A 53,369-nucleotide genomic window follows, 5' to 3' on the forward strand; every position below is an offset into this window, starting at 1 on the left:
AGCAGATTGCGGTAATGCCCCAAGGAAGGAATTTCTAAAACAGTTTCACATTGCTTTAGCCAATAGCGATAGCAACTTTGTAATAGAAACCATCACAGACAATATCCATTGGGAAATTGTTGGGAACCATACAATTACCAAGAAGGAGGAATTTGAAAAAAGAATATTGGATAGCCCGTTGTGTTATGTGAATGAACTTGTCATATATGCCTTTATAACCCATGTAAACGAAGCTTCTGCAAACGGAACTGTGGTTACATCAGATGATTTAAAATTTGCATTTTGTAATGTGTATAAGTTTAAAGGCTTTAAGGGGACACTCCTAAAATCTATGCAGACATATCTTATTGCGTTTTGAAAAAAGCCAGTTGCCAACATTGTATAAGCGTAATGCGGGCTGTATGGCTAAAATTGAGTATTTTTGCGCCTAAGAAACTTTATGGTGGGCGGACAGTAAATTGCTCCGAAATCCCGCACTACGCTTATACTTGAACGTTGAGAGGAAATCCCTCCGGGCTTCCCTCTCAACGGATCAGGCGCTTGCCGGAGTACAGCCCTTCGGGACTGTCCTCTAACACGCGCTTGGAGCAATGCTCCAGCACGTGCGCCAAGCGCCTGATCCGTTGGCGGTAATGGTAAAACGACCGTGCTAAATTCAAATTTTCGGCTGACAAAGAACAGATTTACGAACAGTCCTTACAAATTCCCGTAAGAACACAATTTATATTTTCTACATTGTAACCATTCGGCACGGAAAAATGAACAGCTTCGGGAAGACATTCAATCGTTTCACATTTGGTACAGCGAAAATGAAAATGATTAACAGGCATTGCTTTTTCATCACATTTGATACATACGGCAAAATATTGTTTTCCGTCTTCGGCTACAATTTTGTGTACCATTCCGTCTTCACAAAAACGGTTTAAAACTCTGTAAATAGTAGCTCTGTCAATTTCTAAATCTAATTTTTGTTCGATAGCATCACGGCTCATCGCTTTTCCTGTATTCACCAATAAATCTAAAACAGCTTCTTTTGACGGTGTATTTCTACGTTTCATCTCTACTCTTTTTCTTTTGCAAATTTAATGCAAATTATTCGCATTAAATTATTGCGACATTGTCGCAATAATAAAAATCTTCTTATCTTTGCCCAAAAATAGATAATGACAAGACGAGAAATCATAAAACAAGGCGGACTTGCCTTAACCGCATTGGCATTGCCTTCTCCATTAACAGCATTTACAAAATTCAATCGTATGACAGACAATAAAAATTTTGACGTAATCATCATTGGTGGAAGTTACGCAGGACTTTCATCAGCAATGGCATTGGGACGAGCATTGCGAAATGTTTTAATCATTGACAGCGGTTTGCCTTGCAACCGACAAACACCACATTCGCACAACTTCATTACGCAAGACGGAGTAAAACCAAGTGAGATAGCAGAAAAAGCCAAAACACAAGTTTTGAAATATGAAACCGTAAAATTTCACAATGACCTTGCTGTTAGCGGAAAGAAAACCGAAAACGGTTTTAGTATCACAACAAAAACAGGCGAAGAATTTACAGCTAAAAAACTCGTTTTTGCAACAGGCGTAAAAGACACAATGCCCAACATCAAAGGTTTTTCTGAATGTTGGGGTATTTCGGTAATTCATTGTCCGTATTGTCACGGTTACGAAGTGAAAAATGAAAAAACAGGAATTTTAGCCAACGGAAACTTTGCCTATCACTATGCACAGTTAGTCAGAAACCTTACAAAAGACCTGACCATTTTTACCAATGGAAAAGCCGAATTTACACCCGAACAAAAAGGCAAATTTGCCAAACACAATATTCCAATAATCGAAAAAGAAATTGCTTATCTCAATCACAAAAACGGCAATATTCAACAAATCGTTTTCAAAGACAATTCAACTTTTGACCTTAAAGCAATCTATTCACGACCTGCATCTGAACAGCATTGCAAAATTCCCGAAACGTTGGGTTGTGAGCTTACAGAACAAGGACACATAAAAGTAGATATGTTCCAAAAAACAACTGTAAATGGTATTTTTGCTTGTGGCGACAACGCAAGTCTAATGCGTTCGGTAGCTTATGCTGTATCCACAGGAAACGTTGCAGGTTCGATGACAAACAACGCACTTACAGAAGAAGAATTTTAACGGAAGAATACCACATCCCGCCAACAAGGGTTTTGTGAAATGGCGGGGTAACGGCTTCGATTGAAACTTTTTTGCTAATTTTGAAGTCGGTGCTTCGATTAAAAATTAGTGCTAATAATCCGCCACTTCACAAAGCCCTGATCCGTTAGTGGTAATGGCAGGACAACACCCAATCGACAGGCAGACACTCAACCAAACAACACGAGAAAAAATAAAAAAACGCTGCGCAGTAAAAATTTTGAAAGACAAAAGACCCAACCCACCACCACCCATTTTTCAAACTGAGCCGTACAAGAAAGAATTTTGAGCCATACAAGAAAATTTGCCCGACAATTGTTGCATACTTTTGCATCAGAATAATTTTAAATAAGTCAACTATGGTTATTATCATGACGGGGGCTACTTCAGGCATTGGCGCAGAAGCCTTAAAACACTTTGTGAAATTACCTGACGCAAAAGTTTATGTGGGTGCACGTGGAAGCGGACGTATTGTGCCTGAGGGAACAGACGTTCTTCCGCTCGATCTTTCTTCTTTAAAAAGTGTTCGTTCTTTTGCAGACAACATAAAACGGCGACTGGGAAGCACCAAAATTGATGTATTGATTCTGAATGCAGCTATTCGGGCAACGGATAATACACAACGTAGCGAAGAGGGGTTTCAGTTGACATTTGCTACGAATCACCTTGCACATTATTTGTTAGCAAGATTGTTATGGCCGATTATGGCAAAGGGCGGGCGAATCGTCATCACGACAAGCGACACGCACGACCCTGCAATTGTTCCGTTTGGACCGAAGTCCTTGGACCCGCAGGAGTTGGCGTATCCCAATGAAAACAGTCCGAAAGGTATGCGGTATTATGCCGCAACAAAACTCTGCAATCTTCTTACTGCACGTTCACTCTCAGCTATAAGTTCAAAAGACAAAAGAGATATCCTGGTGATTGCATTTAACCCCGGGTTAACAGGTGGTACTTCTTTAATGGGTAAGCAATCGGCATTTATGAAAGGATTGACCACAGTTTTCATACGCCCCTTATTATCTGTAGTCAGTATATTTATACCTTTCTTATTTGTAGGTAGGCCGGAACGTGCGGGCGAAACCCTGGCAGCACTTGTATTGGGTAAGGTTGTGCCGCCAACAGATAAAATGTACGCATCATTGGTAAGAGGGAAACTTACTTTTCCCGATCCTTCTCAACTTGCCCAAAACAATGATGTAATGGATTTATTATGGAAAGAGAGTGCTGCAATGGTAAACTTGCCGGAACAGGAGTAAATAATGGAATTATTATGGAAAATCATTCAAAAAAGATACCATACGACGCATTTGTTTTTACTATCGGTGCCGAAAAGAAAAAGGAATCAGACCGTTTTCTCTCAGAAAGCGTTTTGGCGATGCAAATATCGGGGCAACTAACCCTTGAGACGAATATCGAAAAAATGGTTATAAAATCGGGTGATATCTTATTAGTGCGTAAACACCAATTTGTAAAAGTTACGAAAACCCCGATAGACAAAGAAAGCCAAAAAGCCATCCTTTTAACACTTAATGAGGATATTTTAAGAAATTTTGCCTTTGAAAATCAGATGGACACTGCCGAAAAGTACCACGGACAATCCAATATACTTATTCCTGAAAATGATTTTTTGAAGGGTTTCTTCAATTCCTTAATTCCATATACACAAAACCTTAAAAATGTCTACACGCAATTAAGCACGACAAAAGTGAAAGAAGCCGTTCAGCTTTTATTGCTTATAAAACCGGAGCTTAAAAATTTCCTTTTCGACTTTTCAGAACCGCATAAGATTGATTTGGAAAAATTTATGTTGTCAAATTACAAATTCAACGTACCGATTGAGAGTTTCGCAAAATTAACAAGTAGGAGTCTTGCCGGTTTTAAGCGTGATTTTCAAAAAATTTTCGGTGTTCCTCCTCGACAATGGTTGCAAATGAAACGATTGGAAGAAGCATACTATCAAATTGAAAAACACAATAAAAAGCCATCTTCCCTATATTTAGAACTGGGATTTGAAAGTCTGTCTCATTTTTCCTATGCATTTAAAAAGCAATTTGGCTATGCACCGACAGAACTTACAAAGAGGAGATAAAAATTTTTACTATCCATCTTTTTTATTTTTTCAACAGACACACTATTAGATACGGCAGACAAAGGACGACAAAGGCCACTTGCCACTAACACGCGGTCATAAAACATTGGGTTTTAAGTGGTATGCCAAGCGCATCGCTCGCTGGCAAGGTTTTTATCGGTTGATAGGTTCGCAGCTCCGAAATCCCCAACGTTTCATACCGCCAGCCGTTACTTGCAATCCTGTGAACCGACAGTGCAACCATTGACGAGAGTAAAATTAGACATTGAATGACTGTCCCCGTGACAACTTTCAATTTGACATCGAGACAAAATTTAAACTTTGGCACTTCTATTTTACGACTGTTTCGGGACAAAGTAATTCATTGTATTACGGACTTTATGAACTGCAGGACGACAATTCAAAAGATTACAGCTAACAACCCAACATTTTTTCGTTCCTTTGCATAAATACTAAGCAGTATCTTTTATGAAAAAGGCGGAAGCAACACGGTTGATGATTTTACAGAAGGCGTTTGAACTGATTTACGTTAAGGGTTACCAAACGACAAGCATTGACGATATCATCGCCACAACAAAAGTTACCAAAGGGGCTTTTTACTACCATTTCAAAACTAAAGATGAAATGGGACTTTCCATCATAAACGAAATCCTAAAACCGATACTTGCAAGCAGTTTTATTGAGCCGCTACAAAACGAAAAAAATCCGCTGGAAGCCATTTACAACCTAATGGACAACCTTTTAATGAAAAATGAATTTTTAAAAGTTGAGTATGGTTGTCCCGCTTCCAATTTCACGCAAGAAATGACCCCTTGGAATTTGGAATTTAACAAGGCTCTGAATGAATTGACCCAAGAATGGACAAATGCAATAACCGCTACCATCGAAAGAGGCAAGAAAAGCGACACGATCCGTAAGGACGTAAATGCCAAACAGGTAACCATCTTCGTCATGTCGGGCTATTGGGGTATTCGGAATTTGGGAAAATTAGAGAACAGCAAGAAAGTTTATGTTTCTTATTTAAAGCAACTTAAAATCTATTTAGATAGTTTGAAATAATTTTTATCGATCAGAAACATACTAAATAGTATTTTTTGTGTTTTTGGCAATTACTAATAAAACAATTGAAATAAAAATGTCCATAACAAAACACGAAGAATTAATCGGAATGCAAAAAGTAAGCGAAGCAGTTGCTTACACGCTTAAAGAAATGCGGAACTATGCAAGACCCGGTATCACTACAAAGCAATTAGACGACTTCGGTGCGAAAATACTTTCGGATTTCGGTGCAAAATCCGCACCTTATTTGACTTATGGTTTTCCAGGTTGGACTTGTATAAGTGTAAACAATGAGTTTTGCCATGGCATTCCGTCTGAGAAGAGAACTTTAAAAGAGGGCGATTTGGTTAACATTGACGTTTCGGCTGAACTTGACGGCTTTTGGTCGGACAATGGTGGTTCATTTGTACTTGGAGAAGACATCTTCAAACATCAAAAATTAGTGGATGCATCCAAAGAAATTTTACACAAAGCCATTAACAGCGTTAAAGGAGGAATGAAAATTTCTGAAGTTGGGCACATCGTGGAAACCGAAGCCAAAAAAAGAGGATTCAGGGTCGTTAAAAATTTGGGTGGTCACGGTATCGGAAGGAGTTTACACGAACAGCCCGATGAAATAATGAACTATAAAAACCGCTTTGACCAAAGACGGTTTAGAAAAAATTCAGTGGTTGCCATAGAAACTTTTATTACCACAACTTCTACGTATGCAACAGAGTTAAATGATGGTTGGACAATGGTTGGCAACAAAGGTGGTTTTATGGCGCAACACGAACATACCATCGTCGTTACAGACGGTAAACCGATGATTCTAACTGAAATGAATGGAATTTGGAATTAATACACATACCCCATAATTCAAAAAAACGCTACCAGTTATTCTGACGATTGCGTTTATAGTTGAACTTTTGCTCGTTCTTCTGTTTACTTTCTTATTTAAAGCAACTTAAAATCTATTTAGACAGTTTGAAATCATTTTTTTTTCTTCAAAAAACATACTAATTAGTATGTTTTTTTTATCTTTGTATTCAAACATAAAAACAAGAAATATGCATACACATCATCACACCATTCCGGAATTTACAATCATCAATGCAATAGCTGCGGTGCTGATTGGTTTCGTATTTATCATCATCATGTCGTTTGTAAAAGAACCATCCCGACAAAAGATCAACGCCATCATCATTGCCGGTGCAGGCGGAGTTTACTGGAGCGGTGGATTAGGCATCTGGGAATATGTATTTGGTGCCGCCATGCTATTTATTGCTTTCAAAGCCCTCAAGCACTACTATTTCATAGGTATTGGTTGGCTGATGCATACAGGCTGGGACATTATGCATCATCTATACGGTGATCCCATCATTCACTTTGCACCATTGTCGTCTGCCGGATGTGCCGTGTGCGACGCAGTTTTAGCCATTTGGTTTTTCTTTGGTGCACCTACCATTTGGGGCGTATTCAGAAAACAAAAAACAATTACGGCATAAAATGTATTCAACTTTATTAGTCTTTCACTCTTTAATTCGCTGGCTTGTTCTTGCCTTTTTGCTGTATTCTATTTACAGAGCATTTGTTGGTTACATCCATAACAAAACTTTTTCCAAAACGGACAATGCTTTTCGCCACTGGACCGCAACCATTGCCCATATTCAGTTAATGATTGGCATCATCCTTTACACGCAAAGCCCGATTGTAAATTACTTTTGGAGAAAAACCGAAACCGGTTTACAGAATTTGGACTTAACTTTCTATGGCATAATACACATTTTCTTAATGCTGACCGCCATTGTAGTATTGACAATCGGTTCTGCATTGGCAAAACGACAACCAACAGACAAAGAAAAATTTAAGACCACGTTCGTTTGGTTTTCTATTGCATTGATCATCATTTTCATTGCCATTCCTTGGTCATTTTCACCATTGTCGAGCAGACCTAATTTCAGAACATTTTAATTATGAAAAAGTATTTCACAACAACAGTCGGACGTTTACGATTATTAGCTTTCTTAGAGGGCATTTCGTTACTTGTTTTAGTTTTTATAGCCGTTCCCTTAAAGCATTATTTCGGCTACCAAACGCTGTCAAAAAATCTTGGACCAATTCACGGCGCATTGTTTTTGTTATTTGTGTTTAACGCTTTGCGTGTTGGTGTAGAACAACGATGGAAATTCAAAGAAACAACTTGGAAAGTTCTTCTTGCCTGTTTTATCCCATTCGGCACATTATCTATTGACTACAAAATTCTTCGCAAAATACCCACAGATGAATTTTAACCGACAGAAAAGGGCAGCAGGTAACGGATCAGGCGCTTGGCGCACGTGCTGGAGCATTGCTCCAAGCGCGTGTTAGAGGACAGTCCCGAAGGGCTGTACTCCGGCAAGCGCCTGATCCGTTGAGAGGGAAGCCCGGAGGGATTTCCTCTCAACGGCGGTTTGGCGTATTGGGGGGCGGACGTTCTTAGTATAAAAAAATTGCACTAAATTTGAGCTATGTGCTTCGTATCAAGTATTGTACTGAAAAGCCTCCACTACGCCAAGCCGCTAAACCGTTATTCAACCTCTTTTAGCTTTTTGATTTCTTCTCGCCTCCTATCTATGCTGTATAATAGTTTGTTTTCCTCTTCTCTCTTAATCACCAGATTATGGAATTTATCAGAATTTAGAGAGTATGCGGAATCGATATGTGAAGCAACCTCTGGTAAATCTAAAGCTATCATCCGATAACGCATTTCATAGGATGTTTTGTTCCCGATTTGCCTATTTTTTTCCAACAGCAATCCTAATCCCAAAGAGATTACCACCAAAGATAATATCATGATAATAATTACAGGCGAGGATTTAAGGTCAACGCCGTAAACGTGTCTTATCTTCACGCTGTCGGGTATCTGTGATACTTTGGCGACTATTTCATTTTCCTTTTTAATCAATATTGAAAGGTGTTTGCGTGTAGTTTCAGAACTCCTATTTGCTACATCTTCCAGAGAGCCGTAGTCCTTGATAATCTTGGATAAGATGTCGTGTTCCTGTTTGATAAAGGCTTTTATCTGGGTTAGATGTTCCTGTTCCTTTACACGCATGTCGTGAAATTCCTGCATCGCTTTTTCATTTGCCGAGAGCAGGGATACAATGGTCGGCATGATACGTACAATATCCTGCGTAATGAGGTCTGTGTTCTCCTGTAGGGAATCTACCTGCTGTTTGATGTTTTCCAGTTCTGTCTGCATAATTTCTAACGTTTTAATTTACTTTTTTTTCGCTTTTTGATAAAGGGGTCTTCCTGCTCCGGTGTAATTTCAGGGATCGGGAACAGAGCTGATGCTATGTAACCGATGGTTTCACCTATACTATTGTCTGTAGATCTTTCCGTCCATATATCGTTTTCCGGCTGTTGATGTTGTCGATCCTGCTCCATTCCGTTATCGATTCCATTCAATGCCCTGTCGATCTGTCCAAAGCTTAATGATCTGTCGATAGCCGATCCCCGAAAAACCTGTCCGTCTTTGCTGAATGAAATGCCCTGAACCTCATTCGTACCCGACCTGTATTTAAACTGCATTTCCACACCTCTGTAGCGGATATAGTTTTGCAGCTCCTTCCAGTTCCTGCTGTTACGGATGCCCGACTTTACGGTGTCGTAAATCTGGTATCTCGTCCTGTCGTTACCTTTGAGCCTACCCCGGTTTACATTCTGCTTCCTCTCGGACTGTTTGAAGCCATACAGGACATTCAATTCCTTACAGGCTTTAAAACTCTTATACCGCTGATTGCTGTTTGAAATGGTTTTGCCATAATCGTTCACACGGTTGTAAATGATATGGATGTGGTCGTGCTGACGGTCGAAATGGCGAACCATCAGACACTGGGTATCCCTGATCCCCATTTTGGAGAGATACCGCTTGGCTGATGATACCATGATGTCATTATTCAGCATGTTCTTGTCATCGGTATTCCATGAGAGAACAATATGCCCGACTGCATTGCCCAATCTGGGGTTCAGCATCCGCTGAAAATTGAAATCCTGTGCAATGGTCTTGGCCGAATCCGTCCGCAGTCCGTCCGCGTGGATGATCTCACTGTCTTTTTTCAGCACATACCCCACACATCCGCCGAATGATTTCCCCTCAATTACCTTCGCTATCATGGCGCAGTAGTTTATCGATACAATGGTTGATGTGGCTGATCGTATTCCGGCACTCAGTTGCCACGTCAAGCAATCCTGTCTGGTGGGCTTTCTTTGTCAACCTGTTGAGGTTGTTCGATGCCCCCGTGATTACCCTTAACGCTTTGATCTGTTCTTGTGTAAACCTCGGCACGATCCTGCGCAGGATCGCACTCTTGCGTACCCATTCCGATTTGCTCATCCCTGCAGTTTCTGCATTCTGCAAAACCTTTTTATGTTCCGTTTCATCGAAACGGACATTGATCCTAAACCGTTTTTTATTTTCCAGTGCGGGTCTACCGCCTTTGTTCTTTCTGTCTTTCATGATGTTCTTTTTTAGCTGTGACCATCGGGAGCCAATAGGTTTTGGGGTCACCAAAACACAACCTTGCTCCCTACCTATTCGATAGTTTTCTGCCAGTAGGGCGATTTTCGATTTTGGTGTCGGATAGACCATGCACCAGATAATCATTCACGTCTTTTATCATACTGTTCCTGCGCTGTAGCTCCCGTATTCCGTTTTTGAGACCGTGGGTTTTTCCAAAGCGGATTTCCAATTCCCTGTAAGCCTTTGTTCCCGACCCGTCCGTGTCCAGATAGCTGACGATAGTTTTGTGCCGTTCCAAAAACGGGAATGACCTTTTCAGGTGGGCGGTGGTGTTCAGAATGCAATAATCCGTACTTGGAAACGGTCGAGCTGCAATCTTCCTTAGTGTCAAAAAAGAGAGCCAGTCCATAAACCCCTCGAACAGCATAACCCTGTCGCTTCCGTTGTCTACGGTGGTGATGTCCTTTGTCATTAACGACCGTTTGTCATAGGGGTTGCGCAGTTCAAACCCTCCCGAATCATTGGCAGAGCATACGGCAAAATACGTCTGCCCGTTTGCCGTCCGGTAGTAGATTTCCTTGCAGAAAGCCCTTGCAATATCGGGGTCGATCCTGCGCTCATTGGACAGGTAGCCGAGCAATGCTTTGTTTTCAAGCGGTTTTACGGACAGTATGGTGTAGCCTGTATCTTTTTCTGTCTGTACGACGTGCCGACTGTCCAGAACGGTCTGCTGTTGAAAAGAAAGGGTATTTTTTCTTTCATCAGCCCACTCCAAGACTTTAGCGAGTTCGGACGTGCCTAAGAACTTCATCAGGAAATCAATGTTGTTCCCACCGATACCCTCGGAATGGGAGTACCATATATTTCGGTGTACGTCCACCTTTGTCGATGCCGTCCGTTCATCCCCTCCGTTAAAGGGGTTCTTGAACCATGCTTCCCTGCTGTTCATCTTGGCACACAGAATCTGTAAATGCTGTAATATGGATATGAGCGGTATTCGCTTTAATTCTTCACATGTCATACTCGTGATTTTTAGAGAGGTTTAGTTTAGTCTATCTATATATAGGGGCAGACTAAACTAAACCTGTTTTTCAGTAATAAAATTCGGGGTTGAACCGATAGGTCTTGTCGTTCTTGACAATCATCCTTTTGTTTTCAAGGAACGTCTTTAGCTGTTTTGCCTTGTTCGTTCCGAAATTGAACCCATGTGATAAATACCCCTCCTGTAGCTTGCTCACGAAGTCGCCATAACTACACGTTATTTCTCCGTCAGTGAACAACGCCTGTAACACCTCTCGGTGATTATCGGCAGACAGTTCCTGATAATCGAAGCCTTTCCTTGCTTTGGGGATTGCCATTTCCAGATTCTCTTCCAGTCGGGGCAAACCGTCCTCGATATAGAATGCGAACGGCTCAAATTCGATGTCACGGATAAACTTCGGCGATACGATGCTGTAATTTGCGTCCAGATCGTTTTTGCTTATCTGTAGGACAGTTTCTGCCTTGTTGTTGATTTCCGTTCCCAGATGCCCCCGTGTATTGTCATCGCCTTTGTTGAGGTGCAGGACAACGTGGATATGTACATTGAGTTCCTGTGACCATTTCATGAGCTTGCCCGTTATTTCAGTGGCTTCGGTGGCATTGTTGATGTCAAAGACAAGGTCACGGATGCCGTCAATGACGACCAGTCCGATCTTGCCTGTATATTTGGACAGGGCATATTCGATAATATTGATACGCTCTTTGGTAGGGTACTCCCGCAGAGCGATAAAATTCAGGTTCTCGTGGACTTCGGTCGTTGGATAGCCTATAAGTTTATACACTCTTGAAAGAAGCCTGTGGCAATGGTATTTCCCTTGCTCGGTATCGCAGTACAGCACCATGGGGCGGTTGCGTGGCACGTCCACCCTGTACTGTAATATCTGTTTTCCGCTCAATGCCGATGCGATTAACGAAATGATGTTGAATGTCTTTCTGCTCTTTGCCTTTCCCGTAGAGGCACTGAAATTTCCAAGTGTTCCGATGACGGAATCCGAACTGCATATCTTTATCATGATGGGTGGCTCTAAAAATTTATCTGTAATCCTGACCAGTGAACGGTCGAACGCTTCAACGGTCTCCTGCTTGAACGGCATCATCATTTACCTCCCCTTCTATGGTTGAAGTTCGTCATGGATGCCATAACGTCTTCTTTGTTGAAGTAAATGCGCTTTCCCATACGTCTGTATGGAATACGCCCTTGTTTCATCCATTCGGTCAGGCTCACAAGTGAAATATCCAGTTCGTCTGCCATTTCCTTTTTGGTCAACAGTTTTGCTGTCTGTGGTTTCTGTGGATTGTCGGCCGTCTTTTTGACGTCTGTAATAAAAAGGTGCAGTTCCTCCCTTACGGCATCCTTGATGCAGTCTTTGAGGGCTTTTTGGTCAAGTAAAATCATACTTTGCTCATGTTTATCAATTTAATAATGTCGAAGTCGTGGCCACTTTCTCCGAGTGAGTTAACATGGGCAAAGAACAGCTATGGGAAATAAAAAAAACGGCAAACATAAATCTGTTTGCCGTTTTTACCACACAAAGGGGGTGTTATTTGGTGGCTACTATCGTGAATTTTCTGTTGGTAATATGCCTTGTCCTGTTTCCGTAGAAGTATTTTTTGGTGTTTTCAAAATTGATTTCCGAATAGTCCCCGCTCAAACAAAAATTGTTGCAGATCATCCTTGCCCAAGTCAGTTCCGATTGAGTGGTGAGCATCTTGTCCCTCGGCTTGATCTCAATATCCCTTAGCTGGATGAAAATATCGATCAATGTTTCTTCATCTTCTTCTCTGACGGTTATCTTTCTATCCTTAGGTGTCCTACATTCGTTAAGTTCCGTCTTTAGGGTTTTGATTTCTTTTCTTAGCTTTTCTATGAGTTCATTTTCGGACAGGATGATGCCCCATTGGTCACGCTCTTTCAATCTATCGATAAAACTTTCAACTTTCTCGATATGTTCGGTATACTTTTTCTTATCGTCCCATATATAAGACCTGCTCTTTTTTGCTTTGGACTTGAATTCCTCGATTTCATCTTCACAGATGGAAACGACCTTTTTTAAAAACTTCACTTCCTTTCTATCTTCACCAGTGCCAGTGCTGAAATAATATTCCAGATGATGTTCGTAAAAGTCAATAAACCTTTCTGGGTGAAGTACTGTAATTTTATTGACGAAATGCTTATCCGATTTTTGTAAGTTTAATTCTTCTGCACTTTGTCCAAAAGATAGTTGAACGAATATTGTAGCGAGTAAAATTAAAATACTTTGTCTCCTTCTTTGTTTTTTGTTTGGAAAGCATATCATATAACGTGCCGCGTATTGGTGATGGGCGGGATTTTTAGCACTGACGCTGATACAAAGAAAGAAAGTTAAATTTTGCACTTCCGTTGATATGAAGCCGTTCAGCCTGTCTATTGCCAATATGATATTATATGTTTGGGCAGCCAAGTGTTTTTGTCATTTTATAGTTTATTAAATCTATTCCCTTTTTGCTTACAATTTGCTCTGTCAAAATTTTGAAGCCATTACTTTCAAAAAACAGTCTTGCGGTTTTGCTTACGTCAGAAGTCAATGTCGTTTGTTTTAATCGTCTTGCTTCGGTTTCAATGTCTGCGTAAAGTTTACCTGCAATGCCTTGTCGTTGGTGGTCTTTGTGAACGTAAAAAAGGTCGATGTAATTTCCATTGTCAAGCGTTGCAAAACCAACAATTTTGTTGTCCTGTTGAGCAACTAAACTAAATTGTTTTGTTACAATGTCCTCCCAACGCTGTTTGTTGTCAATGCCCGAAGTCCAAACTTCAATTTGTTGCTGGTCGTAGTCAGCATTGCAAATTGTCGTTACAGTGTCTACGAACAATTTTTGAAGTTCTGGTAAATCGTCAAGTTGTCCTTGTCTAACTATTAATTGTTCTTGCTTCATTAAAATATTGCTTCCCATTGAGAGCCAACAAAATTGACTTGTTTACCTTTGTTACTTTCAAAAATGAAGTCATTTAAACTTTTACTGTTAAACTTTGAAAAATCCCCAACAATAGTCAAAGGCATTTGATATTGTGTAAACTTTTGAAGTATATCTCCCGCAATTTTAGTTTTTAAGTCAAAAAATTCGGGGGTAATGTTCTTTTCGTGAATAATGATTTTGTCAAATCCTTGATAGTAAAGATTACCCAATAAGTCTAATCCATCTTCGGTAGCACTTAAAATTATTTCGTCCGTAATTATTTCGGCTATTTTTTTGTCGTTGATATTGTGAGTTTCAATTTTCATTTCGTCTGATTACTGTCGGTTTACGGTCGTTTGTTACCTGAGACATAACGGTTCGGGGTTCGGGGCTTGGCGTTCGGGCGGGATTTTCAGCAGAAAATTTCGAGCGAGCGACAAAGCTCAAATATACGAAAAATGGTCGAACGTTCCCGTTCGACCCGCCCGACGCCAAACCCTTGTTAGCGGTTCGTTGTTTATTTTTTTTGCGTATAATACAGTTGTATCAATCCTGTGTCAAACGCTTTTGTTGTTACAAGTTCAAGGGTTTGCTCTGGTCGTCCATCTTTAAAAAGTCTTGTTCCGTTACCAACTAAAATCGGTATTACTGAAATTATTAACTCGTCTATTAAATCGTGTTTCAATAGTTCATTTATTACTTCTGCACCACCGTCACAATAAATGTTTTTCCCCTTTTCAGATTTTAGCTGTGTGACTAAATCGGTTATGTTCCCCGTGTAAAAAATCGTTCTACCTACTTGTGGTCTTTCAGTTCTAGTAATTACATAAACATCACGTTGTCCGTTGTCGTAATGTGACGAGCCAATTTCTTTAAGCACATAATCATAGGTTTTTCTACCAATAATTAATGTGTCAACTGTATCTGTGAATTCTTTATAACCATAGTCTTCGCCTTCTTTTTCAACGATTTTTAAGAAACTTAGGTCGTCATTAGGTTTTGCAATGTAACCATCTAAACTCATTGCTATGAAAAGTGATATTTTTCGCATCTGTTTTTAAGTTTAAAGTTTCGGCAAAGTTACTTTTCGACAACGAGTTGTACTTTGTAAAAATGCGACAAATTAAAACGATGATGGAGGAAGGCCTGTAATTCGTTTGATTTCGTTGGCAAGATGTGAATGGTCGTAATAGCCACATTCAAGTATAGCTATACAAAGTTACAAACAAAGCACTTAACCCGCTCTCTTGCAAAACCGTTGTTGGTGGCTGCTCTTTGTATTTCGTTAGATCGGTTTAGTGAATAATCGTCCTAAAAGTTAGGTTTACTCTTGGTTTTGTTACGCGTTTGGTTGGAGGAAGACGATGTAGCCAAAATGTTTGTGTTGTATCTTTCATAACCAACAAACTACCGTTTTCTAAAATCAATTCAATTTTTTCGCCTGTCAGCTTATGTTTGAACGAAAATTTTCGTTCTGCACCAAAAGTCAGTGAGCCGATTGCACCGTTTTTCTTCAAGTCTGTTTCTCCGTCACTATGCCACGCCATTCCTTCTTCTCCGCTGTGATACAAATTCAGCAAACACGAATTAAAGGTTTCGCCAGTTTCTTTTTCTATTACCGTTTTGAGTTCCAATAATTCTTTTATCCACGGCAAAGCAAATTTTGTGGTATTGGAATAAGTGTATTCAAAAGGTTTTTCACCATACCACGCTACTTTTCGTTTGGTAATGATTTTCTTTCCGAAAATAATCGCTTCATCATTTCGCCATTCAATAGTGTTAAGCAATTTTTCAAAATAATTGTCAGCTTCTTTCTGATTGAATAATTTACCGTAATAGTTTACCGTTCCGTCTTTTGGCAACCAATTTTTTGTTTTGTCTATGCTGTTCTCAAATAAATCCATTCTTCCATTTTTGATATTTTGCTTTCATACAATTTTTGCTAACGGTTCGCGTGTTGGCGGTAGTTCTTTTTTCATATGTTGTAAGTCGTTTTTTATTGTCTAATTTTTGTCTGGTTGTAATGGTCCATAAAAATAGGAAACAGTTGCTCCACCATCAATCAAAAAATCTGAACCCGTGATGAAAGCACCTTTTTCACTCAACAATAATTCGGCAACGTTCGCGACTTCGTCTGCAATTCCAGGTCGACCAGCAGGGCTTTTTGCAAACATATTTTTGTAAAAATCGCCCCTTATTTCATTAAATTCATCTAAAGCCAAAGGTGTTACAATAATTCCTGGCGAAATGCAATTTATTCTTGCTCCACGTTCACCCCATTTTACGGCTTCTGCCATTACTCGTTTTCCGTTGCTACGCTTTGCTATTTGGTATGCGTGTAAAGTGTCTTTAATATTTTCGGGTATAAGAATTTGTAATTGCAATAATTCTTCGGTAGGCGTTGTTGCCAAAAGTCGGTCCTCATCGGCTGTTAATGCAGGCATTCGATATCCTGATTGACTTGAAATAGTCACTCCAGCTCCAACTTTTTTGATGACTTTACCAAATTCTTCCAACAAAACTGCAGTTCCATATAAGTCAACTCTTAAGATTTGTTCAATTGATGCCTGACTTGGTGACACACCCGCTGCATTAATAAGCATTGATATTTCGCCCTCTTTTTGCGCAGCTTAAATTAATTCAAGAATTGAATTTTTGGATGAAATATCTACTTTATACGGTATAGCATCAAATCCAGCCTCAGTTAAAATTTTGCTTATGACTTCCGCATTATCAATTTTCCAATCGCAGACGAATATTCTGTTGCCATAAGCCATTCTTCTGGTTATTGCCATTCCCAGTTGTCCTGCACCAACTAATATGATTATATCTTTTTTTAATTTCATTCCTTTTAGTCATTTTTAGGCAATTGTCGAATAGTATGACTGGCAACGGTTTGAGTATTGCCGAAGAAGAGGATTTTTAGCACAAAAGTTCAATCGAATAACGAAAGTTGAATTTTGTATAAATGCTCAATCGAAAGTGTTCAGTCCAGCTTTTGGCAATACCTTGTTAGTGGTTGTTCTTTATTCGTAAAACTCTTTTGGATATTCCACTATTCCTGTGATGTCTTTTAAAGCATTTTCAGTTAGCTTTATTAACATACAGTTTTCATCAGGAACTTCAAAAGGCAATTTAATTCCGTAATTTTTTGTCATTTCGTACCCAAACTTTGGATAATATTTTTCGTGTCCTAATAAAATCACAGAATCAAACCCCAATTCCTTTGCTTTCCGATGGGCTTCCTCAATTAGTTTTCCTCCAATTCCTTTTCCTTGATATTTTTTTAGTACTGCAACTGGCGCTAATGCTAATGATGTTTTTTGTATGTCAGGATTTGAATTTTTAATCATTGTTTATTTTCCCTCTAAAATATTCAATAACCTCTCATTTAAATACAATTTCTCCTTACCTACTTTTACCGATTTTAAAAATCCGTATTCTTCTAATGTCATTAAGTAATTCCCTACTGTTTTTGGATTCCCGAAGTTTTCATCAATCAAATGTTGGCGTTTGGTATAGGGCAAACGAAACAAAATTTCAACTAAATCTTTGGAATAGATTTTTGGCAATTTCGTTTTTATATCCTCTGCGGTGTTGTCTATGGCTGTTGTAATTTTATCCAAACGTCCCAATCCTCTGTTTGCAGTTTCTTCAATCATATCTAGCATATACAAAATATAGCTTTCCCAATCGTTTTTTTCGCTTACGTTACGCAAATTTTTGTAATAATCTGCTTTTTTTTTGATGATATATTCGCTCAAATAAATAGCTGGTGTATCAAGCAAGCCCGAAAGTTTGAGATATAGCAAAAGTAAAATTCGTCCTGTTCTTCCGTTTCCGTCTGCAAAAGGGTGGATTGCTTCAAATTGATAGTGCATTAACGCCATTTTTATCAATGGGTCAATCGTATTATCTTCATTGATGAATTTTTCCAAATTCGTCAATTTTTCACGAATAACTGCTTCGCCACTTGGTGGCGTGTAAATTACTTCGCTTTTTGTATTTCTTAAGGTTGTTCCTGGTGTAACCCGAATTGAAGCGGTATTTTGCTTAATGCATTGTACAATGCTAATGCAAAGATTGGTGGTAATAAATGGCTTTTCTTTTAATTGTTCCAAACCTAACCAAAGTGCTTCTTTGTAACTCAACACTTCTTTGGTCGCTGAATTTTCCACTTTTTTGTCGGCAACCAACGATTTATAAAGTTCATCATTGGTTGTGATGATATTTTCTACTTCCGAACTAGCTTTTGCTTCTTGTAAATAAATTGTGTCTAAAAACAAAGTAGGGTTAGGTAAATTTTTCAAAGTTCCGTTCAGTTGAGCCAATGCTCTGCCTGCCGAAATTGTTTTCCGCAATATCTTTTTCGTTTCTATATCTGCGTTTGGCGGCAACAAAGGCAGGTCGTTGTACGGTATGTTTTTGTCAAATTTGCTCATTTCGTTCAAGCGTAAGTTATACTCTTGCCCCTAATACAAGGGTAAAAATATAAAAAAATTACCCTTGTTGTATTCATAAGGGTAAAATTTACTCTCGTTCGTTTTTAGCTTATTTTCCGGATTTTCTTCGATTATCTAATTTGCACAACATTTGGCAGTTGTCAGTCGAAGTTTTTCCGCCTTCGTACCAAGGTGTAATGTGGTCGGCTTCGTTTTTAGTGACGGGGCATTAGGGCATTAAACGGCAGTAGCTCCTGCTGAGGCTACTTCGTGATCATCTTCTACGGTACTGCCGCTTACGCCGATAGCGCCAATTATATTACCCTCACCGTCTTTGATTACAACTCCTCCCGGAAAGGTGATCAGTCCGCCGTTTGAATGTTCAATATTATACAATGATCCACCCGGTTGAGAGAGTTGACCAATAGCTCCTGTATCCATATTAAAATACCTCGCTGTTCTGGCTTTCTTTTGAGCGATGTCGATAGACCCCAACCAGGCATCATCCATCTTGTTGAACGCAACCAAATTGGTTCCCGCATCAACTACCGCTATATTCATTTTCACCCCTAAATCATTTGATTTCTGAATCGCGGCATCGATTGCCTTGCGTGCCTGTGCTAATGTGATATTACTCATAATTATAATATTTTTAATTCAGGGTAAAATTATCTATTAAGGTACTTTCTAATTATAATAATTGTTTCAATAAATATAAATATCGTTTCATTGTATTTCTTAACTTTACGAGACAGAAAACAGTAAAATATGGCTCACACTATCGATCTATTATCTATACAAACTCCAAAATATTTGCGAAAAGGTCTTGAAAATAGGAGCCGGTTTGATTGCGGTAATTTTGAGATAAACATTTTTGAAACCTTTCAATCTTCCACCCAAGTTGAAATCAAGTATGACGGATTATCCATTTCAGGCATGATTCGCGGGAAAAAGATCATTCATAAGCAGCACGAAAAAGATTTTGAATTTTTGCCGGGAACTTCACTTATTCTACCCGAAGGACAATCTATTTACGCCAATTTCCCAGATGCTGACGATAGAAATCCGGTTCAATGTGCCACTGTACTCATCCCGCATAAGGTAATAGATGAGCTGCTAAAGTATTTTAATGAGACCTACCCGAAAAGCAATGGAAACGAATGGTCACTAAATTTGCTGTACTGCCATTTTAACAATAACCCACCCCTGGTGAGAGCTTTCAATGAACTGCTGCAATTAATAAATTCCAAACAACAGAGTTTAGCTTTGAATGATTTGCTACTCAAATCCTTTTTAATGCGTATAATCGACGTTCAAAACGAACATATTAAAGAGTATAATCCCGTTAGCGTTAACCACAAACTTTTTCTAATCAAGCAATACATCAAAAAAAAATCTGTCCTCTCCTATTTCCATCGATACTTTGATGCAAATTGGCAATTGCAGCAAAAGCACTATCTATCGACTGTTTGAAACCTATTGCAAGCAATCTCCCGGCGAATACATATTGCAGCAGCGTATGAAACTGGCTCGCAACCTACTGCTAAATCCGGACCTCAATATCTCTGACGTTGCCTTTATGAGCGGATTTTCTTCTGTGAGCTATTTCACCAAACAGTTTAAATTAAATAACAATTGCGTTCCGGGGGAATATATCAAGAAATTTAGTTATTAATTTAATTCTCAAACTCCTTTCTAGTACATTCCAAAAAACCCCAGAAATCAGGGATTTGGACAATACCGGCAAACTACTATTTTTGTCGTATGTACAAGATTTTACCAATACACTTCCGTTTATTACTGCTAAAAGCTCCGTTGGCGTTGCTGCTAAGCGCTCTTTCGCCCGGCTATGCACAAGCATACCAGTCTGATAAAAAACCGATACTCGCCGATGCTTTAGCCCCTTTCGACAGTGATTTTGCCGAAATTCACCTGAACGACAAAAGACAATACCTACACCGATCGGGGCGTATTATGGTCGACAAATTCATACAGCATGGTGCCCCCATCGCCGTTGCCGTCAAAAACGGTGCTTATGGCGCCATCAATCGGAAGGGAGATGTGATAGCCGACTTCCAATACGACGGCATTTATTCCCAATACGGCGACAACGGAAAGAGTGGAGCTGAACGGGCATATACTTACTTTTTGGCCATCGTGCAGCTCAATGGGAAATTGGGAGCCATAGACACTACAGGCATGGTGGTGGCCGAGCCTATTTACGAAAAATTCGGCCACGTCAACGAACAGGTCATAGCCGCGATGAAGTCGGGCAAATGGGGACTCCTTTCGCTAAAAGATGGCAGTACCGTGCTCCCCTTTATCTACGATGGGTTTCAAAAAGCCTACGAGCTCGAGGGGCCCATCAAAGCCGTATCCAATGGCAAATCGGGCTTATTTGCGGCTAACGGCCTGCAGAAGTTGATTGCGCCCATTTACGACGATATTGGAATACAAATCGTATTGGACGACACGCTTATTGTGGCTCAAAACGCATCAAACTCCACCTTATTCAACACATCCGGCCGTCCCATCGCTGAAGTACCTTACGACTTCGTTCGGAGCCATGGCCCCTTGCTCGGGGTGGAAAAAGACGGTCTATGGGGATGGATTAGCGCAACTGGGGAAACCATCATACCACCGACATACGAAAAAACCTCTACATGGCTGGGCAAGCTGTATGTGGTTTCACAGCATGGGCTGGCTGGTGTAGTAGCCGCCGACGGCACCACAGTAACCCCCTGCAAATACGATGAGGTCCAGTTGATTGACACTGAGGGTAACACACATGGCCACAACGACCGCAATCCCTTATTTATAGGGGTTAAGCAAGGCGGAAAACAGGGACTACTGAATACAGAAGGACAAGTGTTGCTACCCACAGATTACGACCAGATATCGGTAGGCAATGCCGGCGGCATCTCCTTTGTCCAAGCCGTAAAAGACAGCCTGTACGGCATCTTCGACCAACATGGAAACGAACTCATACCGTTCACCTACCGGCAACCTGCTTATGGCTTTGGCCCTTCTGTACAGGGAATGCCGTCGGACCTCCCCTTGATAGCCCTACCCGATGGGGAGCTTGCCGGACTTTATAATCTAAAAAAGAAAGAATGGCTCTTAAAACCTAAATACCACCAGTTAGAGTGGCAACGGGGCGCATTCATTAAAGCCTCTATACACAATACGGGGGAACCCACTGTGTCGGCATACTTCAACAGTGATGGAACGCAACTACTAGAGCCAACGGAATACCTCTTTGTAGATGCCGCAGATACCGACCGGTATGTGGTTAAGGAGAATTCCAAAGGACGCTGGATTTCGACCGTATTCGACCGGCAGGGAAAGCAGATATATAGCAATAAGGACTGGAATTTTGAAGCATCCGACTTTTACAATTTACTGATTCCAGACTCACTCACTTTCAGCTATTACCAGCGGCAATTCGACAACGGTCTGTTGAAGGTAACAGCAGAAAACAACCTCTTTATCGACCGGTCGGGCGTGGAACATCGATTTACCGATATGGTCTATGTGGGTGACTTCTACAACGGTTTGGCAATTGCCGGTAAAATGACTGGCGGTACCGAACGGGTGGGCATCATCGACACAACGGGGCGTATGGTACTCCCCGTCGTATACACCGATATCAACAGACTCTTCGGCTCCGACTTCCTCCGCGTGGCCAACGAGGAGGACAAATACGGACTAATCGACCGCAGCGGTACCGTCCGAATAGAAGCACAATACGACCAGATTGAAAGCATCAATCATCAAAAACAGGATACACTGCTCGTTGTGGAACTTAATGGAAAAAAAGGAATAGTGGATGATTACGGACAGCCGGTTATCCCATTGGAATACGACAACATTAAATCGTACGGCGACTTCTTTATCATCGAGAGACAAGGTAAAAAGGGATTTGCAGCATCAGATGGTACGATATGGGTAGCGCCTATGTATGACGAGATACGACTCAACAATTCGTACGCCGGATATTTCCCGGCACTGGTACGGCAAGGTGAGCAATGGACCTATATCGATCCCACACCACAAGGACAAGCGTTCCACATTATCGGAAAAACTAAATTGGGTTATTAATGATAACAACATATTACAACAGGCTTTTCACACTCTTTTGCTGCGCACTCTTTTTGACTACTGCCGCATACAGCCAGAAGCCGGAAGGACAGGCATTACGTTTCGGCAGCGACGGACTGGCACCGGTTACCGTGGGCGACAAAAGCTATTACATCAACCAGAACGGTCAGCGCGAATTTGATGAGTACGAAGACTCCGAGGTGCGCTGGAAATGGCTAAACTGGGGATCGAGCAATGATACCGCTGCCTTCATCGTGATAAAGGATGGATTGAAAGGACTGCGCCGCCAAGATGGAACCTGGATACTGGAGCCCGTATACCAGAAGATTGAAACTTTTGATGATAACTGTTGGAAGGTAACCAAAGCAGGTAAACAGACATTTACCAGTCCTAGCGGCGAACTGCTCCCCTACTTTGACGAAGTAGGCTACCTGAATGGACGGTACTTCGATGTGAAAAACGACGGGAAATGGGGAGTTTACGACCGCGAAAGCAAGCAGTTAAGCATTCCTGCTACTTACGATGGCTTCGACTACTGCGGCGGATGCGGTCGGAAGTCTGACTATATCTATGCGCAGCAAAACGGCAAATGGGGCGTCATCAGTTTCGACAATCAGGTGCTAGTTCCCTTTACCTATGACCACAGCCACTGGGGTGGTATGCGCAGCGACGTATGGGTGACCGCTTTTACCAAAAACGATAAATCGGTGGTGGTTCACATCCCTACCGGAAAGGAGTTTATGGCACAGGGCAATGAACGGCTGCAAATCATAGGCTACAGTGAATTAGTAGTGTCCACAGACGGCAAATACAGCTTGATTGATACGCTGGCTAAGGAAATTTTGCCTCCGGTTTACGACGCTATTACCCTACCCAACGCCAACAGTTTTCAAGGTTACTACGGTCCGTACGCCATTGTGGAAAAAGATGGAAAAAAGGGTATCTATGCATCGGGTCGCGGACTCGTGAACCAACCCGAATGGGACGACGCCCGTATATACGACGATTACTTTGCCTTGTCGCGCAATGGACAATATGGCTTGTATGATCGCGACGGACGGAAACTGCTGGCGCCAAACTATACCGGTATCACACACATCAACGACTACTTCTATTCGTCCGGAAGCAAAGGACTAACCATCTTCAAGACCCAACAGAAAGCCCTGTATGGTCTATACTTCGTGGAAACAGGCGTGGAAATACCGACAGAATTCCACGAATTAAATCTCCATTCATTAGGGGACAATCGGAAAAATGACCTCATTGTTGGGGAATACCAAGGAGAGAAAGCTGTTTTTGACTTCGATGGGAATGAATTGTTACCACTGGCTTACACTCATTGGAACACACTGGACACTACATCGCTACGCTACCTCCGTGTGGGGCGTAACGACATTTGGGGAGTGTACGATACCCAGCTTAAAAAAGAAGTTATACCTGTCCGATTCAGCGACATACGCCCCTTGTCGGAAGGTAGCAAGCTCTTCCTCGCCGTGACTGACAATACCTCGGGCGACTACCAATACGGAGTGTACACATCGGAGGGAACTGAGCTATTGCCTGCAACCTACAGTAGCTACGGGAAAATGACAGATGGATATGTGCTGTTCAACAAAGATGCAAACGGTAAGAATGCCCAGGTAGTGAACGCACACAACGGAAGAATAATTGAACTGCCAACCCCTTATGCAGCCGCATTCCAAAACTCGCCTCTTGTAATTATATCAACCGACGAACGGACCGGACAGCTTTACCATCCCGTTGAACAACGGTCGGTGAGCGACCTAAAATTCACCTACCCCTACGGTAATACCAATGCCGATGGACTCGCTTGGCTGAGCAAGTTTTCACCCAACGGACGGGCATGGGTAATCGCTGACGGTAAATACGGACTTATCGACGCTACCGGCCAATGGTTAAAGAAACCCTTATATGCCGAGGCACTGTCTTTTGAGGAGCGAAATATAACGGTAGGGATTAAAGCTTTCCTCGCTTCCGATTGGCGTAGCCAAACAGGCTATATGGCTTACGAGTTTATCGGTGAAGATGGAAAACCGATAACAGACCAGGTATATCCCAGTCCGCATTCCTACCTGATGGATATGAACTACTTTATGGGTGATCACCTCATAATCCGGAAGGTCGATATGGAAACAGGTCAACTAATGGTCGGCCTGTCCGACACCACCGGTAATGTGGTGCTGCCGTCTGAGTACGATGCCGTGGAACCCTTCAACAATGGGCAATACCTACTGCTGCGAAAGCGAGGAAAATTTGGTATTGCTAACAGTGAAGGACAATTGCTCCTACCCGTGGAATTTGACAACCTATTACTCGACCGATACGGTTCGGAAAACGGCATAACGTTTCCCATATTGGGCTATAAGAACGATGAATGGCGGTATTATAAAGAAGATGGCACCGTACTTTCGGTGGAAGGTGTAGGTGATGCCCCCTGGACAGTGAATACCGGCCTGTGGTAGTAGCTAGCGCTAATAACATTAGTACGTTATCAGGCATGGCACCAATAAGACCCTCTTAGAGTGACGGTAGACATATATCCAAACCGTTGATATAACAAATTTCTTATAGTGCCGTTTCGCGTACAACAGTAAAGTCAATCAATTCGGCATTACTGCCGTAATTTAATTCTATCCACACTGCTCTGTCTGGTGTTTTAATATAAAAGTGCTTGTATTTAGTGGACTGATAATCGCAAAAAAAACTCATTCATCACCGCAAATAATCATTTGTATTAACCAATTCGTATTCCGGCGAACTTTCAAATAGTATGTTGAGTATATTCATATGCCCCGTTCCAAACAGTACCAACACCCTATCTGTTTCGTCGGTGTCGATTCGCTGAATATTCCTGAATATTTTTAGATTTCTGTTGAACCAGCGTCCGCTTTCAAAATTTACTCCAAAAAAATCTCCTTTCTCTTCTTCGTATTTAAAGGGACCAATCAAGTAATTTCCAAGACTTTTTTTAATGTTTTCCGGGGTATTTAATCGTATTAACTCCGCTATAATTCCCTCGGTCTTAAATATGTTTGAAGGATTGTATTTGAGCGGATTATTTTTGGTCTTTTCGAAGTAATCGTAAAACCGCTGTTGCGCTGCGCTATTGTCTGCTTGTAACACAGTATCAACCTGATTATTGAGCTCCCCCCATTCATTGACGCAAATAAGCTTTTTCACGCCCACTTCTTTGGCCAGTCGAAACGCTATCTGATCAACTTCGCTTCGCTGAAGTTCGTATTTACCCTCTAAGTACAGCTGAAACAACGAGTCTATCACCGGTTGATAAGAAGGTGTCTTTTCAATAACTATCACTGTCGGATCGAACTTTTTTAATTTTTTGACAAGGGTTTTTATTTCTCTTTGATGCTTTTCGTCCAAAACATCTATTTGATCCGGTTCCTCTATCTGTACAAAATCTCTGTTTGGAAAACCAAAGTGAAAAGTTCCGAGAGTGAGTACTTTTGTCTTTTGGGTTTGTGCATTTAGATGCAGGGACATCAAAACTGCAAATACAAGTGTGTAAAACTTCATAATACTTTTTTCTATTATGACGATTTACTTTGGAAAGTGTTACAAATCAGATAGGTTTAAAAAATATTTTATCGTTTTAAACTCATTTTTCCCTTTTAACGATATACTTCGCTAGATCCTGTACATTTTCACAGCACAATTGCTCTAGCACCTGTTGCAATTGCATTTTTAGCATGGCTATGGTATGGTCGCCACCTTGATTTCCTAGGGCTCCAACACCGTACATAAAAGATCTTCCGAGAAATCCGAATTCCGCTCCGCTACCGAGCACCCGTGCTATATCGGGACCGGTGCGTATGCCGCTGTCCATCATCACGGTGATCTGATCCCTGTATTTTTCTGCGATTTCTGTCAATGGCTTTATGGTCGATTCTCCAGCATCGAGTTGACGTCCGCCGTGATTGGAAACGATAATACCGTCAAAACCCAGTCGTACTGCTTCTTCTGCATCTTCGCATGAAGCCACACCTTTCAGCACTAACTTACCCTTCCACATATCGCGTATGGGTTTTATCTTTTCACTGTTCAACCTTCCGGAAAAAGTGGCATCCATCCATTTGCCGAGCTGTTTTATACTCATACCTTTTTCCATATATTTTTGCATAGTGGCAAAATTCGGAACCCCGTGTTTCAAGGTCTGTAGTGTCCAGGTAGGTTTACCCAATACCTGTAATACATTGCGCAGGTTGAGCTGAGGTGGCATAGCCAGTCCGTTTCTTATCTCTTTAGAGCGATACCCAAAGGTAGGCACATCGCACAAAACCACTAATACAGGACACTGGGCAGCTTCGGCCCTTTTTATAATGTCGTCCCTAAGCCAGTCTTCGGTTGGGTGATAAAGCTGAAACCACGCCCTTCCTTCAGTGAGTTCGCTGGCCCGTTCTATACTGGTAGTAGTTACAGTGCTTAGAATAAAGGGAATATTGTGCTTTAGCGAAGCTTTGGCCAGAATCTCCGGTGCATTGGGCCACATAAGTCCCTGGAGCCCGATAGGAGATATTCCAAATGGTGCATCGTAGGATATTCCCATAAGCTCGGTTTTCAAAAGAGCATTACTGTAGTTTTTCAGATAGCGCGGTCTGAATTGTACCTCTCTGATCTCGGCGGTATTTCGCACTATATTGATGTTTTCGTTACACCCGCCGTCCAGATACTCAAAGGCAAATCCGGGCATACGTTTTTTTGCTCGTTGGCGAAGTACCTCTATAGAAGGGTATTTAGTGTTGAAAGGAAAAGACATAATAATTGGTAAATTCGGAATCAAAAAACTCCTCGGTCAAAATTAATTTTTCATGGCGGCCAAAAGATTGGCTTTGGCATTCAAACAGTGAGAAGTGGCCGCTTTTTCTAAAAGTTTTTCATCTCTCAAAGAAATGGCTTCCAGTATTTCCCGATGTTCAACAATTACTTCTTCTACTCTATTCCCTTCAAAGCCATAGGAAAGCCTGAGACTGTTGATCAGTTGCGAGTGCTTCTCAATGATGTGCAAAGCTTCATCATTATCGGCCAATTGATAGAGTGTGGTATGAAATTGAGAGTTGCACTTTAGCATACTTTCTACGTCTCTTTTTACAGAAGCTTTTTCATAATTTTTCTGAGTCTGAAAAAGCTTTTTAATATCTCTATCTGTAACCTTCTTCAAACTTTCAAGAGTCAAAAATACCTCGATGATCCGCCTGATATCATATATATTACTGACAAATTTTTCATCCAGTTCCCTCACATAAGCACCTTTATGCGGTTCGATAATAATCAGTCCTTCCCCCTGTAGCTGCTGCAATGCCTCTCGTATAGGCATCTGACTTACGTTGTATAACTTAATGAGCTCGGCGATCTTTAATCTGGTTCCCGGTGCGAAATAATTCGATAAAATATCTCTTCTCAAACACTCTCTAACCTTAGAATAGGTTGTATCTACTTTTCCATCTTGCTGTACTCTATTAATAAATTCTTTCATACTTTTTTAATGTAGTAGAAATACTTTCTCTATATTTATAATGAATAATCTCTACGACAAATTTAACAAAACAAATCATATACAATATATAATTTAAAGATTTATATTTGACTTTTTAAATAAAGAAATGAAGTTATTTTTAAGTATAGACTGGGGCACCTCTTCTTTTAGAGCGAGATTAATCGAAACAGATTTAAACAGTATTAAAATTCTGCATGAAATAAAAAACAATCAGGGAATTTCACGTATTCATCAGTCCTGGTTGAAATCCGATAAAGGTATTTCGCGCTTCCAATTCTTCCTGAATGTCTTAGACGATACTCTAAAAACCATCAAGACAGAACAGAAATTAAACATTGACAATGCTCCGATTGTTATTTCCGGAATGGCCTCCTCTTCGATCGGATGGTTCGAACTCCCCTATTCTTCTTTACCATTTGCACTGGATGGTAGTGGCCTAAATTACAAAATCATTGAGATTCCTTCATTTTCTCACCCTGTATTGTTACTCTCCGGTATTTGCAGCGATGACGATATAATGAGAGGAGAAGAAATACAACTTTTAGGCTGCTATACCAATGCAGAAACTGATAGTGTATATGTCTTTCCGGGAACACATTCAAAACACATACATATCAAGGATGGAAAGGTAATCTCGTTTAGAACCTATATGACTGGGGAAATATTTCAACTACTTACCGAAAATAGCATACTGAAAGACAATGTTGAAAAATCGGTTGCACTCCATTGTGAAGATTTTGTATCTGGAATACATCATGCACGAGAAAACAACTTTCTAAATGCGCTTTTTAAGGTCAGAACAAACGAAGTCCTTCACAAAATGAACAAAGCCAACAACTACAGCTTTTTAAGTGGATTATTGATCGGTACTGAAATATTGGAACTCAGCAAAAACGACCATCACATATACTTATGCCCTCATAAAAATTTAAGTAAAAATTACACTATCGCTATAAAAGAATCATCACTGGCAAACAGAGCAACCATCCTCTCTCATGAAGAGGTAGACAATTCGGTAATCAAAGGGCATTTACTCATGTTGAAAAAACATCTTCTGGGATGGACTTAAAAATCCAGACACTGTCCCTATCTCGATTGCAACGATTGCCATTCGGTTGAGGAAATATCCATTGCACTCTTCCTATTGTCAAATATATTGGAGGGCAATCCCTTAAACCCTGATTTTTTGACGACGAACAATGAACCTGCCAAAGGTTGTTGAGCCATTTCTTCATGGGTAAGCCCTACTTTGGCGGAAGTGATGTACAGATCTTCCAGTTTCTCTCCTCCAAAGGTACATGAAGTTACCCGTGATACGGGCAGTTTTATCTCAAACAATTGAGTTCCCGTATGCGGATTCCATCTCGACACCTTCCATCCATCCCAATGTGAAATCCACAGCATTCCTTCATTGTCTATGGTCATCCCATCCGGACTACCCTCGCCCTTAGGGATACTTATAATGTCCCGTTTATTAGAAATATCCCCACTGCTATTGTCGTAATCAAAGGCCATCACTTTTTGTGTAGGGGTATCAATCAGGTAAAACGATCTCTTGTCTACACTCCACACCATTCCATTGGAGATTGTCAGGCCTGAATATTTTTTCAAAACTGTGAGGTCCCTCTCCAAGGTGTATAAGCTCCCTGCATTTTTTATATTATTACCATCGTCCATTGTACCCACCCAAAACCTTCCATTCGGATCGCACTTGCCGTCATTAAAACGATTTCCCGATCTATCCGATTCAGGATTTACAATAGTTTTGATATAACCACGCTCAAAATCAACAAAAAAAAGACCTTTTTTAAGTGCTGCTATCAGATGTCCTGACGAGCATTGAGCAATAGCTCCTATCTTTTGTCCTGTGTGAATGCTTTTTTGGCTATTACTCTTAGTATTATACCTGTGGATGTCACCACCAACAACATCAATCCAATAAATAGAGCTTGTTTCACTATCCCATACAGGTCCCTCTCCACACAAGCTCTTGATGTTTGTCAACACTTCCCAGTCCCTCATATAAAATGTAATTTTTTCACTCCCAATCAGTCAAAAGACAAAGACAACCATTCTTGCGGATAATCACTACTTTCTCCTTCCGCATATTCAATAGCAGATCGCGGTTTTTCGGTTGCAGTATCCTTGTAAAAATGTCTCAATTGTGCTTTAAACCTATCTTTTGAAGTGGGCTTACCGCCCAGTAAATCCCAGTCTATGCTCAATTTTGCCGAATACCCCAAGTCTTCATCCTCCACTTTATTGATGGTACCTACCACTTCTACACTTTCTGTCTTCCCTTTTTCAATCAAATGCCACGCATAGTTTTCCTCGCGGTAAACGAGGTATTCCCCGGCCGGATTGACCACTATCTTGTAATTGCGAAACACTCCTTCACCCTGATCTCGGCTGAGAAGAAGAACAGAGGCATCTGAGTTTTCAGGGGTAAAGGCTATAATATTTTTGTCAAACAAGTAAGTAGCAAAAATAAAATTCTGATCGGTATAGCCGAAATTACTAAAAACAGAACTCGTTGTCGCCTTTCCTAAAAACCAGTAATCATTGGCATCCTTATCAAATTCTGACAACGAAGACATTACAAGATCTCCCTTGCGGATTGTTTTGGCGTAATTAAGACGTCCCTGCATAATGTGAATCTTACCGCGGGTTGCGCCAGTACTGTCTTCATAGCGTTCGGTTCCGGTGGATATAACCTTATTATTACCGATGTAATCTACAGAGCCCCAATAGGCGACAAATGGCGATGTGGCAAAACGAAAATTATCTGCTTTTTTGTCCCCGATCAGCGTCCAGATTCCCTCTTCCCCTTTATAGGTGCCATTGCATTGTATAACCATCTCCCCTGTACCGAGTTTAGTTGAATAGGGTCCGTAACCAATCAGATCTTTATTGACCTGTTTTCTATACGGATAGGCTGGTCCCCCTTCCTTAATTATTTTTTCCTGATCTGCCGAATGCCAGTTCACATCCGCATCTGTCTTGACCACTATCGGTGTCTGATCGACCACCAGTTTACCACTCCACACTTCCAGTGGTACTGCAATTCCGTTATTGTCGTCGAGCAACACCGCGGTAGGCATCCCGTCGTATGCAAAACGTTCGTCGACGGTACGGGATATGGTTTCATTATCTTGGTAAGTAGCCAGTTTCTTTCCCTGCCAGGTAACCCCATTGTCATAGGAACGGATGATAACCGTTCTGGGGTAAGATACTTTATCGACAACATCCTGACTGGAGGTTATATACATCTGAATTTCTCCCGACGGAAGCTGTAGCATGGCCGGTTCCCAGCATCGACCCCGATATACTTCTCGCGGAGCGGTAAATGTCTTTCCCTTATCGCTGCTGAACATAACTTCTACACCGCAATTTTTATTGGTGTTGGGGATATCGTGATATCCTTTTTTATAACGCCATTGGTAAGCGATCATAATACGGCCATCACTCAATTCAATAAAGTCGGGATTTACAAATACCTTTTCATCTTCGCCAACGGTAGAAGTCGCTTTAAAACTCTGCCGTATCAGTTGGGCATCACTCCAAGTTTTACCGTTGTCTGTGCTTCGTCTGACGTATATGTCCCATCCGAAGTGATCGTTGGAAAAAGACATGAGTAAGGTACCATCTGATAATTTCTTTATCCGTGAATAATAGAGGTTCTGTTCTGTAAAGTCCTTGTTACCGACATCGACAGAAGACATCTCCTGATAGGTACTTCTATCCCAAGCGATGCGAACATTCCCTCCTCTATCATTTTGGGCATCTGTACTGTCGATACCAGCAAATAGAGTAATGGCGGTTAAACCGAGATGAAAATATGTCGAGAATCTATTTTTAGAATTATTTAGCTTTTGCATTGTTTTTAAAATTTAATATGATCAAAAATATCGGAAATTTTCCCCTAATCTGTGCCTGTCATACTTTTGATAAACTCAATTTCTTCGTTACTGTACGCACTACCGTCCTTTCGGAAAATATCGTGAAACCAAACCTCTGGTTCCGGAGCTCCTTCCTCACTCCCCCACGGATAGTGAAAATTGGCTTTTCCCGCAACTAATCCAAAGCTGATTGCTCCGATATTTTCACTTTTGAACACGGGCATGGTATTCTCAAAAGTAGATCCTATTGTACGCCCCATATACTCGGTACACACCAACGGTCGTCTGAAAGCCCTGAGCAATTGAATATACTTTTGGGTGATTTCCGGTTTATGGTAGTTATGAAAAGTAATAATATCGCAATTTTCTCCTAAAAAACTCACGATGTCAAGCGCTGTCCTATCCTCTCCGGGTATTTTCCAAATAGGAGATGTTAAAGGCTGAGACGGGTTCATACTTCTTGCCCATTCAAAGACTTTCCTCAGTAAAGGCAGACTGTAAGCTCCGCGTCTAGGGTTTTCAGGTTCGTTGTACAGCGACCAAAATAACACTCGTTTATCGTCTTTAAAACTTCCGACTATATCTTTTATGTATTTCTCTAACGGAGCCCATTTAGATGGGTCATTTACTATTTCCGATCCGGGCGATTGCACCCATCCGGAATTGTGCACTCCTGGAATAGGTGGGGCTTGCTCTCCTAATTGAGGGATCTTGGAATCGTCAAAGGTACCATTGGTAAAAAACGTAATAATTACTTTAATGCCATGTTTTTCCGCTATACCGAGAACTTTGTTGAGCCTGTTCTTAAACGCGTCAGGATCTTCTCCCCAAACCAGATTGTGTAAAAAGATCCGCACGGTATTGAATCCGATATCCTGTGCCCAACCCAATTCTCTGTCTATTGTCTCAGTGTCGAATGTTTCTGCCTGCCACATCTCTATCTGATTGATTGCGGTAGATGGCACAAAATTACATCCCACTATCCAAGGTTGTTGCTCATACCATTCCTTGGCCTTTTCTTCAGACCAACGAACCGTTGGATCAGTGCTATTGGTATCATCAGGCTTCTTCTCGACACAGGAAGTATAACTCATCGCAAAAAGAATAGTCAATATCAGGAAAAGAGATTTTTTATACATATTTGTCCTGTTTTTAATACAATTCATATTTTTCGATTAATCTATAATATCGTAAAGCCCATCTGCCAATTTGCCCGCTCCTGCAACGTTTAAATGTACACGGTCGACCATATCGGCTACGGAAGTAATAATATTATCCCCCTCTATGAGATGTAGTTTGCTGTCTGCTGCCTGATATTCTGTTACGATATTCTTCACGACCTCCCTTACTTCACCCGGAGTCAAACCTGTAGTCGCATTAGATGTATTCGTCGTATAGGTCAGCGTGATACAATATATCTCTGCCGAAGGCTGATTCTTTCTTACCTCCGCCAAGAACCTCCTGTAATCGTTATCTATTTGTGCTGCCGTGCGATTTCCGGATGAGAAATCGTTATAGGCAATTAATATGGTGATAATATCTGCCTGAGGTAAATCTTTAGCCGTCTCTGCCATTGGCATAGAAATCTTTGCTCCGCTTACTGCCAGATTGTACAGGTGCATATCGAGTTTTTGAGCCAATAAATACGGATAAGTAAGGTAAGTTGCCCCCTCTTGTCCTGCTCCATGTGTGATACTATCTCCAAAACTGATATATACCTTCTTTGAGGTTGGCTCGTAAGCCACCAAGCTGCTTTCTTCATCCAACTCTAATTTAGTCAGGGATACATTCGTATAACACGGCAATATCACTTCATAAATGTACTCTTTGTCTGTAGGCAAAGAATTCAGATCGATTTGTATAGGTTCGTTTACCGTTCCTTCAAATGAAATAATTTCTAAATCTTCCCCGTCTCTCAACACCTTAAACGCCCCCCCTCCATTCATTCCGGGCTCCCGTGAAAATGTCATGTGGATAGATGAACTCCGGGTTTTAAACTGTAGGGAGATACCTGTAGTTGCCCCGGCGTAGTGAGTACTAAACCTACGTTCTTGATTTGAGAGATTTAAAACCTCATCAGAAAATCGATTGAAGGACAATTTTTCCGGTGTACGGGAAATATATCTCACTCCCATAACGTGTATATTGTCATTATTCAATGCTATCAATCCCTTATCTTCTTTTGGTTCGACCCTAGGCCGGGGAGTTACCGAATCATCTCCTGTACATCCGGAGGTGGTTGAAAATGACATTGCCAATAAAAACAACAACACCATTTTATTCAAATTTCTCATCTTTTCATTTTTAATGTTGCTCACTTCTGATACGATAGAGATTAGCTCCTATTTCTTTTACTTTTACAACCGTTTCAGAATACGGTTTATCACACACATCGGTCAAGCCGTCTTGAAAATTCTCTCCATCAAACCTTCCCGTTGTTGCCTGATCGGAAAATTGGTGCCACGAAGTACCAACAACAAAAGGGTTTAACAGTGCCGACTTCACGTATTTCTCGTAAGCCATTCCTCTTTCTTCCTGGCCATTTTTTCGGTTTAATCCGGGATGAAACAATCCTCTATCTGTCGCCCCGAAATGAAATTCGCCAATCAAAACAGGCTTGTCGATCCCTTTGGGCAGGCGAAATTCGGAGAGGGAATCCCAAAACAGGTCAAATGTCAGCACATCGCAATACTCGGCAGCAATTTGAAGTACTCGCTCATTGACTGTCACATACCGACACCCCAGGTTTAATTTTCCCGGAGCTTCCTCTTCCATCGCCTGATCTATTTTTTTAAAATACTCCTCGATCAAGAGGGCAGAAAAATCCTTACAGTCTTCCGCGGCACTCTCGGCAGGCTCTTCCACTGTGGTAAGAAGCTCTTCCCAATCTTTATACACTGATTTCCAAACTTCGTTCAAGACTGATATACTGTTGTATTTATCCTGTAAGTATTCTACAAATGCTATTTTAGCCGGTTGTGAAGCGGGAGATTTCAAAACCCATCTTCCCAGATCGCTGTCCTTACCCCAAACCAATTTATTGTCGATAAAATAGCCGTAGTTCCACAAACTTTCCAACTCTTCCTTTCTCTCCTGTAATTGTTCCCTAAATTTTTGGTCAAAATTGGGATGGAACGGATCCCGGATCACATTCAGATGAGCCGGAGCACCTGCTATTCGAGGCGAATTCAACTCGATACGATCACAATACGGAACATTTAACTTCCGATATATATTGGGGTCCGATCCTGCGGATATGGTATTCATCCCCCAGTTTTGAAGTCTGTCATAAACCATATCTCTATACGACACTCTCCAGTTATCGCCGTACTTTCTGTAAATATTTGCACTCGAAAAATCAAAGGTTCTATCTATACCCCAGGATTTGTAGTACCTATACATAAATTCGTCCTTCGTTTTATAAAACTCCGCCAACGAATCCTTATCATCTGGCAATGAAGCGAAATAAGACTCCCTATCATCGACAATAGTCACTGCCGACGAAGAGGTGACCCGAACAACACCGTGCGACCAGAACAAATAACCCTCAGGATCTACCATCCACCATTTCCCGTCGATCTTATCCACATAAAAATACCCTGTGGCCTTTTGCCGTTTTCCTTTGAGCCATCCGCCGTACAGACTTCTGTCGGCCGGACTGGGATGGTCTTGCATATATTGCAATTCATCCTGACGGTCGGCAATCAAATCTTCATCGCTACTCGTTTTTCCGGGCCAGTCTTTGTGTACAAATTGCCCGTATTTATCGACGAATGGAAAAAAATCCTCTTCAGACATGGCAAACCATTTAGGTAGTGCTTCCTGCTCAGCTTTGACTGCTGAAATTTCTCTGATACCGAGAGTTGTTCCTTTGAGCCATTTATCAAACGAAACTAGGATATCTGATACCTCTGAAATATCTAAGGTAGAGGTCACTCCATCAACAGTAAAGGGCGTAGCCCGCATCCCCTTCAAACGAGCCGAAATTTTCGGATCTTTAGGCGATCCTGTCAGAGGGATTAGCCATTCAATAGTATCTCCTGCTCTTATGTTCCTTTCGGCTTGCAAGCTCCCACCTCCAGCATCTTCCATCTTGAAGTTTGCCTTAATACTCTCACGCTCATCATTGTTGACTAATACCACTTTTATATGACTGAACCCGGTAAAGTCCCACCTCCCTGTCAGTTGAAAGACTGGTGGTTCGTGTAGATCACTGCTGTCTTTAATCCACAGTACACCCTCACTTCGCTCATATTCCCCGTTTACGTCAAACTTGTTATCGGTATTTGCAGAAAAAATGTGACAAGGGTCATCCTGTCGGTTGGAACAGGCCAAAAACAGGGCTACAACAAGTATACTAACGACAATTTTCATCTTTTGAACCCTTATTTATTGCAGTGATACTGGTATCCAATTTTCGGTATTGGCATCTGCCGTGTTAGAAATAGCGTCTTCTCCACCTTGTATATCGAAAAGTGAAAAATTGATAAGAAAATCTCCTGACGACAGATTGAGTTCTGATTTTGGAACTGCCAACTCCACCAAATAGCCATTGTCTGTATCACTGTTATCCGATAAGGTACCATCATAGGCAGCGCTAACCGACACATTCATATCTATTTCACGCCAACCTCCACCGTAATTGTCCGTGCTTTTCAGTCCGCTGTGCGATACTCTTATCCTACGCGAATCGGCGTTTACTTTATCACTGCTATTATCTGGAGTGATGTAGATATTAACACTGTCGTCTTTAGAAATATCGTCGTCAAGTACTTCTACCAAAAAATAAACGTTTTCATCATCGCTTGAACACCTCAAGGTGGCCTGTGCCTGGGATTTTTGTCCTACAAAAAGAGCCTCATCTGTGTTTTCCCATTCCGAATTATCTCCGTCGACTTCTACTGATCTGGAAGAAGCTGTGATGCGGTGATTCAAAAAATATTTTGCCAGTGAAATAACAACATTGTTTGAATTCTCGCTATTGCGCATCGCTGCAATGAAGGAATGAGAATCATCCAATTCTATCGTACCCCACGACCCGCGACCGGGAAGCGCAACAAAGGGTTCTCCGAATTCGCGAGCTTCGACATCCCCCATACGTATGTTTAGATGACTGGAGATACCGTACGACACTATACTTTCACCTGAAGGAAATTGAATAAGCGTAGGAGCGGCACCGCTAAACAAATAATTTTGACGGTCATCCGGCCCTAGCTCGTCATCAACCAAATGTGTCCACTCACCATTATCGGGACTATATGCAAACGAAATGCCATACGTGGTCTGATTGTTAGTAGATGAAAGCGAAGATTCTATGGCAACAGCTAATTTGTCGGTGTTGTTGAGTTTGATTACACTAGCCATTTGATCTGTGTAAAAAGTTGCATTCTTGTCTTGATTGAACCAATGCTGACGCACTACTCTGTAAGGCGCTTGATTCAGAGAGGGCGACCAAGTTTGTCCGTTGTCACTCGAAACCACCATCGACGTTCCGGAGTGACCTCCGGATATAGACGGTCGGCTCTCCGAAAAATAGCACTGTATTTCTCCCGAAGGAAGTTGCACCATCATCGCTTCCCAATTCGGTCCGTGATAGATCTCTTGTGGCTCACTCCAAGTTTTTCCATTATCTGAACTGCGCATCATAACAATACCATTATCATTGTGGCACAGTAGATCTGAATAACCGGGTGATACGCGATAGGAGGCGAAAACCAGTAAATCACCATTTTCCAGAACAAGACCATTGGCATTGGTAAATAAACGTTGAGCCGGTTGGTTTCTAGCATTGGTATAACCGTCTTTACGTTGAAATAGAAATCCTTTTCCTGTCCAGTTTACCAGATCGGGAGACGTAGCGTAATAAGTATCAAGACCATTGGGATCTGATGCTGTGGACTGTTGACAAAACATCATATATGTCCCATTAGACAATTTTTTGATTCGCACATAATTAGGCCACTGAACACCCGTATCACCTTGTCCTACATCGACATAGGTACGGAAATTCATCATAAGTGAAGATCGCGAAACAACATCCTCGTGCGAATTGATTGCAGGCTCCCCTTGGTTCAGGTCATTTATCGAACTCAGGTTTAAGGACTGCTGTTGCCCCTTATCTCCAGAACCGTCCCCATCACCAATCGGATCATCAGATTTACTGCATGAAACTGCAATGCTCAAAAGCATTAAAAAAAACAAACTATTAATTTTCATTTGTTTGAATTTATAGTGAAACTGGAAAATGGTAAAGCTAATGATAACTTCCTTCAATTTCCGGATAATGTATTTTACCAATTATCGTTTTGAGTGAGATTGGTGTTTTTCTCTCTTTCAGAAGTGGGTATCGGCCATTTGAGATATGCCGAACCGCCCCACTTATAGGTGTATACCGGCGTTCCCCACACTTCCAGCAAGCCGTTGCCTTCAGCAAACTTTTTCTCCTGCCATGTTCCCCAACGAAGTTCGTCGTAATATAGCTGCTCTTCACCTGCAAGCTCCCATTTTCGTTCGTTCCGAATCCGAGTACGCAGATCATCTGGATTCTCAACAGCGACATAAGAATTGCCCGGTTCATTCAGCAGTGCAACCCCCGCACGATCGCGTACCTGGTTTACAAACTCGATGGCCTCTGTATACTTTCCCTGTTCGTTAAGCGCCTCTGCAAGCCCTAACAATACGTCCGCATAACGGAAAATAGGAACATCTATGGGGTTGAATGTAACATTGAGGAACTCACGACCTTCAGTGACAAACTTGCGAATGGAATACAACATATAAGAATTGGAATTCGTCTGCAGATCGTAGGGAGCTGTAGCACTATTGCGATACGGCCATCTCGGCGAATAGTCGATTGCCGTACCTGAATACCCCCCTGAATAAGTGGAATAAGGCGTAATTACTGTGGCTTGAAGCCTCGGATCGCGGTTGGCATAGGCTGCCTTAATACGATCTTCATTGCCAATGGGCAAGTATTTGCTCATATCGGCGCCGTATGTTTCCATAGTTTGCCGCTCTGAAGTGGTGAGGTTGTCTCTAAGAAAATAAACACTTCGCGCATTGGGATCCATAGCGTTATAGCCGGGAATAACATCTTCCCAGTCAAAGGGTTTCCCATCTGCCCATTCGTAAGAATTGACAAAGTTCGTATTCATAAAAAACGAGGAGTTACCCGTTCCCGCTGTCATACGGTTACCATAGGTACGGCTAAAGGTATTTCCCATATTGGCAAATTCTTCCATCTGAACGCTAAAGATCATCTCATCAGATCTTTCCTGCTGAAACTTGAACAGATCGGCATAATTTCCGTTGTACAGCGAATATCCCATTTTCCCTACTTCTCGAAAATCGGCTTCTGCCAGCTCCCACTCTTCAAGCCATAAATAGACTTTAGCTCTTAGCGTATATGCTGCAGCTTTATTGACACGGCCGTAGTCGCTACTGCTCGCCGCATACTTATCGGGTAGTTCTGCCGTATTGATACAGTCTGTCAAATCTTGAATAATCACATTCCACACCTCATCTTCTGTCGAGCGGGCATAGGTGTATTCTGTAGGAGACAGGTTCTCCAGGTATACGGGCACGCCGCGCCAAAGGATATTCAACCTGTAGTAATGATAGGCTCTGAGGAATTTACATTCGGCAATCCGCTGCGATTTGAGTTCGTCGCTCATATCGGGCACAGACTCCATATTGTTGATTACATCGTTAGCCCGTGAAACACCTTCATACAGACGTCTCCAATAAGTTAAAAATGATTCGTCATTTGGCTGAATGGTTCCAGTGAGATATGAATAATTGGAAAAGACACTTCCGTCGGAAGGATCCAAAACCGAAGAAAACGCATCCCAGTTGAGTATATCCAAGCCGTAATTGCTGTAATCGTAACGCAAATTGCTGTAAGCCCCGTTTACGACCGCCTCTGCCAAATCTGAAGACCCAAAAGAATTTTCAGAACTTATTTCATCGTAAGGACTAAGATCTAAGGAATCATTGCATCCGGCAACTCCTAAAAACAGTGCCGATAGCAAAATTATTCTTGTCATTCTCTTCATGGTTAAAGTTTTAAAATTTGACATTGATACCCAGCGAATACTGCTTCGGATTAGCATAGTAATTCATAGTGTCGGTAAATTCTGGATCCATACCCGGATAGTCTGTAAATGTCAACAGGTTTTCCCCGCTAACAAATATGTAAAGGTCTTGTAAATGAATTTTTTCGAGCCATTTATTCGGTAATTTATAACCGAGAGTTAAATTTCTCAATTTCAGATAATCGGCTTTATAGAGCCATAGTGTGGAATAATTTGTTCCCCCATTTTGTTCTGATCCGTAATTCATAGTCAAACGCCCGTGTTGTGAATTTATATTGGTACGGGGATCACTGGGATTTTCAGGATCGTAGAAGTAGTGGTCATAAGCTATGTCTTTGTTTAAGGTGAGGTCTCCACGTGTAGAATACGAATTAAAACCAGCATACCTCCAGTATACTGAATGTCCTCCTGCTCCGGCCCATAACATTGACAGGCTAAGTCCTTTCCATTCCATATTCAACTGAAAACCATAGGTATATTTTGGAGTCATTGAAACATTCTGGAACATATAGTCATTTTCATCGCCATAAACCCCATCTCCGTTAACGTCGTCATAGATATAATCTCCATACCAAATGCCGTTTTTCCCTATAGTTCGATTGGGCAGGAAAGTATTGCCCAATCCGATCATAGCCCTCAGCCACTCCATATCGCTCTCGGTGCGAATCATACCGTCACGTGGTCCCCCTTTTGGGTTTACTGAACCATCACTTAGAAAATAAGAATTATCTCCCGAATAGGTGTTTAGCAAATAATACTCATTGATCAATTTTCCTTCCATAGTACGGCGTGTATTATCCACTACGGTAGCTACATCGCCTATATTGCTCTGGTAGGTACGAAAACCGTTCTCATCGGTAACCCAGCCTGCATTGAGACGCCCGTTGAGTTTGGTTACTTGATTGTGATTCCTGCTAAAGTTTGCCGATATCCCGTAACTAAAGTCATTGATTTTATCTCGCCAGCTGAGATTGAGCTCAAAACCTTTATTTGTAACTTCTGCAATATTCTGATAGGGTGGTGATTTTACTCCAACCGAGGCAAAAACCGGTGCGCGAAACAGAATTCCGTCAGTGACCTTGTGGTAGAGGTCTGTCTCTAGCCTGAGCCTGTTGTCCAAAACCCCTAATTCAAGACCTAGATTAGACATAGTAGTTGTTTCCCACTCTAAGAGATTATTGGACAGGGACGAAACTATACCGGTAACCTGGGTTCCCCCGAAGGAGTAAGTCGAACTCGCGGCATAGGTTGACTGATAATCGTAATTTCCTATGCTGTGATTACCGAGTTTTCCCCACGATCCTCGCAATTTGAGATCATCGATGGCTATATTTTCCATAAATTCTTCTTCCGAAATACGCCAGCCGGCAGATAAAGAAGGAAATACCCCCCATCGTGATTCCCTAGCAAAGCGTGAAGATCCGTCATAACGAATATTCGCCTCAAACAAATAGCGATTGTCATAACCGTATTGCAAACGCCCAAAGAATGACCTTGTAGCAAAATCGGTCTGACTTCCCGTAGAAGAAACCATATTATTTACTGTATTTAATTCAGGTAACTGATCGCTGAGAAAACCGTTTTTCTCTGCAAAAGCATAGCTGGAATTATCGTACATAGACTCATAACCTAACAATACTGAAACATCGTGTTTTTGAGCGAATAATTGACTCCAAGACAGGGTATTCTGAAAAGTACGACGATAGCCTTCTTCGTTGTTTACCCTGAGGAACAATCTATCTAAGTCTTCGTAAAAATATGTCCAATCACCTGTTCGGAACGAGTAGGCATTGAGCGTTTGTGAATTGTACTTATAACCTCCGTCTCTTTTGATATAATTAAAAGAGGTCTTGAATTTTATATTATACGGAAGATCAAAATTGGCAAATACAGTCGTATTGGTATAGAAGTTTTTTTCCTTTCCCCGCGAGCGATTGGCAAAGTAGAGGTTGTTTCGCGAATTGGAGTTCTGCTCGGGGTTTTCCATCCATCCGTACTTTCCGTCATAATACGGATAAATACCCGGAACGGCTCGAGACAAGAAATTAAAAGAGCCTCCATTCAAATCGTTCATCTCTCTGTGACTTTCATACCCCCATATTTTAGTTCCTATTTCCAGCCATTCGGTGACCTTTGTTGACACATTAGCCCGCAATGAATATTTCTCTACTCCCGAATTTTCGATAACTCCGGGATTATTCATATAAGTCATAGACAACAGATAGCTGGTACCATCTTTTGCTCCCGAATAAGAAAGATTGTGTTTTTGGTAAATATCCCGATGAAAAAAAGATTTCATCCAATCTGTATTCGGATAAGCCACGTAATTCGGATAGCCCGAATCTGCAAGTCCGTGCGGATCTTTTTCTTTTTCGCGCCACAGGTCGATCATGGATTGAGAAAACGGAAGGGCAACATCGATATTCTCGGCCGATTCGTTTATTAAGGACATATAATCGGCGTAGTTAGAAACCACACCCAGATAATTTTGGGGAGTATTTATAGCTATCACACTATTGTATGAGATTACGGGCTTCGAATTACCAGTTTTTGTAGTGATCAACACCACCCCATTTGCGGCTCTGTTTCCGTAAATAGCACTAGAGGCTGCATCTCTCAGTATAGAAACACTCTCTATATCATCGGGATTTACATTGCCTATTGTACTTTCAAATCCGTCTACGATCACCAATGGAGCTGCATTATTGAGTGTCCCCACCCCGCGAATACGCAGCATAACTCCTTCTTCTCCGGGTCTACCTGAAGACTGTTGTACCATAAGCCCCGGACTAAGCCCGGAAAGTATCCCAGCTGTAGTGGTTGCAGGCCTCGACAGCACCTGATCTCCATAGTCTACAGAGGTAACAGATCCCGTAACATTGGCCTTTTTTTGCACTCCGTAGCCTACTACAACTACCTCGTCCATTGCAGTAGTGCTCGATTCCATGGTCACTTCTATATGCGTACGGCCATTGACGGAAACTTCCAGGGAAGTGTATCCGATATAACTAAATACCAGTACGGCATCGGTGCTGCATTCTATTTCAAATACTCCGTCAAAATCTGTAACGGTTCCCTGATTTTTATTTAAAACCACAATAGAGGCTCCCGGAAGAGGTATCCCCTCTTCGTCAACGACTTTTCCGTTTACCGTGCTTGTTGTTTCCTGAGCTCCTGCTATTCTGAAGAGGAACAAAAAGAAAATAACAAATAGCGGATAATTAATTCTGTTCAACATACCTTAATTTATTAGTTTGAGTTATGGCTACAATCAATACTGTTTAAACACGCTCTTAAAACAATCATATCAATCGATTGAGAATGTAACACTGCTTACATCGGAACCTGCCAAATACAGATAGAACGGCGCTCCGTATGATGATCCACTTGTCCAGGGTGTGGTACGTTCAGCCACAGTAGTGTCGGTATCAGCCTGAATAGAACCGTCGGCACAGCTTATCCTGATCTTAATATTTCCGCTTTCTACAGCTTCGGAAAACACCATAGTGTGTTCGATAATCTTTCCGCCACGTACCAATGAGAAGGTGGCCTCACGTGTATATGCCGGATCATAACAGGTAATCTCGGTCTTGTTGGACTTCCATTCCTCTCCGTCGAGATACTCTATGTTCCAAAATACAGGTCCCTGTCTGGTGTACATCGGAAACTTAACAGTTACAGCTGTCCCTGCCTCAAACTTTTTGACGGGGAGTACGAATTCCAAATAATCGCCAGTCCAAATCCCTTTTATCCCCGGACTGCTTATTTCTCCGCTATTAACCGTTTCAAGGAATTGTATCGGACTGGGAGCAGGGTCGCTCTGCTTATGCCACTGTGCATAGGCCTGGGTTTGCTCAGGATTGGTCCATATCCCTTCAGTTTCCCATCTGGGTTGATTTGTCTTAGTAAAGTTGGCGACATCGTTAGTTTTTCCAAGAGGGAAAACAACGGGGAAGGTCACAGGGATAATTCCGTCATTATCCTTGCTCAAATATTGGGTCATCACCTCCCCTGCGGCCAGTACAGTCCCTTCGTCTTCCTCTGCACTGAGTATATTGACCGTCGTTTCATTGCCCGACATGTCAGTGAGCACGACATCCATTCCTCCCGAGGGGACCGTAAACGGAGCTACCGACAGCTTAACTTTTGTAAACGACTCTACAAGTTTAATCCCCGTTTCTCCAAAGTCTACCTGAACCATATCCCCTTGTTTCTCCGCATCGCTTGTAAATTCGCCTGTCTCAAGATTGTAGGTACCGCCATCTACCAATACTCCTTCAAAATTTTCGGAAACGGCGGGCTTCAGGCTTAACTTTCGCACTGTAGTATTTTCTTCACCGTCAAGAATATCGTTGGGGAGATAAAGTTCTACCGTACTGAATATGCCTTTAAAATCCAATCCAACGGTTGGTACAACTGTAGTAAGTTGCTTATTAGCTACATAAAAACCAAACTCTTCCGGACTTGTGGTATAAAGCTGGGTAGCTGGCAACTGCGCCGGTATTGCCGATATATCTTCCACTGTATCCGAATAAGGAAAATAAGCGTAAAACTTAAAATTATGGTCTCCTGCAATCGCTTCGATCCGGTCATTCTCCGAAGCTTCACCAAAATAAGTTTCTTCGCCTTCTACTTCAGCTGTATATCTCGCATTGGTATTAGCACTCATCCCGACATTTTGCGTATCACCCCTTGTACAGCTGCTAAAAATGCCGATTTCATCGCCGGTTGCCCATGATTTACCTGTCAATGCTCCTTCAAATTTCACGTTGAGCACATCGAAATCCAAGCTACCGTTATTGTCCGACGACTCTGTACAACCCATCATAAAAATGATTAGCATACACATTGTTGAATTAATTATTTTCTTCATACCTAAAGATTTAGTGTTGGTTGATATTTATATGTTTCAGGATATACAGGAAACAAATGTCTTCAATCGCTTTTCCAAAGCTTTCCAATCTTTTTTATCGATGATTTCTTTACTAAAAATTCCTCCAGATACCCCAACACCGCTTGCACCAGAATTAAGGTAATCACGAACATTGGCAGCGTTGATACCTCCGGTAGGCAATAGTTTGATATTGTCGAATGGCGCTATAATATTACTGAAGTACTTAGCTCCTAAATTATCAGCCGGAAACACCTTGACCATAAAGGCTCCCAGCTTCCACGCTCTATAAATTTCCGTAGGAGTAAAAGCTCCACAAAAAACTGGCACTCCTATCTTTACACATTCCCTAACCACCTCTTCGTCGAGGTTGGGAGTCACTATAAATGAAGCGCCATAGCTCAAAGCCTTCTCCAGATCTTCCCTACAACAAACGGTTCCCACCCCTATATTCAGCTTATCACCAAAATGATTGGTGGCATAATTGACCGATCTCTCCACATCCTCGGTATTTAGGGTAACCTCTATTGTTCTTAATCCTTCAGCAAGGCAAAGCGGCAAAATATGAGCGATATCGTCTACTGCTACCCCTCGTAGGATACCAATTACAGGAAGCTCTTCAAAAAAACTCCAATTAAAATCGGCCTTTGTCTTCTTTTCCATAGAACAAATTATCCTATTTACTAAAATAATCCCCTGCATCGGCAGGTCTGATTTCCGTTAGTTTTCCGTTGTAATGCCTTAAGTCGTGAGGCTGATAAGGGTATTTGGAAAAATTCTCTATTTTGAGATCGATCCCTAATCCGGGAGCATCACTGATATACATAAAACCATCCGAAAACTTAACGTCTTCTGTTGTCAGCTCCCTTCGATAAGGGATATCTACACTCATGGTTTCTAAGAGATAAAAATTGGGCGTACAAGCAGCCAATTGTAAGGTAGCCGCATTAGCGATTGGACCGATAGGATTGTGCGGACATATGGGGATGTGGTAACTCTCTGCCATAGCCGCAATTTTTCGTATTTCGGAGATCCCTCCAGAATGGCTTACGTCGGGTTGTATAAAATCGGCACACCCCATATTTAAAAAACTGCGGTACTCCATTCTTCCATACGACCTTTCTCCTGCAGCAATAGACACCTTACTTCTTTTCTTCAGCTCAGCGAGACCTTCTAGGTTTTCAGGAGGTAAAGGTTCTTCAAACCAAAGTACTCCGAAGTCTTCCATGGCCTGGGAAAGTTTTACGGCAGTGGGTAAATTAAACCTACCATGCCCCTCTATCAGTATTTCAATTTCACTTCCAACGGCATCTACTACAGCCGCAATACAGGCTATAGCCTCATTGAACTGCTTTTTTGTAAGTGTCAGATACGCAGAACCGAAAGGATCCCATTTTAAACCTTTAAAACCCTTTTTCACTACTTCTTTTGCCTTAGAAGCAAATTCGTCTGGGGTCTTGGCCGGAGCAAACCAACCGTTGGCATAACAGGGAACCTTATCTCTTACCTTTCCACCAAATAGTTGATAAACCGGCACCCCTAACTCCTTGCCTTTTATATCCCATAAAGCCATTTCCACACCTGCCATTGCACTCATTAAAACTGGTCCCCCACGCCAGTATGAATTTCGCAATGTATCGTGAAAAAAAGCTTCGATATTGTGGGGGTCCTTCCCGACCAAATGCCTGTTTAACTCCTGAACAGCAGCTTCCACCGTAAGTTCTTGATGCTCCAAAGTGGCCTCACCCACACCGTATATACCAGAATCGGTCAACACTTTTACAAAGACCCAATTGGTCCGATAAACATCGCAAATGTAGGTTTCAATTTTTGTTACTTTCATAAGATATGATATATTATATATAATTTTTAATTTGATAAAAAAAGACTTTTATCTAAAGTAAAGCCCTCCGTTGATATCCAGTGTTATCCCCGTGATATACCTTCCTCCCTCACCACATAAAAAGGCTACAGAAAGCCCTACATCTCTGGTATTTCCCAAACCTAAAGGAATGGATGCTCCAAGTTTTTTCATCCCCTCCTCTCCGTGTGTCGTTCTCGAAAGTTCTGTCTCTATAACACCGGGTGCAATAGCATTTACTCGGATACCAAAGGTAGCACCTGTTCTGGCTAGAGCTTTGGTAACTCCAAATATCCCGCTTTTGGATGCTGAATAGTGTACGTGGCCTTTTAGAGCACCTTGATGACCGACAACAGAACTCACATTGACAATACTACCTCCTTTTTTCTTCATGATTTCCATGGCGTATTTAGAGCACAAAAAACAACTGGTAATATTTGTTTTCATAATAAATTCCCAGTCAGATAGTGAGGTGGCAAATATATCCTGTGACTTATCCGTTCCCGCATTGTTGACCAAAATATCCAATCTACCGTATTCGCTGTAGATACTTTCAAACATCGACTTCACTTCTTCTTCTGAGGTCACATCCGCCTTTATAAAAATGCATTTTCTACCCAGCACCCTAATAGTTTCGACCACTTCCTTTACCGCATCATCGAGTTTCAGATCGTTGATAAAAATATCAGCTCCTTTCTCAGCAAGCACCAGAGCTATGCCCTTTCCGAGTCCCCTTCCCGATCCTGTTACCAGCGCAACCTTGCCTTTTAAATCTTCCATACCACAAAATGTTTATACGTATTCATTTCTGTTATTCTACAATTTTGTCTTTGTGAAAAGAGGAAACACAAGCCCATAAGATCAATAGTCCTCCTACGATGTAAAAGACAGCGAGTAATGCCAAACCTGACGTCAAGCCCACCAATGGCTTCATCATCCCCAAAATAGTAGGTGCAAACGAACCAATGATATAAGCAAACATAATCATAGATGCGGCTACCGAAGCTCTGTTTTCCTCTTTCGTCACCGAAAACAAGGAGGCGTATATATTAGAGTCGTACATCCCTCTAAACAAGCCAAACAGACCTAGACCAATATATACCCAAAATAGCGATTCCCCCATTGCCATCATAATGATAAAAGGTGCCCCAAGCAAAAGGGAAAAGGCCTGCAATCGCAATCTCATCACTCGATTTTTGGCGGCTAAGCGATCTGATAGCTCACCGGCAACCATCACACCTACAAAAGCAAAAATATGGTGATAGAACATAGACGAAAAACCTGCTTCGGTTACAGACAGCGAAAATTTTTCGTGTAAAAAAGTAGGCGTCCAAGTCAGATATCCCACATTGACAAAGACCATACAGGAAAAAGCCCCTGTCAACAATACAGCAGTCTTCTTTTGCAGTAACAACCTGACTCCACTAATCAGGGAAACACTCGCCTCTCGTTTTTCCCTGCGCTTGCCGTCCTCCAACCTAAAATACATTAAAAGGAAAAGGAGAACACCTATTCCTCCAAAAATAAAAAAAGCAGTCCTCCAACCGTAATTCTCTGAAATATAAGCTCCTAAAAATCCACTCCCAATAATCCCCGCGTAAAGTGCTGTCTGGTGAATGGCCATGGCCAGACCGATTTTTGAATTAAACTTCTCCCCAATCAAGGCATTGGCTGCCGGAGCATAAAAAGCCTCGCTCCCTCCAACGATAGATCGAAGGATAATTAAGGTGATTATCCCACCTGAAAAACCCGTTAAAAGTGTGGAAAGACTCCATATTAAAACACTGAAAATGATAACTCCCTTTTTGCTGAACTTATCTCCCACATAGCCGGCCACAGGCACCATAACCCCAATAGCTAATATGAAAACAGACGAGATTAACCCTAGCTGGGTATCTGATAGTTCTAGGTCCAATTTGATGATTGGCAAAGCCACATTAAATATCTGCCTGTCCGCCTGATTAAAGAAAAACGCAAGCCAAAGAAGTGAAATTACCTCCCAGTTAAATTTTTTGTGATTTTTTTTCATTATCAATAATTAGTGTTCCAAATATAGTATATTATATATTATATACAATATTATTTTTTGATTTTTCACAAAAGTTGTTTCACACAGCATCAATTTTAGAAAACAATATAATCCAAAAAAATGCAGACATTATTACAACTTCCCAAATAGATCTGTTTTACACACCCAAAATTATTTTCATCCCAAATCCCCTTATATCACAAAAGAGGGAGTAAGAAAAGTTTTGGTAGTGTTTTATACTAAAGACTGATGTAGTTGTTGTGCAAATGTTATGGAGGTGGTTAGTACAGACAAAAAAAAATGCTCAAGTGTTACTTGACTCGCTATGTGTAAACTTCCGATATGTTTTGAAAGTCGGGGCAACCCTTGCGGTTGCCCTCCCCTGGTTTGAAATGTTATTCATCGCTTTGAATCATTGTTCATTATTCTGAATCATTGTTCATTATTCTGAATCGTTGTTCATTATTCTGAATCGTTGTTCATTATTCTGAATCGTTGTTCATTATTTTGGACGTCCGCAAGGGACGTCACTACGGGGAATCCGTTGTACGGATTCCCTTTTGCATGATCCGTTTTTCTTCATTCGCGATTCACGAAAGGATTTGCTGCGCACATCCTGCAAAGCTCCGCTTTGAAAATAGTACAGACAAAAAAAACGCTCAAGTAAACTTGGCGTTTTTTTTGTCTGTACTATTTATTCGTGACCTCGCCAGGATTCAAACCTGGAACCTCTTGAGCCGTAATCAAGTGCTCTATTCAGTTAAGCTACGAGGCCTTTTTGAGGGTGCAAATATATGTATATTTCTATCCCAAACAAAGAAATTAAAAAGAAAAAAAGAAGTTTATCACAGAGAAATGATATCTCTTTTCTACTGCACCGTGATTATTTAAACTTATGACATACGGTAAAGCCGTCTTCCGGGACTTCTATCCGGGTTTTAACTCCATTCCACTTAATGTTTATCACCCCGCCCCGATGTGTTGGGTCGCTCACATATACCTTTTCTTTATCCAGTAAAACAAGACATGGGCGATCTGTTTCTAACTGCTTACTTCCAATCTTTAACGTACCCGGGGAGAAAAAAGCAGACATTACAGTCTTGTCGTCAAACAGTACTGCCTGACAGTCTCGATTGTTTTGTAGTATCTTCCATTGCGGATTATCGACGAGTTGTTGAACCTCCTGCACTGTTTTGGATGTAGTAATAATATATCCGGTTGAATCGCTATTTGCAGTATTGTGTTTCATTACGGGTAAGTAGATGTCTTCTGTAAGGAGTTGATCCGGACGAGATGTATTGATTTCCGACCACCTTCCGCTTACCGCTCCAATCTTTATGTTCACACAGGCGGAGCTCAGGGGGATATAAGCAATCCCGGAATGATATATCCAGTCTACTCCTTCAAGAATATGCTCTCCTTTGCCCAACGCCTTGTCTATCTCACTTACTCTAACCTCTCCTTGTAAGCTAGACTGGTCGATGGCTGTATAAACTTCTCCTTTTACATTTACAGGATTCAGACCAGAGATCAGGCAAACTACCATATTGTTGTGTACAGCCCATATTTTTCTGGCCGACAGCGAGGCGTAACCACTGCTATCTTCAAGTTTGTAATCCATAGCAGTAAGCCCACTCTCCCAGCTTCCCACGCTGCCTACAAAGTCCTTTCTATCTATTCGTTCAGCTCCACGGAACGCTGTTACCCCCGGGAGAAATTTCCAATCCCAAACGGGCATCATATTGTAATACTCCTTTCCGTTTCTAACAATATAAGCATCCCCGCTATTTAACAACTGCCCTTTCAGGTTCTCTCCGTTGATCTGCTCAGTAGACAGTGTGCGGCGGGAGATTGTTTTGAGAAAAAAACTGAAATCATCATTGTGGTATACTGTAAAATCTGAATATGGATAGTACCTAAATCCGGTAAGGTGCGATCTGCCTTCCTGATATTGTAATAAAGTTGTGTATTCCTCCGCCCTTTGCGGACTTAACTCTTTCAACAAAGGGATTAGCTTCCGTATATCCGGACTTCTCAGCTCTCCTACCCTACTGGATGCTCGATCTATTGTTCCAGGAACCGTATTTATTCCACGTGCCATCCATTGCCACCCTTCAAAAACAAAATCTTCAAGAATATTGACTTTCTCCTCAGGAAAGGCAAAAGACGTTTCTCTCAGTTCCCATGCGAGGCGAACGGTTTGACGTAAAAAGGCCTCGCCGTAGTGGTAGATTTGCAAACGGGAGTGATGTTGATGATAGCTGTAATCGGGTTGTATTCCTTCTCCGGTAGAAACTTTAATCTCCTCAACGATATGGTCTCTGTACTCCTTGACCAATTCTTTATTTTCGGTAAGTATTCCGTAATGTAGTCCCAAATCGGCAATCCAAATCAGGTTGGCTCCCTTTCCCAAGCCTACAGGGCCTCGGGTGTCCGATTGCCCTCTAAACTGATAGAGTACCTCTAGTGCTTCTTTCCTATCTTCCGAGCTGAGATCATCGTTGAGAAGGAATAGAATATCCCTCATTATTCGGGGTACACCGATGCGGTTGAACCACCAATTATCACTCTTATACTTATGGTCTAGCCAATGCCTTAAACCTTTTATAATTGCTTGCCACAAGTCGTCTTTTCCAAAATTATCAGAATTGGGGTTTTTCCAGGCATAGGCCATTTTTTCTACGCGTTGCAAATGCCATGTCGGCTTCCAGTCGGCTAATTTTTGATCGGTGTAATCAATATCAGACCACTGGCCGTTTTCGTCGAGCGATGCTGCGTATTGACCAACAAGGGGGTCTTCTTTTTTTAAACGGTATAAAAACTGAACATATCGATTATATACGGTTTTAAAATCGGCTCTGTTCTGAGCTTGTATCATTGTATCAACGGCTACCAGACTTACTCCTGCCAAGAGATGACAGCTAAATAGCCCGAATACTATTGTTGCATTCACACTCAACACCTTGTATCGATTATTCATAAACCCTTGTCTTTTAGATAGCCCGGAATTTTAACGGGACTTCAATATAGCAATTATCTCCAAAAACAACAGCTATTTAAACTTAAGATGCTCGGAAGAATACAAGGATGGGGATGGGCTACGACCGAAGATTAAATAAGATACCGTCCTTTTTTCTCCTATAGGTATACACGGTATACTGACACAGATAGCCCGACACGTATCTGGCGATGAATACGCCTATCAGCACGGGAATAAAAAGATTAAACCCACCACCAGCTAAAGCGCAGGTGAGAAACAAGGCCGTAAGAGGTGCGTGGATAGCCGCACTCAGCATAGCGCCGGCACCTATCAAGGCAAAATTGAGGAGAATGAGATCAGTTTGAAAATAATGGTTACAACACACAGCTAAGAGTATACCCAACAGCGCTCCAGTAACAAGACTGGGAGCAAATACCCCACCGTCTCCTCCGGCTCCAAGCGTCAACGAGGCCGCGAGAGGTTTGAGCAGCACAATACCGAGCAAGGGAAGCATAAAACCAAGTGAAAATGTCATATAGTCGTGCGCTATCCATTCAGATACGGCGTGATAACTATCTCCGTACAAGGCAGGAAAGAGAAATATACCAGCACCGACTAATATAGCTCCGAAGTTTACACGTATAAAGTCGCTTTTTATAGCTGAAAATCGCTCCTTTACAAAAATAACGCTCTTGGTAAAGTAAACCGCTGCAATTCCCGCCAATATACTCAATAAGATTACAAATGGTACAGCTTCTGTATTCCACAGGGAAACACTAAAATCAAAAAGCTTACTACTATCAAAAAAATATACGAATAACCAAGCCGGTATTACTGCAATCCCGCAACTTAAAAGCATTGTTCTGGTAACTTTTCTCGAAATAACCTCTATACCAAAAAGTAAACCTGCTAGCGGACTCCCAAATAATACCGTAATTCCAGCTGCCACTCCGGCACACACTAGTTCGGGCTTGTAAATATTAGCCACCCCTTCCTTTCTTCGGGCAGAAGCTCCGAGAGCTGCTGTCGCTACCACTGTGGAAACTTCTATTCCGGTAGATCCACCCGTGATAACAGTGAGAAAACCATTGATATAGTGGGAAGGTACCTTGTAAAAAGGCAATTCGTCTCTTCTATTATCAAGAGTGTGAAAGATTTCGGCTATTCCTTTGTTTTTCTTTCCCTTAAAAAGATACTTTCGGGTAAAATATATCATAGTAATCCCCACAGAGGGCAACACAAAAGACAACCACGGCCACATATAAACCTGTTCGAGAAAGTGTTCTTCAAAAAATTCTGTGATCTTTTTGAGTGAGTACCCCAATAAGGTAGCTAGGGAGCCCACAATTATTGCCCCAGTGATCAACCCGTAGTAACTCCTTCTGATCGTCTTTTTCTTCATGACGTAAAATACGTGTTTTCTACAAAAATTTTCGATGCAAAATTAGAATAACACAATCAATAAAGTATAAAGAAATACGGTTTTTATTCGGTGATTTATAATATCCCCGTTGAGACGCACGGCCGTGCGTCTCAACAGGAGCCTGCGGCTCAACGGGGGCCGTGAGTACGGGCGAATTGCAATTCGCCCCAACCGGCCCCAACCGGCCCCCAACCTTAGCCATAAAAAAAACCCCTCACCACGATGTGATGAGGGGTTGATAAGAAGGCGGCGACATACTCTCCCACTAATGCAGTACCATCTGCGCGCATGGGCTTAACTTCTCTGTTCGGAATGGTAAGAG

At 41.6% G+C, this 53,369-nt stretch carries 48 protein-coding genes, 1 tRNA gene, 1 rRNA gene and 2 pseudogenes; 14 read left to right on the forward strand and 38 right to left on the reverse strand.

The genetic code is table 11. From position 1 onward, the window contains the following. Nucleotides 1-358, forward strand: a 358-nt coding sequence (locus ACYZZR_RS10290) for a hypothetical protein (protein ID WP_461533923.1), incomplete at its 5' end; no start/stop codon positions are given. A 325-nt stretch (nucleotides 359-683) separates the two neighbouring features. On the opposite strand, the gene ACYZZR_RS10295 is transcribed toward ACYZZR_RS10290, so the two are convergent. Further along, nucleotides 684-1,058 carry a Fur family transcriptional regulator gene (locus ACYZZR_RS10295; protein ID WP_461533924.1) on the reverse strand — a complete coding sequence of 125 codons (375 nt, stop codon included), beginning with the start codon at nucleotides 1,056-1,058 and terminating at the stop codon, nucleotides 684-686. Between the two features lie 198 nt (nucleotides 1,059-1,256). On the opposite strand from ACYZZR_RS10295, the gene ACYZZR_RS10300 reads away from it, so the two are divergent. The 8 genes from ACYZZR_RS10300 (at nucleotide 1,257) to ACYZZR_RS10335 (ending at nucleotide 7,607) form a co-directional block, all read left to right on the forward strand. Beyond that, the gene (locus tag ACYZZR_RS10300) at nucleotides 1,257-2,165 is read left to right on the forward strand and encodes an NAD(P)/FAD-dependent oxidoreductase (RefSeq protein WP_461533968.1); all 909 of its coding nucleotides are present in this window, start codon (nucleotides 1,257-1,259) and stop codon (nucleotides 2,163-2,165) included. A 377-nt stretch (nucleotides 2,166-2,542) separates the two neighbouring features. Then, entirely contained in the window at nucleotides 2,543-3,442 is a 900-nt protein-coding gene (locus tag ACYZZR_RS10305; protein ID WP_461533925.1) for an SDR family NAD(P)-dependent oxidoreductase, read from the forward strand. Next, nucleotides 3,397-4,275 carry a helix-turn-helix domain-containing protein gene (locus ACYZZR_RS10310; RefSeq protein ID WP_461533926.1) on the forward strand — a complete coding sequence of 293 codons (879 nt, stop codon included), beginning with the start codon at nucleotides 3,397-3,399 and terminating at the stop codon, nucleotides 4,273-4,275. Before ACYZZR_RS10305 ends, ACYZZR_RS10310 begins: the two co-directional genes overlap by 46 nt. A gap of 468 nt (nucleotides 4,276-4,743) precedes the next feature. Continuing rightward, nucleotides 4,744-5,334 carry a TetR/AcrR family transcriptional regulator gene (locus tag ACYZZR_RS10315; RefSeq protein ID WP_461533927.1) on the forward strand — a complete coding sequence of 197 codons (591 nt, stop codon included), beginning with the start codon at nucleotides 4,744-4,746 and terminating at the stop codon, nucleotides 5,332-5,334. Nucleotides 5,335-5,410: 76 nt separating this feature from the next. Next, nucleotides 5,411-6,175, forward strand: a complete 765-nt coding sequence (gene map, locus ACYZZR_RS10320; protein ID WP_461533969.1) for a type I methionyl aminopeptidase — start codon at nucleotides 5,411-5,413, stop codon at nucleotides 6,173-6,175. A 208-nt stretch (nucleotides 6,176-6,383) separates the two neighbouring features. Then, complete coding sequence (locus tag ACYZZR_RS10325; protein WP_461533928.1) at nucleotides 6,384-6,821, forward strand: DUF6010 family protein; 438 nt, start codon at nucleotides 6,384-6,386, stop codon at nucleotides 6,819-6,821. 1 nt (nucleotide 6,822) lies between these two features. Further along, nucleotides 6,823-7,287 carry a hypothetical protein gene (locus ACYZZR_RS10330; RefSeq protein WP_149348220.1) on the forward strand — a complete coding sequence of 155 codons (465 nt, stop codon included), beginning with the start codon at nucleotides 6,823-6,825 and terminating at the stop codon, nucleotides 7,285-7,287. A gap of 2 nt (nucleotides 7,288-7,289) precedes the next feature. After that, nucleotides 7,290-7,607 (forward strand): DUF3817 domain-containing protein, encoded by a 318-nt coding sequence (locus tag ACYZZR_RS10335; protein ID WP_461533929.1) that lies wholly within the window; start codon nucleotides 7,290-7,292, stop codon nucleotides 7,605-7,607. A gap of 275 nt (nucleotides 7,608-7,882) precedes the next feature. On the opposite strand, the gene ACYZZR_RS10340 is transcribed toward ACYZZR_RS10335, so the two are convergent. From ACYZZR_RS10340 to ACYZZR_RS10420, 17 genes and pseudogenes are all read right to left on the reverse strand, one after another. Further along, nucleotides 7,883-8,557, reverse strand: coding sequence for a hypothetical protein (locus ACYZZR_RS10340; RefSeq protein WP_461533930.1), 675 nt, complete (start codon nucleotides 8,555-8,557; stop codon nucleotides 7,883-7,885). A 5-nt stretch (nucleotides 8,558-8,562) separates the two neighbouring features. After that, nucleotides 8,563-9,474, reverse strand: coding sequence for a relaxase/mobilization nuclease domain-containing protein (locus ACYZZR_RS10345; RefSeq protein ID WP_461533931.1), 912 nt, complete (start codon nucleotides 9,472-9,474; stop codon nucleotides 8,563-8,565). Further along, the gene (locus ACYZZR_RS10350) at nucleotides 9,455-9,817 is read right to left on the reverse strand and encodes a plasmid mobilization protein (protein WP_461533932.1); all 363 of its coding nucleotides are present in this window, start codon (nucleotides 9,815-9,817) and stop codon (nucleotides 9,455-9,457) included. The genes ACYZZR_RS10345 and ACYZZR_RS10350 overlap by 20 nt, the downstream gene beginning before the upstream one ends. Before the next feature lie 70 nt (nucleotides 9,818-9,887). Continuing rightward, the gene (locus ACYZZR_RS10355; protein ID WP_461533933.1) at nucleotides 9,888-10,631 is read right to left on the reverse strand and encodes a toprim domain-containing protein; all 744 of its coding nucleotides are present in this window, start codon (nucleotides 10,629-10,631) and stop codon (nucleotides 9,888-9,890) included. A 280-nt stretch (nucleotides 10,632-10,911) separates the two neighbouring features. Continuing rightward, the gene (locus ACYZZR_RS10360) at nucleotides 10,912-11,961 is read right to left on the reverse strand and encodes an AAA family ATPase (protein ID WP_461533934.1); all 1,050 of its coding nucleotides are present in this window, start codon (nucleotides 11,959-11,961) and stop codon (nucleotides 10,912-10,914) included. Next, nucleotides 11,958-12,257: a helix-turn-helix domain-containing protein gene (locus tag ACYZZR_RS10365; protein ID WP_461533935.1), complete on the reverse strand. Its 300-nt coding sequence runs from the start codon at nucleotides 12,255-12,257 to the stop codon at nucleotides 11,958-11,960. Before ACYZZR_RS10365 ends, ACYZZR_RS10360 begins: the two co-directional genes overlap by 4 nt. Before the next feature lie 145 nt (nucleotides 12,258-12,402). Further along, nucleotides 12,403-13,302, reverse strand: a complete 900-nt coding sequence (locus ACYZZR_RS10370) for a hypothetical protein (RefSeq protein ID WP_461533936.1) — start codon at nucleotides 13,300-13,302, stop codon at nucleotides 12,403-12,405. After that, nucleotides 13,283-13,774: a GNAT family N-acetyltransferase gene (locus ACYZZR_RS10375; protein ID WP_461533937.1), complete on the reverse strand. Its 492-nt coding sequence runs from the start codon at nucleotides 13,772-13,774 to the stop codon at nucleotides 13,283-13,285. The genes ACYZZR_RS10370 and ACYZZR_RS10375 overlap by 20 nt, the downstream gene beginning before the upstream one ends. Then, entirely contained in the window at nucleotides 13,774-14,121 is a 348-nt protein-coding gene (locus ACYZZR_RS10380; protein ID WP_461533938.1) for a DUF4180 domain-containing protein, read from the reverse strand. The genes ACYZZR_RS10375 and ACYZZR_RS10380 overlap by 1 nt, the downstream gene beginning before the upstream one ends. Nucleotides 14,122-14,312: 191 nt before the next feature. Then, entirely contained in the window at nucleotides 14,313-14,846 is a 534-nt protein-coding gene (locus ACYZZR_RS10385) for a dihydrofolate reductase family protein (RefSeq protein WP_461533939.1), read from the reverse strand. Nucleotides 14,847-15,090: 244 nt separating this feature from the next. After that, nucleotides 15,091-15,699, reverse strand: a complete 609-nt coding sequence (locus tag ACYZZR_RS10390; RefSeq protein WP_461533940.1) for an alpha-ketoglutarate-dependent dioxygenase AlkB family protein — start codon at nucleotides 15,697-15,699, stop codon at nucleotides 15,091-15,093. A 99-nt stretch (nucleotides 15,700-15,798) separates the two neighbouring features. Further along, a pseudogene (locus ACYZZR_RS10395) lies at nucleotides 15,799-16,410 on the reverse strand (SDR family oxidoreductase); the annotation flags it as partial. A gap of 15 nt (nucleotides 16,411-16,425) precedes the next feature. After that, the gene (locus ACYZZR_RS10400) at nucleotides 16,426-16,641 is read right to left on the reverse strand and encodes a hypothetical protein (protein ID WP_461533941.1); all 216 of its coding nucleotides are present in this window, start codon (nucleotides 16,639-16,641) and stop codon (nucleotides 16,426-16,428) included. A gap of 180 nt (nucleotides 16,642-16,821) precedes the next feature. Next, nucleotides 16,822-17,148 (reverse strand): GNAT family N-acetyltransferase, encoded by a 327-nt coding sequence (locus ACYZZR_RS10405; protein WP_461533942.1) that lies wholly within the window; start codon nucleotides 17,146-17,148, stop codon nucleotides 16,822-16,824. Between the two features lie 3 nt (nucleotides 17,149-17,151). Further along, the gene (locus ACYZZR_RS10410) at nucleotides 17,152-18,237 is read right to left on the reverse strand and encodes a Fic family protein (RefSeq protein ID WP_461533943.1); all 1,086 of its coding nucleotides are present in this window, start codon (nucleotides 18,235-18,237) and stop codon (nucleotides 17,152-17,154) included. Nucleotides 18,238-18,346: 109 nt separating this feature from the next. Further along, nucleotides 18,347-18,442, reverse strand: a pseudogene (locus ACYZZR_RS10415) (HNH endonuclease); the annotation flags it as partial. A gap of 32 nt (nucleotides 18,443-18,474) precedes the next feature. Continuing rightward, on the reverse strand, nucleotides 18,475-18,876 hold the full coding sequence (locus ACYZZR_RS10420) for a GlcG/HbpS family heme-binding protein (RefSeq protein WP_461533944.1): 402 nt from the start codon (nucleotides 18,874-18,876) through the stop codon (nucleotides 18,475-18,477). Between the two features lie 129 nt (nucleotides 18,877-19,005). Here ACYZZR_RS10420 and ACYZZR_RS10425 point away from each other — a divergent pair, with 129 nt between their 5' ends. The 4 genes from ACYZZR_RS10425 (at nucleotide 19,006) to ACYZZR_RS10440 (ending at nucleotide 24,821) form a co-directional block, all read left to right on the forward strand. Continuing rightward, entirely contained in the window at nucleotides 19,006-19,710 is a 705-nt protein-coding gene (locus ACYZZR_RS10425; protein WP_461533945.1) for an AraC family transcriptional regulator N-terminal domain-containing protein, read from the forward strand. After that, complete coding sequence (locus ACYZZR_RS10430; RefSeq protein WP_461533946.1) at nucleotides 19,664-19,912, forward strand: helix-turn-helix domain-containing protein; 249 nt, start codon at nucleotides 19,664-19,666, stop codon at nucleotides 19,910-19,912. The genes ACYZZR_RS10425 and ACYZZR_RS10430 overlap by 47 nt, the downstream gene beginning before the upstream one ends. An 89-nt stretch (nucleotides 19,913-20,001) precedes the next feature. Then, entirely contained in the window at nucleotides 20,002-22,338 is a 2,337-nt protein-coding gene (locus tag ACYZZR_RS10435) for a WG repeat-containing protein (RefSeq protein WP_461533947.1), read from the forward strand. Beyond that, a complete protein-coding gene (locus ACYZZR_RS10440) occupies nucleotides 22,338-24,821 on the forward strand; it encodes a WG repeat-containing protein (RefSeq protein WP_461533948.1) in 2,484 nt (827 codons plus the stop codon). The genes ACYZZR_RS10435 and ACYZZR_RS10440 overlap by 1 nt, the downstream gene beginning before the upstream one ends. A 250-nt stretch (nucleotides 24,822-25,071) precedes the next feature. Here ACYZZR_RS10440 and ACYZZR_RS10445 read toward each other — a convergent pair whose 3' ends face one another. The 3 genes from ACYZZR_RS10445 to ACYZZR_RS10455 form a co-directional block, all read right to left on the reverse strand. Beyond that, a complete protein-coding gene (locus ACYZZR_RS10445) occupies nucleotides 25,072-25,893 on the reverse strand; it encodes a DUF5694 domain-containing protein (protein WP_461533949.1) in 822 nt (273 codons plus the stop codon). A gap of 82 nt (nucleotides 25,894-25,975) precedes the next feature. Next, complete coding sequence (locus ACYZZR_RS10450; RefSeq protein WP_461533950.1) at nucleotides 25,976-27,133, reverse strand: alpha-hydroxy acid oxidase; 1,158 nt, start codon at nucleotides 27,131-27,133, stop codon at nucleotides 25,976-25,978. 42 nt (nucleotides 27,134-27,175) lie between these two features. Then, nucleotides 27,176-27,850, reverse strand: a complete 675-nt coding sequence (locus ACYZZR_RS10455) for a GntR family transcriptional regulator (protein ID WP_461533951.1) — start codon at nucleotides 27,848-27,850, stop codon at nucleotides 27,176-27,178. A gap of 127 nt (nucleotides 27,851-27,977) precedes the next feature. Between ACYZZR_RS10455 and ACYZZR_RS10460 the strand changes: the two genes are divergently transcribed. Then, nucleotides 27,978-28,940, forward strand: coding sequence for a 2-dehydro-3-deoxygalactonokinase (locus tag ACYZZR_RS10460; RefSeq protein ID WP_461533952.1), 963 nt, complete (start codon nucleotides 27,978-27,980; stop codon nucleotides 28,938-28,940). 17 nt (nucleotides 28,941-28,957) lie between these two features. Here the strand turns inward: ACYZZR_RS10460 and ACYZZR_RS10465 are convergent, their stop codons facing one another. The 17 genes from ACYZZR_RS10465 to rrf all read right to left on the reverse strand — a co-directional run. Continuing rightward, nucleotides 28,958-29,893 (reverse strand): SMP-30/gluconolactonase/LRE family protein, encoded by a 936-nt coding sequence (locus tag ACYZZR_RS10465; RefSeq protein WP_461533953.1) that lies wholly within the window; start codon nucleotides 29,891-29,893, stop codon nucleotides 28,958-28,960. A 26-nt stretch (nucleotides 29,894-29,919) separates the two neighbouring features. Next, a complete protein-coding gene (locus ACYZZR_RS10470) occupies nucleotides 29,920-31,749 on the reverse strand; it encodes a sialidase family protein (RefSeq protein WP_461533954.1) in 1,830 nt (609 codons plus the stop codon). A 44-nt stretch (nucleotides 31,750-31,793) separates the two neighbouring features. Further along, nucleotides 31,794-32,909 (reverse strand): cellulase family glycosylhydrolase, encoded by a 1,116-nt coding sequence (locus ACYZZR_RS10475; protein WP_461533955.1) that lies wholly within the window; start codon nucleotides 32,907-32,909, stop codon nucleotides 31,794-31,796. 36 nt (nucleotides 32,910-32,945) lie between these two features. Continuing rightward, the gene (locus tag ACYZZR_RS10480) at nucleotides 32,946-34,064 is read right to left on the reverse strand and encodes an SGNH/GDSL hydrolase family protein (protein WP_461533956.1); all 1,119 of its coding nucleotides are present in this window, start codon (nucleotides 34,062-34,064) and stop codon (nucleotides 32,946-32,948) included. A gap of 10 nt (nucleotides 34,065-34,074) precedes the next feature. Further along, a complete protein-coding gene (locus ACYZZR_RS10485; protein WP_461533957.1) occupies nucleotides 34,075-36,144 on the reverse strand; it encodes a hypothetical protein in 2,070 nt (689 codons plus the stop codon). A 15-nt stretch (nucleotides 36,145-36,159) separates the two neighbouring features. Beyond that, complete coding sequence (locus tag ACYZZR_RS10490; RefSeq protein WP_461533958.1) at nucleotides 36,160-37,986, reverse strand: sugar-binding protein; 1,827 nt, start codon at nucleotides 37,984-37,986, stop codon at nucleotides 36,160-36,162. 74 nt (nucleotides 37,987-38,060) lie between these two features. Further along, nucleotides 38,061-39,815, reverse strand: coding sequence for a RagB/SusD family nutrient uptake outer membrane protein (locus ACYZZR_RS10495; RefSeq protein ID WP_461533959.1), 1,755 nt, complete (start codon nucleotides 39,813-39,815; stop codon nucleotides 38,061-38,063). Nucleotides 39,816-39,834: 19 nt separating this feature from the next. Continuing rightward, nucleotides 39,835-43,101, reverse strand: coding sequence for a SusC/RagA family TonB-linked outer membrane protein (locus tag ACYZZR_RS10500; protein WP_461533960.1), 3,267 nt, complete (start codon nucleotides 43,099-43,101; stop codon nucleotides 39,835-39,837). Nucleotides 43,102-43,170: 69 nt separating this feature from the next. Beyond that, nucleotides 43,171-44,736 (reverse strand): fimbrillin family protein, encoded by a 1,566-nt coding sequence (locus ACYZZR_RS10505; protein WP_461533961.1) that lies wholly within the window; start codon nucleotides 44,734-44,736, stop codon nucleotides 43,171-43,173. A 36-nt stretch (nucleotides 44,737-44,772) separates the two neighbouring features. Continuing rightward, nucleotides 44,773-45,417: a bifunctional 4-hydroxy-2-oxoglutarate aldolase/2-dehydro-3-deoxy-phosphogluconate aldolase gene (locus ACYZZR_RS10510; RefSeq protein ID WP_461533962.1), complete on the reverse strand. Its 645-nt coding sequence runs from the start codon at nucleotides 45,415-45,417 to the stop codon at nucleotides 44,773-44,775. Between the two features lie 13 nt (nucleotides 45,418-45,430). Beyond that, on the reverse strand, nucleotides 45,431-46,597 hold the full coding sequence (gene dgoD, locus ACYZZR_RS10515; RefSeq protein ID WP_461533963.1) for a galactonate dehydratase: 1,167 nt from the start codon (nucleotides 46,595-46,597) through the stop codon (nucleotides 45,431-45,433). 48 nt (nucleotides 46,598-46,645) lie between these two features. Further along, nucleotides 46,646-47,395, reverse strand: coding sequence for an SDR family NAD(P)-dependent oxidoreductase (locus tag ACYZZR_RS10520; protein WP_461533964.1), 750 nt, complete (start codon nucleotides 47,393-47,395; stop codon nucleotides 46,646-46,648). A 31-nt stretch (nucleotides 47,396-47,426) separates the two neighbouring features. Continuing rightward, nucleotides 47,427-48,644 carry an MFS transporter gene (locus tag ACYZZR_RS10525; protein ID WP_461533965.1) on the reverse strand — a complete coding sequence of 406 codons (1,218 nt, stop codon included), beginning with the start codon at nucleotides 48,642-48,644 and terminating at the stop codon, nucleotides 47,427-47,429. A gap of 701 nt (nucleotides 48,645-49,345) precedes the next feature. Next, a tRNA-Arg gene (locus ACYZZR_RS10530) sits at nucleotides 49,346-49,419 on the reverse strand. A 108-nt stretch (nucleotides 49,420-49,527) separates the two neighbouring features. Beyond that, entirely contained in the window at nucleotides 49,528-51,624 is a 2,097-nt protein-coding gene (locus ACYZZR_RS10535; protein WP_461533966.1) for a polysaccharide lyase family 8 super-sandwich domain-containing protein, read from the reverse strand. A 118-nt stretch (nucleotides 51,625-51,742) separates the two neighbouring features. Next, nucleotides 51,743-53,026: a chloride channel protein gene (locus ACYZZR_RS10540; protein WP_461533967.1), complete on the reverse strand. Its 1,284-nt coding sequence runs from the start codon at nucleotides 53,024-53,026 to the stop codon at nucleotides 51,743-51,745. A gap of 262 nt (nucleotides 53,027-53,288) precedes the next feature. Continuing rightward, nucleotides 53,289-53,369 (reverse strand): 5S ribosomal RNA (rrf, locus tag ACYZZR_RS10545); the annotation flags it as partial.

The sequence above is a fragment of the Sinomicrobium sp. genome (assembly GCA_029266035.1).
Taxonomy (GTDB): domain Bacteria; phylum Bacteroidota; class Bacteroidia; order Flavobacteriales; family Flavobacteriaceae; genus Sinomicrobium.

Excerpts from the sequence above, each read along its gene's own strand:
- ACYZZR_RS10300 (WP_461533968.1), top strand. The coding sequence starts at position 1,257 with ATGACAGACAATAAAAATTTTGACGTAATCATCATTGGTGGAAGTTAC.
- ACYZZR_RS10385 (WP_461533939.1), bottom strand. The coding sequence starts at position 14,846 with ATGCGAAAAATATCACTTTTCATAGCAATGAGTTTAGATGGTTACATT.
- ACYZZR_RS10420 (WP_461533944.1), bottom strand. The coding sequence starts at position 18,876 with ATGAGTAATATCACATTAGCACAGGCACGCAAGGCAATCGATGCCGCG.
- ACYZZR_RS10295 (WP_461533924.1), bottom strand. The coding sequence starts at position 1,058 with ATGAAACGTAGAAATACACCGTCAAAAGAAGCTGTTTTAGATTTATTG.
- ACYZZR_RS10460 (WP_461533952.1), top strand. The coding sequence starts at position 27,978 with ATGAAGTTATTTTTAAGTATAGACTGGGGCACCTCTTCTTTTAGAGCG.
- ACYZZR_RS10495 (WP_461533959.1), bottom strand. The coding sequence starts at position 39,815 with ATGACAAGAATAATTTTGCTATCGGCACTGTTTTTAGGAGTTGCCGGA.
- ACYZZR_RS10330 (WP_149348220.1), top strand. The coding sequence starts at position 6,823 with ATGTATTCAACTTTATTAGTCTTTCACTCTTTAATTCGCTGGCTTGTT.
- ACYZZR_RS10470 (WP_461533954.1), bottom strand. The coding sequence starts at position 31,749 with ATGCAAAAGCTAAATAATTCTAAAAATAGATTCTCGACATATTTTCAT.
- ACYZZR_RS10445 (WP_461533949.1), bottom strand. The coding sequence starts at position 25,893 with ATGAAGTTTTACACACTTGTATTTGCAGTTTTGATGTCCCTGCATCTA.
- ACYZZR_RS10540 (WP_461533967.1), bottom strand. The coding sequence starts at position 53,026 with ATGAAGAAAAAGACGATCAGAAGGAGTTACTACGGGTTGATCACTGGG.
- ACYZZR_RS10525 (WP_461533965.1), bottom strand. The coding sequence starts at position 48,644 with ATGAAAAAAAATCACAAAAAATTTAACTGGGAGGTAATTTCACTTCTT.
- ACYZZR_RS10365 (WP_461533935.1), bottom strand. The coding sequence starts at position 12,257 with ATGATTTTACTTGACCAAAAAGCCCTCAAAGACTGCATCAAGGATGCC.
- ACYZZR_RS10410 (WP_461533943.1), bottom strand. The coding sequence starts at position 18,237 with ATGAGCAAATTTGACAAAAACATACCGTACAACGACCTGCCTTTGTTG.
- ACYZZR_RS10500 (WP_461533960.1), bottom strand. The coding sequence starts at position 43,101 with ATGTTGAACAGAATTAATTATCCGCTATTTGTTATTTTCTTTTTGTTC.
- ACYZZR_RS10510 (WP_461533962.1), bottom strand. The coding sequence starts at position 45,417 with ATGGAAAAGAAGACAAAGGCCGATTTTAATTGGAGTTTTTTTGAAGAG.
- dgoD (WP_461533963.1), bottom strand. The coding sequence starts at position 46,597 with ATGAAAGTAACAAAAATTGAAACCTACATTTGCGATGTTTATCGGACC.
- ACYZZR_RS10390 (WP_461533940.1), bottom strand. The coding sequence starts at position 15,699 with ATGGATTTATTTGAGAACAGCATAGACAAAACAAAAAATTGGTTGCCA.
- map (WP_461533969.1), top strand. The coding sequence starts at position 5,411 with ATGTCCATAACAAAACACGAAGAATTAATCGGAATGCAAAAAGTAAGC.
- ACYZZR_RS10430 (WP_461533946.1), top strand. The coding sequence starts at position 19,664 with ATGCAAATTGGCAATTGCAGCAAAAGCACTATCTATCGACTGTTTGAA.
- ACYZZR_RS10315 (WP_461533927.1), top strand. The coding sequence starts at position 4,744 with ATGAAAAAGGCGGAAGCAACACGGTTGATGATTTTACAGAAGGCGTTT.
- ACYZZR_RS10485 (WP_461533957.1), bottom strand. The coding sequence starts at position 36,144 with ATGAAAATTGTCGTTAGTATACTTGTTGTAGCCCTGTTTTTGGCCTGT.
- ACYZZR_RS10425 (WP_461533945.1), top strand. The coding sequence starts at position 19,006 with ATGGCTCACACTATCGATCTATTATCTATACAAACTCCAAAATATTTG.
- ACYZZR_RS10355 (WP_461533933.1), bottom strand. The coding sequence starts at position 10,631 with ATGAAGTTCTTAGGCACGTCCGAACTCGCTAAAGTCTTGGAGTGGGCT.
- ACYZZR_RS10375 (WP_461533937.1), bottom strand. The coding sequence starts at position 13,774 with ATGAAGCAAGAACAATTAATAGTTAGACAAGGACAACTTGACGATTTA.
- ACYZZR_RS10405 (WP_461533942.1), bottom strand. The coding sequence starts at position 17,148 with ATGATTAAAAATTCAAATCCTGACATACAAAAAACATCATTAGCATTA.
- ACYZZR_RS10450 (WP_461533950.1), bottom strand. The coding sequence starts at position 27,133 with ATGTCTTTTCCTTTCAACACTAAATACCCTTCTATAGAGGTACTTCGC.
- ACYZZR_RS10490 (WP_461533958.1), bottom strand. The coding sequence starts at position 37,986 with ATGAAAATTAATAGTTTGTTTTTTTTAATGCTTTTGAGCATTGCAGTT.
- ACYZZR_RS10380 (WP_461533938.1), bottom strand. The coding sequence starts at position 14,121 with ATGAAAATTGAAACTCACAATATCAACGACAAAAAAATAGCCGAAATA.
- ACYZZR_RS10440 (WP_461533948.1), top strand. The coding sequence starts at position 22,338 with ATGATAACAACATATTACAACAGGCTTTTCACACTCTTTTGCTGCGCA.
- ACYZZR_RS10465 (WP_461533953.1), bottom strand. The coding sequence starts at position 29,893 with ATGAGGGACTGGGAAGTGTTGACAAACATCAAGAGCTTGTGTGGAGAG.
- ACYZZR_RS10455 (WP_461533951.1), bottom strand. The coding sequence starts at position 27,850 with ATGAAAGAATTTATTAATAGAGTACAGCAAGATGGAAAAGTAGATACA.
- ACYZZR_RS10535 (WP_461533966.1), bottom strand. The coding sequence starts at position 51,624 with ATGAATAATCGATACAAGGTGTTGAGTGTGAATGCAACAATAGTATTC.
- ACYZZR_RS10360 (WP_461533934.1), bottom strand. The coding sequence starts at position 11,961 with ATGATGATGCCGTTCAAGCAGGAGACCGTTGAAGCGTTCGACCGTTCA.
- ACYZZR_RS10305 (WP_461533925.1), top strand. The coding sequence starts at position 2,543 with ATGGTTATTATCATGACGGGGGCTACTTCAGGCATTGGCGCAGAAGCC.
- ACYZZR_RS10475 (WP_461533955.1), bottom strand. The coding sequence starts at position 32,909 with ATGTATAAAAAATCTCTTTTCCTGATATTGACTATTCTTTTTGCGATG.
- ACYZZR_RS10310 (WP_461533926.1), top strand. The coding sequence starts at position 3,397 with ATGGAAAGAGAGTGCTGCAATGGTAAACTTGCCGGAACAGGAGTAAAT.
- ACYZZR_RS10435 (WP_461533947.1), top strand. The coding sequence starts at position 20,002 with ATGTACAAGATTTTACCAATACACTTCCGTTTATTACTGCTAAAAGCT.
- ACYZZR_RS10520 (WP_461533964.1), bottom strand. The coding sequence starts at position 47,395 with ATGGAAGATTTAAAAGGCAAGGTTGCGCTGGTAACAGGATCGGGAAGG.
- ACYZZR_RS10505 (WP_461533961.1), bottom strand. The coding sequence starts at position 44,736 with ATGAAGAAAATAATTAATTCAACAATGTGTATGCTAATCATTTTTATG.
- ACYZZR_RS10325 (WP_461533928.1), top strand. The coding sequence starts at position 6,384 with ATGCATACACATCATCACACCATTCCGGAATTTACAATCATCAATGCA.
- ACYZZR_RS10350 (WP_461533932.1), bottom strand. The coding sequence starts at position 9,817 with ATGAAAGACAGAAAGAACAAAGGCGGTAGACCCGCACTGGAAAATAAA.
- ACYZZR_RS10400 (WP_461533941.1), bottom strand. The coding sequence starts at position 16,641 with ATGAAATTAAAAAAAGATATAATCATATTAGTTGGTGCAGGACAACTG.
- ACYZZR_RS10480 (WP_461533956.1), bottom strand. The coding sequence starts at position 34,064 with ATGAGAAATTTGAATAAAATGGTGTTGTTGTTTTTATTGGCAATGTCA.
- ACYZZR_RS10340 (WP_461533930.1), bottom strand. The coding sequence starts at position 8,557 with ATGCAGACAGAACTGGAAAACATCAAACAGCAGGTAGATTCCCTACAG.
- ACYZZR_RS10345 (WP_461533931.1), bottom strand. The coding sequence starts at position 9,474 with ATGATAGCGAAGGTAATTGAGGGGAAATCATTCGGCGGATGTGTGGGG.
- ACYZZR_RS10335 (WP_461533929.1), top strand. The coding sequence starts at position 7,290 with ATGAAAAAGTATTTCACAACAACAGTCGGACGTTTACGATTATTAGCT.